This is a genomic window from Streptomyces sp. NPDC002926 (assembly GCF_053591755.1).
Genome location: NZ_JBSFUK010000002.1, coordinates 537,834 through 592,932 on the forward strand (window position 1 = coordinate 537,834; position 55,099 = coordinate 592,932).

Annotated in this window: 53 protein-coding genes and 1 pseudogene (1 of these 54 running past the window's edge); 35 read left to right on the top strand and 19 right to left on the bottom strand. The window is 70.4% G+C overall.

Annotated features, from left to right (window positions below; all coding sequences use genetic code 11):
• The 9 genes from kynU to ACWDZ6_RS05820 form a co-directional block, all read left to right on the top strand.
• Positions 1 to 86: the end of a kynureninase gene (gene kynU, locus ACWDZ6_RS05780; RefSeq protein WP_451501818.1), read on the top strand. It extends 1,117 nt beyond the left edge of the window; only the last 86 of its 1,203 coding nucleotides appear in the window; its start codon lies off the left edge, out of view; its stop codon occupies positions 84 to 86.
• Between the two features lie 86 nt (positions 87 to 172).
• Positions 173 to 1,039 carry an alpha/beta hydrolase gene (locus ACWDZ6_RS05785; RefSeq protein WP_451501819.1) on the top strand — a complete coding sequence of 289 codons (867 nt, stop codon included), beginning with the start codon at positions 173 to 175 and terminating at the stop codon, positions 1,037 to 1,039.
• 139 nt (positions 1,040 to 1,178) lie between these two features.
• On the top strand, positions 1,179 to 2,126 hold the full coding sequence (locus tag ACWDZ6_RS05790; protein WP_451501820.1) for an alpha/beta hydrolase: 948 nt from the start codon (positions 1,179 to 1,181) through the stop codon (positions 2,124 to 2,126).
• Positions 2,119 to 3,297 carry an acyltransferase family protein gene (locus ACWDZ6_RS05795; RefSeq protein ID WP_451501821.1) on the top strand — a complete coding sequence of 393 codons (1,179 nt, stop codon included), beginning with the start codon at positions 2,119 to 2,121 and terminating at the stop codon, positions 3,295 to 3,297. The genes ACWDZ6_RS05790 and ACWDZ6_RS05795 overlap by 8 nt, the downstream gene beginning before the upstream one ends.
• 10 nt (positions 3,298 to 3,307) lie before the next feature.
• The gene (locus ACWDZ6_RS05800; RefSeq protein WP_451501822.1) at positions 3,308 to 4,603 is read left to right on the top strand and encodes a sensor histidine kinase; all 1,296 of its coding nucleotides are present in this window, start codon (positions 3,308 to 3,310) and stop codon (positions 4,601 to 4,603) included.
• Positions 4,600 to 5,268 carry a response regulator gene (locus ACWDZ6_RS05805; protein ID WP_451501823.1) on the top strand — a complete coding sequence of 223 codons (669 nt, stop codon included), beginning with the start codon at positions 4,600 to 4,602 and terminating at the stop codon, positions 5,266 to 5,268. The genes ACWDZ6_RS05800 and ACWDZ6_RS05805 overlap by 4 nt, the downstream gene beginning before the upstream one ends.
• Before the next feature lie 174 nt (positions 5,269 to 5,442).
• A complete protein-coding gene (locus ACWDZ6_RS05810) occupies positions 5,443 to 6,798 on the top strand; it encodes a sensor histidine kinase (RefSeq protein ID WP_451501824.1) in 1,356 nt (451 codons plus the stop codon).
• On the top strand, positions 6,795 to 7,454 hold the full coding sequence (locus tag ACWDZ6_RS05815; protein WP_326651497.1) for a response regulator transcription factor: 660 nt from the start codon (positions 6,795 to 6,797) through the stop codon (positions 7,452 to 7,454). The genes ACWDZ6_RS05810 and ACWDZ6_RS05815 overlap by 4 nt, the downstream gene beginning before the upstream one ends.
• 143 nt (positions 7,455 to 7,597) lie before the next feature.
• Entirely contained in the window at positions 7,598 to 8,800 is a 1,203-nt protein-coding gene (locus ACWDZ6_RS05820; RefSeq protein WP_451501825.1) for a cytochrome P450, read from the top strand.
• 135 nt (positions 8,801 to 8,935) lie between these two features.
• Here ACWDZ6_RS05820 and ACWDZ6_RS05825 read toward each other — a convergent pair whose 3' ends face one another.
• Together ACWDZ6_RS05825 and ACWDZ6_RS05830 are read right to left on the bottom strand one after the other, a co-directional pair.
• Complete coding sequence (locus ACWDZ6_RS05825; RefSeq protein WP_451501826.1) at positions 8,936 to 10,558, bottom strand: ABC transporter permease; 1,623 nt, start codon at positions 10,556 to 10,558, stop codon at positions 8,936 to 8,938.
• Positions 10,555 to 11,463 (bottom strand): ABC transporter ATP-binding protein, encoded by a 909-nt coding sequence (locus ACWDZ6_RS05830; RefSeq protein WP_451501827.1) that lies wholly within the window; start codon positions 11,461 to 11,463, stop codon positions 10,555 to 10,557. The genes ACWDZ6_RS05825 and ACWDZ6_RS05830 overlap by 4 nt, the downstream gene beginning before the upstream one ends.
• 100 nt (positions 11,464 to 11,563) lie before the next feature.
• Between ACWDZ6_RS05830 and ACWDZ6_RS05835 the strand changes: the two genes are divergently transcribed.
• Positions 11,564 to 12,064 carry a GbsR/MarR family transcriptional regulator gene (locus ACWDZ6_RS05835; protein WP_451501828.1) on the top strand — a complete coding sequence of 167 codons (501 nt, stop codon included), beginning with the start codon at positions 11,564 to 11,566 and terminating at the stop codon, positions 12,062 to 12,064.
• 107 nt (positions 12,065 to 12,171) lie between these two features.
• Here the strand turns inward: ACWDZ6_RS05835 and ACWDZ6_RS05840 are convergent, their stop codons facing one another.
• Positions 12,172 to 12,993 carry a diacylglycerol kinase family protein gene (locus tag ACWDZ6_RS05840; protein WP_326651502.1) on the bottom strand — a complete coding sequence of 274 codons (822 nt, stop codon included), beginning with the start codon at positions 12,991 to 12,993 and terminating at the stop codon, positions 12,172 to 12,174.
• A gap of 153 nt (positions 12,994 to 13,146) precedes the next feature.
• Here ACWDZ6_RS05840 and ACWDZ6_RS05845 point away from each other — a divergent pair, with 153 nt between their 5' ends.
• Positions 13,147 to 14,430 (top strand): adenylosuccinate synthase, encoded by a 1,284-nt coding sequence (locus ACWDZ6_RS05845; protein ID WP_366733695.1) that lies wholly within the window; start codon positions 13,147 to 13,149, stop codon positions 14,428 to 14,430.
• 208 nt (positions 14,431 to 14,638) lie between these two features.
• On the top strand, positions 14,639 to 16,432 hold the full coding sequence (locus ACWDZ6_RS05850; RefSeq protein WP_451501829.1) for a protein kinase domain-containing protein: 1,794 nt from the start codon (positions 14,639 to 14,641) through the stop codon (positions 16,430 to 16,432).
• Between the two features lie 54 nt (positions 16,433 to 16,486).
• Here ACWDZ6_RS05850 and ACWDZ6_RS05855 read toward each other — a convergent pair whose 3' ends face one another.
• The 5 genes and pseudogenes from ACWDZ6_RS05855 to ACWDZ6_RS05875 all read right to left on the bottom strand — a co-directional run.
• Positions 16,487 to 18,670, bottom strand: coding sequence for a protein kinase domain-containing protein (locus ACWDZ6_RS05855; RefSeq protein WP_451501830.1), 2,184 nt, complete (start codon positions 18,668 to 18,670; stop codon positions 16,487 to 16,489).
• Positions 18,671 to 18,735: 65 nt separating this feature from the next.
• The gene (locus ACWDZ6_RS05860) at positions 18,736 to 20,262 is read right to left on the bottom strand and encodes a substrate-binding domain-containing protein (protein WP_451501831.1); all 1,527 of its coding nucleotides are present in this window, start codon (positions 20,260 to 20,262) and stop codon (positions 18,736 to 18,738) included.
• Positions 20,263 to 20,647: 385 nt separating this feature from the next.
• Positions 20,648 to 22,021, bottom strand: coding sequence for a cytochrome P450 (locus ACWDZ6_RS05865; protein WP_451501832.1), 1,374 nt, complete (start codon positions 22,019 to 22,021; stop codon positions 20,648 to 20,650).
• 20 nt (positions 22,022 to 22,041) lie between these two features.
• A complete protein-coding gene (locus tag ACWDZ6_RS05870) occupies positions 22,042 to 22,278 on the bottom strand; it encodes a DUF397 domain-containing protein (RefSeq protein WP_451501833.1) in 237 nt (78 codons plus the stop codon).
• Positions 22,275 to 22,745, bottom strand: a pseudogene (locus tag ACWDZ6_RS05875) (DUF5753 domain-containing protein); the annotation flags it as partial. The gene ACWDZ6_RS05870 and the pseudogene ACWDZ6_RS05875, both read right to left, overlap by 4 nt.
• Positions 22,746 to 22,871: 126 nt before the next feature.
• On the opposite strand from ACWDZ6_RS05875, the gene ACWDZ6_RS05880 reads away from it, so the two are divergent.
• Positions 22,872 to 24,119: a hypothetical protein gene (locus tag ACWDZ6_RS05880; protein WP_451501834.1), complete on the top strand. Its 1,248-nt coding sequence runs from the start codon at positions 22,872 to 22,874 to the stop codon at positions 24,117 to 24,119.
• Between the two features lie 77 nt (positions 24,120 to 24,196).
• Here the strand turns inward: ACWDZ6_RS05880 and ACWDZ6_RS05885 are convergent, their stop codons facing one another.
• The gene (locus tag ACWDZ6_RS05885; protein WP_451501835.1) at positions 24,197 to 25,864 is read right to left on the bottom strand and encodes a serine/threonine-protein kinase; all 1,668 of its coding nucleotides are present in this window, start codon (positions 25,862 to 25,864) and stop codon (positions 24,197 to 24,199) included.
• Positions 25,865 to 26,033: 169 nt separating this feature from the next.
• Here ACWDZ6_RS05885 and ACWDZ6_RS05890 point away from each other — a divergent pair, with 169 nt between their 5' ends.
• Complete coding sequence (locus ACWDZ6_RS05890; RefSeq protein WP_451501836.1) at positions 26,034 to 26,429, top strand: VOC family protein; 396 nt, start codon at positions 26,034 to 26,036, stop codon at positions 26,427 to 26,429.
• 60 nt (positions 26,430 to 26,489) lie between these two features.
• Here ACWDZ6_RS05890 and ACWDZ6_RS05895 read toward each other — a convergent pair whose 3' ends face one another.
• Positions 26,490 to 26,960, bottom strand: coding sequence for a MarR family winged helix-turn-helix transcriptional regulator (locus ACWDZ6_RS05895; RefSeq protein WP_366733705.1), 471 nt, complete (start codon positions 26,958 to 26,960; stop codon positions 26,490 to 26,492).
• Positions 26,957 to 27,550, bottom strand: a complete 594-nt coding sequence (locus ACWDZ6_RS05900) for a DJ-1/PfpI family protein (protein ID WP_451501837.1) — start codon at positions 27,548 to 27,550, stop codon at positions 26,957 to 26,959. Before ACWDZ6_RS05900 ends, ACWDZ6_RS05895 begins: the two co-directional genes overlap by 4 nt.
• A 363-nt stretch (positions 27,551 to 27,913) precedes the next feature.
• Between ACWDZ6_RS05900 and ACWDZ6_RS05905 the strand changes: the two genes are divergently transcribed.
• The gene (locus ACWDZ6_RS05905) at positions 27,914 to 29,269 is read left to right on the top strand and encodes an aspartate aminotransferase family protein (RefSeq protein WP_326651515.1); all 1,356 of its coding nucleotides are present in this window, start codon (positions 27,914 to 27,916) and stop codon (positions 29,267 to 29,269) included.
• 36 nt (positions 29,270 to 29,305) lie between these two features.
• On the opposite strand, the gene ACWDZ6_RS05910 is transcribed toward ACWDZ6_RS05905, so the two are convergent.
• Positions 29,306 to 29,764 carry a hypothetical protein gene (locus ACWDZ6_RS05910; protein WP_366733707.1) on the bottom strand — a complete coding sequence of 153 codons (459 nt, stop codon included), beginning with the start codon at positions 29,762 to 29,764 and terminating at the stop codon, positions 29,306 to 29,308.
• Between the two features lie 103 nt (positions 29,765 to 29,867).
• Between ACWDZ6_RS05910 and ACWDZ6_RS05915 the strand changes: the two genes are divergently transcribed.
• From ACWDZ6_RS05915 to ACWDZ6_RS05930, 4 genes are all read left to right on the top strand, one after another.
• Positions 29,868 to 30,548, top strand: a complete 681-nt coding sequence (locus ACWDZ6_RS05915; protein WP_366733708.1) for a GntR family transcriptional regulator — start codon at positions 29,868 to 29,870, stop codon at positions 30,546 to 30,548.
• On the top strand, positions 30,545 to 33,031 hold the full coding sequence (locus ACWDZ6_RS05920) for a dolichyl-phosphate beta-glucosyltransferase (protein WP_451501838.1): 2,487 nt from the start codon (positions 30,545 to 30,547) through the stop codon (positions 33,029 to 33,031). Before ACWDZ6_RS05915 ends, ACWDZ6_RS05920 begins: the two co-directional genes overlap by 4 nt.
• Before the next feature lie 102 nt (positions 33,032 to 33,133).
• A complete protein-coding gene (locus ACWDZ6_RS05925; protein ID WP_326651519.1) occupies positions 33,134 to 33,784 on the top strand; it encodes a hypothetical protein in 651 nt (216 codons plus the stop codon).
• A 62-nt stretch (positions 33,785 to 33,846) separates the two neighbouring features.
• A complete protein-coding gene (locus tag ACWDZ6_RS05930) occupies positions 33,847 to 34,893 on the top strand; it encodes a class I SAM-dependent methyltransferase (RefSeq protein ID WP_451501839.1) in 1,047 nt (348 codons plus the stop codon).
• Positions 34,894 to 35,031: 138 nt separating this feature from the next.
• Here the strand turns inward: ACWDZ6_RS05930 and ACWDZ6_RS05935 are convergent, their stop codons facing one another.
• Positions 35,032 to 35,769, bottom strand: a complete 738-nt coding sequence (locus ACWDZ6_RS05935; protein ID WP_451501840.1) for an SLATT domain-containing protein — start codon at positions 35,767 to 35,769, stop codon at positions 35,032 to 35,034.
• A 305-nt stretch (positions 35,770 to 36,074) separates the two neighbouring features.
• Here ACWDZ6_RS05935 and ACWDZ6_RS05940 point away from each other — a divergent pair, with 305 nt between their 5' ends.
• The 7 genes from ACWDZ6_RS05940 (at position 36,075) to ACWDZ6_RS05970 (ending at position 42,543) form a co-directional block, all read left to right on the top strand.
• Entirely contained in the window at positions 36,075 to 36,410 is a 336-nt protein-coding gene (locus tag ACWDZ6_RS05940; protein ID WP_451501920.1) for a YbaB/EbfC family nucleoid-associated protein, read from the top strand.
• Positions 36,411 to 36,465: 55 nt separating this feature from the next.
• Positions 36,466 to 37,065, top strand: a complete 600-nt coding sequence (recR, locus tag ACWDZ6_RS05945; protein ID WP_366733712.1) for a recombination mediator RecR — start codon at positions 36,466 to 36,468, stop codon at positions 37,063 to 37,065.
• Positions 37,058 to 37,717 carry a DUF5063 domain-containing protein gene (locus ACWDZ6_RS05950; RefSeq protein WP_351454996.1) on the top strand — a complete coding sequence of 220 codons (660 nt, stop codon included), beginning with the start codon at positions 37,058 to 37,060 and terminating at the stop codon, positions 37,715 to 37,717. Before recR ends, ACWDZ6_RS05950 begins: the two co-directional genes overlap by 8 nt.
• A 351-nt stretch (positions 37,718 to 38,068) precedes the next feature.
• Positions 38,069 to 39,340 (top strand): aspartate kinase, encoded by a 1,272-nt coding sequence (locus ACWDZ6_RS05955; protein ID WP_366733713.1) that lies wholly within the window; start codon positions 38,069 to 38,071, stop codon positions 39,338 to 39,340.
• Positions 39,337 to 40,455, top strand: coding sequence for an aspartate-semialdehyde dehydrogenase (locus ACWDZ6_RS05960; protein WP_451501841.1), 1,119 nt, complete (start codon positions 39,337 to 39,339; stop codon positions 40,453 to 40,455). Before ACWDZ6_RS05955 ends, ACWDZ6_RS05960 begins: the two co-directional genes overlap by 4 nt.
• Positions 40,456 to 40,825: 370 nt before the next feature.
• Entirely contained in the window at positions 40,826 to 41,416 is a 591-nt protein-coding gene (locus tag ACWDZ6_RS05965; RefSeq protein ID WP_326651527.1) for a SigE family RNA polymerase sigma factor, read from the top strand.
• A gap of 158 nt (positions 41,417 to 41,574) precedes the next feature.
• Complete coding sequence (locus ACWDZ6_RS05970; protein ID WP_451501842.1) at positions 41,575 to 42,543, top strand: hypothetical protein; 969 nt, start codon at positions 41,575 to 41,577, stop codon at positions 42,541 to 42,543.
• Between the two features lie 210 nt (positions 42,544 to 42,753).
• Here ACWDZ6_RS05970 and ACWDZ6_RS05975 read toward each other — a convergent pair whose 3' ends face one another.
• Positions 42,754 to 43,509: an SURF1 family protein gene (locus ACWDZ6_RS05975; protein ID WP_451501843.1), complete on the bottom strand. Its 756-nt coding sequence runs from the start codon at positions 43,507 to 43,509 to the stop codon at positions 42,754 to 42,756.
• 63 nt (positions 43,510 to 43,572) lie between these two features.
• Entirely contained in the window at positions 43,573 to 45,462 is a 1,890-nt protein-coding gene (locus ACWDZ6_RS05980; protein WP_451501844.1) for a prolyl oligopeptidase family serine peptidase, read from the bottom strand.
• 117 nt (positions 45,463 to 45,579) lie between these two features.
• Here ACWDZ6_RS05980 and ACWDZ6_RS05985 point away from each other — a divergent pair, with 117 nt between their 5' ends.
• A complete protein-coding gene (locus ACWDZ6_RS05985) occupies positions 45,580 to 45,963 on the top strand; it encodes a nuclear transport factor 2 family protein (protein ID WP_451501845.1) in 384 nt (127 codons plus the stop codon).
• A 113-nt stretch (positions 45,964 to 46,076) separates the two neighbouring features.
• On the opposite strand, the gene ACWDZ6_RS05990 is transcribed toward ACWDZ6_RS05985, so the two are convergent.
• On the bottom strand, positions 46,077 to 46,835 hold the full coding sequence (locus ACWDZ6_RS05990; protein WP_451501846.1) for a 4'-phosphopantetheinyl transferase family protein: 759 nt from the start codon (positions 46,833 to 46,835) through the stop codon (positions 46,077 to 46,079).
• A 135-nt stretch (positions 46,836 to 46,970) separates the two neighbouring features.
• Between ACWDZ6_RS05990 and ACWDZ6_RS05995 the strand changes: the two genes are divergently transcribed.
• Complete coding sequence (locus ACWDZ6_RS05995; RefSeq protein ID WP_451501847.1) at positions 46,971 to 47,600, top strand: TetR/AcrR family transcriptional regulator; 630 nt, start codon at positions 46,971 to 46,973, stop codon at positions 47,598 to 47,600.
• Between the two features lie 113 nt (positions 47,601 to 47,713).
• Here the strand turns inward: ACWDZ6_RS05995 and ACWDZ6_RS06000 are convergent, their stop codons facing one another.
• Together ACWDZ6_RS06000 and ACWDZ6_RS06005 are read right to left on the bottom strand one after the other, a co-directional pair.
• Positions 47,714 to 48,289 carry a TerD family protein gene (locus ACWDZ6_RS06000; RefSeq protein ID WP_451501848.1) on the bottom strand — a complete coding sequence of 192 codons (576 nt, stop codon included), beginning with the start codon at positions 48,287 to 48,289 and terminating at the stop codon, positions 47,714 to 47,716.
• Positions 48,290 to 48,454: 165 nt separating this feature from the next.
• Complete coding sequence (locus ACWDZ6_RS06005) at positions 48,455 to 48,916, bottom strand: potassium channel family protein (protein ID WP_451501849.1); 462 nt, start codon at positions 48,914 to 48,916, stop codon at positions 48,455 to 48,457.
• A 381-nt stretch (positions 48,917 to 49,297) separates the two neighbouring features.
• Here ACWDZ6_RS06005 and ACWDZ6_RS06010 point away from each other — a divergent pair, with 381 nt between their 5' ends.
• Both ACWDZ6_RS06010 and ACWDZ6_RS06015 read left to right on the top strand, forming a co-directional pair.
• Entirely contained in the window at positions 49,298 to 49,756 is a 459-nt protein-coding gene (locus tag ACWDZ6_RS06010) for a DUF7144 family membrane protein (RefSeq protein ID WP_451501850.1), read from the top strand.
• Positions 49,757 to 49,960: 204 nt separating this feature from the next.
• On the top strand, positions 49,961 to 50,533 hold the full coding sequence (locus ACWDZ6_RS06015) for a flavoprotein (RefSeq protein ID WP_451501851.1): 573 nt from the start codon (positions 49,961 to 49,963) through the stop codon (positions 50,531 to 50,533).
• Here the strand turns inward: ACWDZ6_RS06015 and ACWDZ6_RS06020 are convergent.
• Positions 50,523 to 50,750 (bottom strand): hypothetical protein, encoded by a 228-nt coding sequence (locus ACWDZ6_RS06020; RefSeq protein ID WP_366733721.1) that lies wholly within the window; start codon positions 50,748 to 50,750, stop codon positions 50,523 to 50,525. The genes ACWDZ6_RS06015 and ACWDZ6_RS06020 overlap by 11 nt on opposite strands.
• A gap of 159 nt (positions 50,751 to 50,909) precedes the next feature.
• Here ACWDZ6_RS06020 and ACWDZ6_RS06025 point away from each other — a divergent pair, with 159 nt between their 5' ends.
• The 5 genes from ACWDZ6_RS06025 (at position 50,910) to ACWDZ6_RS06045 (ending at position 54,971) form a co-directional block, all read left to right on the top strand.
• Positions 50,910 to 51,353, top strand: a complete 444-nt coding sequence (locus ACWDZ6_RS06025) for a CBS domain-containing protein (protein WP_389179191.1) — start codon at positions 50,910 to 50,912, stop codon at positions 51,351 to 51,353.
• A gap of 147 nt (positions 51,354 to 51,500) precedes the next feature.
• Complete coding sequence (locus ACWDZ6_RS06030; RefSeq protein WP_100661309.1) at positions 51,501 to 51,575, top strand: 50S ribosomal protein bL37; 75 nt, start codon at positions 51,501 to 51,503, stop codon at positions 51,573 to 51,575.
• A gap of 499 nt (positions 51,576 to 52,074) precedes the next feature.
• Positions 52,075 to 52,326, top strand: coding sequence for a hypothetical protein (locus ACWDZ6_RS06035; RefSeq protein ID WP_326651539.1), 252 nt, complete (start codon positions 52,075 to 52,077; stop codon positions 52,324 to 52,326).
• 11 nt (positions 52,327 to 52,337) lie between these two features.
• Complete coding sequence (locus ACWDZ6_RS06040) at positions 52,338 to 53,537, top strand: flotillin family protein (RefSeq protein ID WP_451501852.1); 1,200 nt, start codon at positions 52,338 to 52,340, stop codon at positions 53,535 to 53,537.
• A 501-nt stretch (positions 53,538 to 54,038) separates the two neighbouring features.
• On the top strand, positions 54,039 to 54,971 hold the full coding sequence (locus tag ACWDZ6_RS06045; protein WP_451501853.1) for a hypothetical protein: 933 nt from the start codon (positions 54,039 to 54,041) through the stop codon (positions 54,969 to 54,971).
• Positions 54,972 to 55,099: the final 128 nt, after the last annotated feature.

Genomic DNA, 55,099 nt, shown 5'->3' on the forward strand with positions numbered 1-55,099 from the left:
TGCGGTTCGGGTTCACACCGCTGTACGTGGGCTTCGCGGACGCCGAACGAGCGGCGGCGGTACTGGCGGAAGTAGTCGCCGCCTGACGCCGTGACGATCTGATCAGCGGGGACTGGTACCGTCCCCGCTGGTCAGGTCAATTCCGCCACACTGCCGGAAGGTTGGAGCAGCGATGGACCCCGCCGCCCGTGACGCCGCCGAGAGCGACTCGCTGCTCTCGCATCCCGTCGTCGCACCGGATGCCTCCGTCGCGTACGGCGAGCACCCCGACCAGGTCGTCGACTTCTACGCGCCCCGTGGCGGGCTTGCGGGTGTGCCCCTCGTCGTGATGCTGCACGGCGGAGCCTGGCGGTCGGCCTACGACCGGCAGCACGTCACGCCCTTCGTGGACTTTCTGGCCAGGCGCGGGCTCGCCGTCGCCAATGTGGAGTACCGGCGGGGGAGCGAGCTCCCGCAGCAGCGTGGGAGCGAGGCCGTCGCCGGGCGGTGGCCGGAGACCTTCGACGATGTCGCCACCGCGATGGACGCGCTGCCCGGCCTGGTGAAGGACGTCCTGCCGCAGGCCGACGCCCGGCGCACCGTCGTCATCGGGCACTCCGCCGGCGGGCAGCTGGCGCTGTGGGCCGCCGCCCGGCACCTTCTGCCGGCCGGCTCGCCGTGGCGGCTCGCCGCGCCGCCCGCGCTGCGCGGCGTCGTCGCGCTCGCGCCGGTCGCGGACTTCACGCAGGCCGTCGCGCTCGATGTGTGCGGCGGGGCCGTGACACAATTCCTCGGCGGCGATGCGCAGTTCGACGCCCGCAGAGCGCACGCGGATCCGGCCGTACTCGTGCCCACCGGCATCGCCACCACCGTCGTACAGGGGCGTATCGACATCGTCGTGCCGTACGCCGTCCCGGAGGCGTATGTCGATGCCGCCGCGAAGGCCGGTGAGACCGTCGGGCTGACGCTCCTCGAGGACGTCGGACACTTCCCGCTGATCGACCCGGCTGCGGACGCGTGCGCCGTCGTCGCGGAGGAGATCGCCCAGCTGGCCTGGTAGCCGCGGGGCCCCGCTCATACCCGTAGTACTTCAGAGCTACGCCGCGGATGCACTCCCGAGCGGGACGCCGACCACGCGCCCTGATTCATAACTTCGGTACCGAGAGAGAGCACTCAGCTCTCGGAACCGAAGGAAAGCCATGGCGTCCCGCCTGCGTCGTACCTTGCTCGCCGCGCTTGTCACCGCCGCGGTGACCCTGCCGGTGTCGGCGGCGGCGCGGCCTGCCGCCGTCCCCGCGCCGGCACCGGCCACCATCGCGCCGCTCACCGCCGCCGGACTCCCGCTCCTCGGCGACAGGTTCGCGGCCGGTCGCGCCAACATCCGCGCGGCCGCGGAGACGGCCGCCGGCCATGGCGATCAGGGACGGGCCGCCCGGCTGCGCGTCATGGCGGACCCGGCGCGGCACTTCCTCTCGTTCGACGGCCGGGACGGGGGCCGCACCGCCGAGGTCTTCGGCGATCTGGCGCGGGCCGAGCGGATCGCCGTGCTGGTGCCGGGCTCCGACACCAACCTCGATACGTACGAACGCTTCCGGGCCGGCGCCGTCGCCCTTCACGACGAGCTCGGCGGCCGCGCCGCGGTCGTCGCCTGGCTCGGGTACGCGACGCCGGGAACCGTCAGCACCGAAGTCCTGACCGAAGGGAGGGCGGACGACGCCGCCGCACAACTGCAAGAATTCGTACGGGAGCTGAAGGGAGCCAAGCCCGGCTCTCGAGTCTCGCTGCTCTGCCATTCGTACGGCTCCGTCGTCTGCGGACGCGCCGCCCCGTCCCTCGACGTCGCCGACATCGTCCTCTACGGCAGCCCCGGCGCCGGCGCCGACGATGTGGCCGGACTCCACACCCCCGCCACCGTGTGGGCCGGACGCGGCTCCGACGACTGGATCGCCCATGTCCCGCACATCCGGCTCGACATCCTCGGCACCACCGTCGGCCTCGGCGCCGACCCCGTGTCTGAGCACTTCGGCGCACGTCCCTTCGCCGCCGGTGACGGCGGGCACAGCGACTACCTGAAGCCCGGCTCCGTATCTCTGCACAACCTCGCCCGGATCGTCCTCGGCCGCGCAACGGAGGTCACTCATGCCTGACTCACGGCTGCGTGACCTGGCACGCCGTATCGACGCGGCCACCCCGCCCGACCGCGACCGCGCCGTCGACGCCCTGCGCGCCCTCGCCATCCTCGGCGTGGTGCTCGGGCACTGGCTTGTCACCGCCCTCGTCATCGACGGCGGCGGGCTGCGCGGCGCCAGCCCGCTGCAGCATCTGCCCCGACTCGCCCCGATATCCTGGCTCTTCCAGACCCTCGCCGTGTTCTTCCTGGTCGGCGGGCAGATGGGTGCCTCGAGCCACGCCTTTGCCCGTGCCCACGGCACGACCTACGGGAAGTGGCTCGGCGCCCGGCTGTCCCGCCTCTTCCGGCCGGTCGCCGCCCTGCTGACGCTGTGGACCGTGGCGGCCGTGTGCATGCTTGCCTCCGGTACCGGCCTGGACACCGTGACCACCCTTCTCGACCTCGTCCTCTCACCTCTCTGGTTCCTGCTCGTGTTCGCCGCGCTGACCGCCGCGACGCCGCTCGTCGCCCGGCTGCATCCGCTGTGGCCGCTCGCCGTCGTCCTCCACATCGACCTGTTCCGCTTCGGCCTCGGCGGGCCTGCCTGGCTGGGCTGGACGAATGTGGCCGCGGGCTGGCTGGTTCCGTACTGCCTGGGCGCGGCGTGGGCACGCGGTGAGTTCCGCTCCCGTACCAGCGGCTGGGTGCTGCTCACCGTCGGCCTCGCCGCCACCGCCGGGCTGGTCCTGTTCGCCGGCTACCCCGCGGCCATGGTCGGCGTGCCGGGTGCCCCCGTCTCCAACCTCAATCCGCCGACCCTCGCCGCCGTCGCCTTCGGCCTCGCCCAGTGCGGGGCGGCCCTGTTGCTGCTCGGCCCGCTGCGCCGGGTGCTTCAAAGGCCCATGGCCTGGGCGGCCGTGGCGCTGGTCAACCTCTCCGCGATGACGGTCTTCCTCTGGCACCAGACCGCGCTCATGGCGGTCACCGCGACCGGCCTGCTCGCGGGAACGGCGCTGCCCGGACTGCACACGGTGCCCGACGGCTTCGGCTGGGTGCTCGCCCGGATCGCCTGGCTGCCGGTCTTCGCGGTGGCGCTGCTGGTGTGCTGGGGAGCGTTCCGTACGTACGAACAGCGGCGGCCCCGGAACGGCAGCCGGGTCGTACGGACCCACGAGCCCGCCCGGGAGCGGGAGATGGACCGTGCTTAGGGTTGACGCCGTGGACAACGACGACAAGGCGCGCCTGGCCCCGGCGGCCAAGACGGCCCTGCGGTCGTTTCCGCGCACCCTCCGTGAGGACCTGTGCACCCTCGCCGCCGACCCGCTGCCGCGCATCGCCAAGGTGCGCTGGCTGGCCTGGTTGCCGCACGTCATTGTGGTGTGGCTGTCGATTCCCCTCTTCCTGGCCAACAGCGATGAGCTGGAAAGCCGCTCCGGCCTCGGCGCGCAGTACGGGTTGCTGCTCGCGGCGTTCCAGTCGGGCGCGCTCATCCTCGCGATGTTCCGTCCGGTGCCCGCCTGGTGGCTGTCCCTGGTCCCCACTCTCGTCGTCGCGGCCGGCGAGCCAAGGCCGGACGATCCGTGGCCGTGGCCCGTGACCGGGATCCTCGCGCACGCCGGCGTACTGCTCCTGCTGTCACTGCGCGTACGCCCCCGGGTTGCGGTCGAGGCGCTGCTGTTCAGCTGTCTGTCGGGCCTGGTCCTCGAGGGGATCGGAGACCGCCCCCACGACACGACGGCTCCGGTGGCGGCGCTCGTTTTCACCGTCGTCGTGGTCGTGGGGGGATCGCTGCGCGGCCGCCGCGAGGCCCGCACCAGGCTGGTTGAGCAGGAGGTGCTGACCGCCGAGGAACGCGCCAGGCGCACGCTGCTCGAGGAGCGGAGCCGTATCGCACGCGAGCTGCACGACGTGGTGGCCCACCATATGTCGGTGATCTCCATCCAGGCGCAGGTCGCGCCGCACCTGGTCGAGGATCCGTCCGAGGAGCTGAAGGAGAACCTTGCGGGCATCCGCGAGAACGCCGTCGACGCGCTGACCGAACTGCGCCGGGTGCTCGGCGTACTGCGGTCCGAGAACCCCGGGCCGAACGACGAGTCCCAGACCCCGCAGCCCACGCTGGCGCGGCTCGGCGCTCTCGTCGACAACGTCCGCAGCGCGGGCCTGACCGTCACCACCGAGGTCGACAACGGTCCGCGCCCGCTGTCGCCCGGCATCGAACTGTCGGCCTTCCGCATAGTCCAGGAAGCACTCAGCAATGCGATGCGGCATGCGCCGGGCTCGATGGTGCGGGTGCGGATCGCGTACGGCCCGGCCGGGATGACGGTCCGGGTCACCAACACCGCGCCGGCCGGACCGGTCCCGGCATCCCCGGGCGCCGGCCACGGTCTGCTCGGCATGCGCGAGCGCGCCGTGATGCTGGGCGGCGAGGTGACGACCGGCCCTACGGCCGACGGTGGGTACGAAGTGACCGCCACGCTCCCGTTGAACGGGACCCCTATGAAGGACAACGCATGACGATCCGCGTGATGATCGCCGACGACCAGGCGATGGTCCGGCAGGGCTTTACGGTGCTGCTCAACGCCGAGCCCGGCATCGAGGTGGTCGGCCAGGCTGTGGACGGCCTCGACGCGGTCGCCAAGGTCGCCGAACTCGACCCCGATGTCGTGCTGATGGACATACGCATGCCCGAACTCGGCGGCATCGAAGCCACCCGCCGGATCACTCAGGCCCCGGACGCCACCGTCAAGGTCCTTGTGCTGACCACCTTCGACCTCGACGAGTACGTCTACGAGGCGCTGCGCGCGGGTGCGTCCGGCTTTCTGCTGAAGGACGCCTCGGCCGCTCAACTGGCCGAAGCCGTACGGGTGGTGGCCGCGGGCGACGCGCTGCTCTCACCGAACATCACCAAGCGGCTGATCCTGGAGTTCTCCCGGACGCTGGGCGCACCGCGGGCCCCGCTCAAGGAGCGCGTCGGTGATCTCACGGAGCGCGAGACCGAGGTGCTCACGCTGATCGCCCAGGGCCTGTCGAACGCGGAGATCGCCGTGCGGCTGGTGGTGGCGGAGCAGACGACGAAGACGCATGTGAGCCGGATCCTGGTGAAGCTGGGGCTGCGGGACCGTACGCAGGCGGCGGTCTTCGCGTACGAGACGGGTCTCATACGCCCCACCGGATACTGAGGTCTTGAGGGCGGCCCGGTTGAGCATCTGCCGCACCGCCGTCGACACCGTGGGGAAGGCGGGGCCGGTGCGGAGCTCCGCCGAGCGGGCGGCCGATCACGCGGACACCTTCCGTGCCTCGTCACACGCGGTGAGCAGGTAGTACTCAGGACGGACGCGACAGAATCCGTAGCGATGCTGACGACCGCGTCCGTCCTTCCGCTTACCGTTCTGTACGTGACCGAGAAGACCCGCAGTCCCGAGTACCGCCTGGCCCTGGGCGCGCTGAGCGGCCTCCGCCAGGACCTGTTCCATGACGCCCTCGCCTACCGCCCGCTGTACCCGATGCGGACGGACGGGCCGCTCACCCGCCGTCTCCCCGGCCGGATACGCGACGGCGTCGCCTGGATACCGCACGCCGCCGTGGTCGGCCTGGCGATGTTCGTGCTGTTGCTGGGGTACTTCACCGGGAGCGAGGGCGCCGGGACGAGCAATGCGCTGACCGGTTTCATACCGGCCGCCGCAGTGCTGATGACGCTGGTCAGGCCGGTCGGCGCCTGGTGGCTCTCGCTGCTCAGCACCCCCGTGGTCGCCGTCCTCGCCGGCTACTGGGACGGCTGGCCGTGGACGCCCAGCGGCTTCCTCTCGCATCTGACGGTGATGACGGTGGTCGCGATGCGGACCCGCCCGCGTGCCGCCGGCTGGATGTGGGCGCTGACGGCCGCATACGGCTTCTTCGCCGAAGTCGGTCTCAGCGGTCGGTACGGCGGCTCCGACACTCCCCAGATGCTCTTCGTCGCCGCCCTCGCGCTGCTGGTGGTGACCGTGCTGCACGTCCGCCGCGAGGCGAGGCAGGAGGTCGCGGCGCAGCAGACCGTGACAGCCGTCGAGCGCGACAAGCGCACGCTGCTGGAGGAGCGCACCACCATCGCCCGCGAACTGCACGATGTCGTCGCCCACCACATGTCGGTGGTCGCGATCCAGGCGGAGGCCGCGCCGTACCGCGTGGAGAATCCGCCGCCCGAGCTGGAGAAGGCCTTCGCCACCATCCGTGAGAACGCGGTCGCCGCGCTGACCGAACTGCGCCGGGTCCTCGGTGTCGTACGGGCGGAGGACTACCAGGCCCCCGACGCGCCGCAGCCGGTGCTCGCCGATATCGAGAACCTCCTCTCCAATGTCCGCGAGGCGGGTCTGGACGTGGAGAAGACGGTCACGGGCGCGGTCCGCGCTCTGCCGCAGGGCGTCGAGCTGTCGGCGTACCGGATCGTCCAGGAGGCGCTCAGCAACGCGCTGCGCCACGCGCCGGGTTCGACGGCGAAGGTCGAGATCTCCTACGTCCTCGGCGGCCTCGGTCTGCGGATCGCCAACACCGCCGCGCGGAGTCTGGTCAAGCCCTCGCCGGGCGCCGGCCACGGCATCACGGGCATGCGGGAACGTGTGACGATGCTCAACGGCGAGATGACCGCGGAGTCCACGGAGGAGGGCGGCTACGAGGTGATCGCCTTCATTCCCGTCGCCGCGACCGAGACCGCCTCCGAGGAGACCTCATGACGATCCGCGTCCTTATCGTCGACGACCAGATGATGGTCCGCGAGGGCTTCTCGGTCCTGCTGAACGCGATGCCCGACATCGAGGTGATCGGCGAGGCGGTAAACGGCCGCGAGGCGGTCACCAAGGTCGCCGAGCTCGCGCCCGATGTCGTGCTGATGGACATCCGTATGCCGGAGCTGAACGGTATCGAGGCGACCCGCGAGATCGTCGCGGCGCACAGCGAGTCCAAGGTCCTGGTGCTGACGACCTTCGACCTCGACGAGTACGTGTACCAGGCGCTGCGCGCGGGTGCGTCCGGCTTTCTGCTGAAGGACGCCTCGGCCCGCCAACTGGCCGACGGGGTCAGGGTGGTGGCGGCGGGCGAGGCGCTGCTGGCCCCGACGGTGACGCGACGCCTGATCACGGAGTTCTCGAAGCTCTCGCAGAACCCGCGGCCGCCGGCGCTGGCGCAGGTCGGCGATCTGACGGAGCGGGAGACGGAGGTGCTGGTGCTGATCGCGCAGGGTCTGTCGAACGCGGAGATCGCCTCGCATCTGGTGGTGGCGGAGTCCACGATCAAGACGCATGTGAGCCGGGTGCTGGTGAAGCTGGGGCTGCGGGACCGCACGCAGGCGGCGGTGTTCGCGTACGAGGCGCGACTGGTGACCCCGAGCTGATCAAGCCCCTCCGGCGTTTGAGGGGCGGGGCTTGGGGGAGCCCCAACAAGGGCCTCGTGGGGGTCCCCCGGACTGGGGGAAGATTGAGGCGCGGAGTCCGGGGTGGAGCCCCGGGCACGGGAGGTGACCGGTAGCGTCGGTCCATGGCCGCCTTCGACCCCTGGTCACCCGCATTCGTCGCCGACCCCTACCCGGCCTACGCCGAGCTCCGCTCCCGCGGCCGGGTGCACTACTACGAGCCCACCCGCCAGTGGCTCGTCCCGCACCATGCCGACGTCTCCGCGCTGCTGCGCGACCGGCGGCTCGGGCGGACCTTTTCGCACCGTTTCACGCACGAGGAGTTCGGCCGTACGCCACCTCCGGCCGCGCACGAGCCGTTCCATACGCTCAACGACAGCGGGATGCTCGATCTCGAGGCGCCCGACCACACCCGGATCCGGCGGCTGGTCTCCAAGGCCTTCACACCGCGCACCGTCGAGTCGCTCGTGCCCACCGTGCGCAGACTCGCGGCCGGGCTCGTCGCGGGGATCAAGGACGCCGGCGGAGGCGATCTGCTCGCCGAGGTCGCCGAGCCGCTGCCCGTCGCCGTCATCGCGGAGATGCTCGGTATCCCGGCCGGCGACCGCGCACTGCTGCGGCCCTGGTCGGCCGATATCTGCGGGATGTACGAGCTGAATCCGTCCGACGAGGCCGCCGGCCGCGCCGTCACGGCCTCGCTCGAATTCAGCGCGTATCTACGGAAGTTGATCACCGAGCGGCGCAGCTCGCCCGGCAGCGACCTGATCTCCGCGCTCATCGCCGCGTACGAGGAGGGCGACCGGCTCAGTGAGCAGGAGATGATCTCGACCTGTGTGCTGCTGCTGAACGCGGGTCACGAGGCGACGGTCAACACCACCACCAACGGCTGGTGGACGCTCTTCCGCCACCCCGGGCAGCTCGCCGCTCTCCACGCCGACCACACACTCCTGTCCACAGCTGTGGAGGAGCTGATGCGGTACGACACCCCGCTCCAGATGTTCGAGCGCTGGGTGCTCGACGATATCGAGATCGACGGAACGGTCATCCCGCGCGGCTCCGAACTCGCCCTGCTCTTCGGCTCCGCCAACCGCGACCCGGAGCGGTTCGCCCACCCGGACACTCTTGACCTCGCCCGCGCCGACAACCCTCATGTCAGCTTCGGCGGCGGCATCCACTACTGCCTCGGCGCGCCGCTCGCCCGTATCGAACTGGCCGCGTCCTTCGGGGAGTTGCTCCGCCAGGCACCGACGATGCGGCTCGCGGCCGAGCCGGAGTGGAAGCCGGGCTATGTCATCCGCGGCGTCAAGGAACTCCTCGTCGAGATGTGATGCCCGCCCGGCCGGCCAACACCCGGCGCCCGAACGGCAAACGGTCCCGGACAACACCCGGCGCCCCAACAGCAAACGGCGCCCGGACTCCGTCACAGTCCGGGCGCCGTGCGTTCCCCGCCGGGGTGGGCGGTGTCAGGCCTGCAGGTCCCTCCTGCGCAGGCCTCCGAGTCCCGCCGCCACCAGTGCCGCCGCCGCGACGGTCAGCAGCAGCACCGGTGTCCAGTTCATCTCGGCGCCCGGCAGCTTCGGCAGGTGGCTGAACGGCGACAGGTTCATCACCGCCCCGGGCAGGTCCAGCGCCGGGCCGATCCAGCCCAGTGCCAGGCAGATCCCGACCACCGCCCAGGAAGCCACGGCCGCCTTCGGGAGGAGCCCGTACAGCGCCACCGCGAGCCCGCCCAGCAGCCAGACCGCCGGCAGTTCGACCAGGACCGCGCCCATGATCGGGCCGAACTCCCCGCCGTGGCCGATCGTCAGCCCCAGACCGGCCATGACCATGATCACGACCGCGCCGCCGAAGGCGATGACCAGGTGGCCCGCCGCCCAGGCGAGCCGTCCGACCGCGTTCGCCAGGACCGGCTCGGCGCGCTGTGACGTCTCCTCGCCGTGCAGCCGCAGCACGGACGCGACCGTGTACAGCGCGGCGATCACGCCGAACATGCCGATCATCGCCGCAAGGAAGGCCTCGGTCATACCGGCCTGCCCGCCCATCCGCTCGAAGATCTCCCGCGCACCCTCGTTGTCGCCTACCAGGTCCGCCGCGCCCTCGGCCATCCCGCCGAAGACGATCCCGGCGAGGAAGAAGCCGACGACCCAGCCGAGAACGCTGCCTCGCTGGAGCCGCCGTGCGAGCCCGGCCGCGGTGGCGATCCTGCCTTCCGCGGGCCCGGGGCGGGTCGGCAGGAAGCTCATGCCGAGATCGCGCCGTCCGGCCAGCACATAGGCGACGGCACCCTGGGCGACGACCGCGGCCGCGAGGAGCGGCAGGACCCACCGGCGCTCGTTCGCGTACGGCCGTACGTTCTCCGCCCAGCCGAGCGGCGAGAGCCACGTCAGTACGGAGGAGCCGTCGTCTCCGGAGGCGTCGCCCGCCGCCCGCAGGACGAACGCGACGCCGAGCACGGCGGCCGTGAGGCCCTTGGCGAGCCGGGCGCTCTCGGTGAGCTGCGCCATGATCGCCGCCATACCCGCGAAGAGCATGCCGATCGCGCCGATGGTGAGCCCGACCGCGAGCGCGCCGGAACCGGAGCCGGTCGGTCCCGCGAGCCCGGCGGTGATGATCAGCGTCAGCGCCGCATTGGCGACGAACGCCGTCAGCAGTGCCGAGGTCAGCGGAGCCCGCCGGCCCACCATCGCGGAGGACAGCAGTTCCTGACGGCCGGTCTCCTCCTCTTCCCTGGTGTGCCGGACGACGATGATCAGACTCATCACGGCTGCCAGTACGGCCACGAAGCCGCCGAAGCGCCAGGCGACAAGGCCGCCGAGGGAGTCGCTGAACACCGGACCGTACATCGTGCGCAACGAGCCGTTGGTGGACAGGGACTCGGCCAGGTCGGCGCGCTTCGCGGCGGTGTCGTACAGGCTCTCCAGCGAGCCGGAGCCGCTGGTGACGACGGCCCCGAGCGCCAGGACCCAGACCGGCATCATCAGCCGGTCGCGGCGCAGGGCGAGTCTCAACAGCGCGCCTGTACCCGCGAGTTGACGCATTCCGCCGGTGCGCGGGGCGAACCCGGTGGCCTGGGCCACGGCGGTCATCGCGACACCGCCTCTTCGGGTGCGTAATGACGGAGGAAGAGCTCTTCGAGCGTGGGCGGTGTGCTGATCAGCGAGCGGATCCCGGACTCGGTGAGCGAGCGCAGCACCGCGTCCAGCTTGTCGGTGTCGACCTGGAGCTTGACGCGTCTGCCCTGTACGTCGAGGTCGTGCACGCCGGGCAGCCGGGCGAGGCCGTTCGGCGCCCCGGCGAGCTCCGCCGTGACGCTCGTACGCGTCAGATGCCGAAGCTCCGCGAGCGAACCGGTCTCGACGTTCCGGCCCTTGCGGATGATGCTGACCCGGTCGCAGAGGGTCTCGACCTCGCTGAGGAGGTGCGAGGAGAGCAGGATGGTCCGGCCGCGGTCCCGTTCGTCCTCGACGCAGCTCTGGAAGACCTCTTCCATCAGCGGGTCGAGTCCGGAGGTCGGCTCGTCGAGGATCAGCAGATCCACGTCGGACGCGAAGGCGGCGACCAGGGCGACCTTCTGGCGGTTGCCCTTGGAGTATGTACGCCCCTTCTTGGTGGGGTCGAGTTCGAAGCGCTCGACGAGGTCCGCGCGTCGCGCCTTGTCGAGGCCGCCGCGCAGCCGGCCGTGGAGGTCGATGACCTCGCCGCCGGAGAGGTTCCGCCACAGGGTCACGTCCCCGGGTACGTAGGCGACGCGGCGGTGCAGCTCGACCGCGTCGTTCCACGGATCCCCGCCGAGCAGCCGGGCCGCGCCGGAGTCGGGGCGCAGCAGTCCGAGGAGGACCCGGATGGTGGTGGACTTCCCGGCGCCGTTGGGGCCGAGGAAGCCGTGGACCTCACCGGTCTCGACGTCGAGGTCGAGACCGTCCAGTGCCTGCGTCCGCCCGAACGCCTTGTGCAGTCCCGCTACTTCAATGGCGAGGTTTGCCTTGGTCATGTTTCAGAACGTACGGTACTTTCACGAACTTGTGAAGTTAAGGAAGCGTATAAAGTCGACGATCACGGTGGACGAGGGAACCAGGGGAGACGATGAGGCCATGAACGGCGAAAACGGCGCGACGGGACGGGCCGGTGACGAGGCCGTCTCCCGTTTTGTGGAGCGCTTCGCGGCGGAGCTGACCGAAGCGGGTATGCAGCGGATGGCCTCGCGGGTCTTCGCGGCGCTGCTGTCGTCGGAGAAGGGCAGCATGACCTCCGCGGAGCTGGCGGAACAGCTCCGGATCAGCCCGGCCGCGGTCTCGGGCGCCATCAGGTACCTCAACCAGGTCAACATGGTCAGCCGCGAACGCGACCCGGGCTCGCGCCGTGACCGCTATGTCCTGCACAACGAGCTCTGGTACGAGACCTTCACCCGCCGCGACCAGCTGCTGACCCGCTGGGAGAAGGCCCTGCGCGACGGCGCGGAGACGCTGGGCCCGGAGACGGCGGCGGGCAGGCGGGTGACGGAGACGGCGGAGTTCTTCGAGTTCCTGCAGGGCGAGATGTCGGGCCTGATGGAACGCTGGCGCGCGTACCGCGAGACGCGGGGTACGGCCTGAGAGCTGTCCCTCGCAGTGCCGGGAGGGCCTGGGATCAAGCCTGTCCCGGCACTTGAGGACGCACCGGCGGGCCGGGCAGGCCCTCATCGGCCCGCCCCGTCACCGCACTACCCTCCCGAAGCCACCGCCGTCGACGGCAGCGTCAACCCCCACGCCCCCGGCCGCAGCGTCCATGTCCGCGTCCGGACCGGGCCCGTGATCAGCGCGTCCGCCCGGTAGCGGAAGTCCGCCCCGGACACGGTCACCGTCAGAGCCCGCGCCGTGACCGGCTCCGTGTCCGTGCCGTGCCGGACGACCACCTCCGCCCGGCCGCCGCCCGCGCGCACCGTCACGTCCTCCACCAGCCGGTCGAGATCCGTCAGCAGCACTCCGTCCGCCTCCACCCGCAGCCGGTGCGTACGGACCACCGGCACCGGCGGCGCCGGGTGGACCAGGGTGCGGACCAGCGAGCGGCAGGTGTGCCACACCGAAGCGCCGTTCGCCGAGGCGCCCGACGCCGCCCGCGCCGCCGGGATCGACAGGTCCCCCAGCACCACGCCGTCGCTCTCGTCCACCAGCAGATCAAGACGCCGTACGGTCCCGTCCAGCACCGCCCGCGCCGCCGCCACCGGGCCCCGCGGCACGCCCAGCGCGTGCGCGAGTTCCACGGAAGTGCCCACCGGGATCAGCGCCAGCGCCCCGTCGCCCAGCCAGCGGTCCCGGTGCAGCAGGGCCACCGCCCGCAGCAGGGCACGGTCGTCACCGATCACCACAGGCCGCCGCGAGCCCCTGCGGGCCAGCGCCCGCGCGAATTCCTCCGGACCCTCGGGAAGGCAGATCTTCGCCTCCGCGCCGCCACACAGCACATCTTTCGCGATCCGCACGGACTCGCCGTCACTTCGGCGGGCGACCGGGTCGATGACCACCAGTAGCTGGTCGTGAGCCGACACCTCGGTCCTTCCTCGGGTAGCATCTTTGTGCAAGAGCCCCTTGCGCTATTGCGCCAGGGGCTTCGTCTATTCCGGGGCAACCGGTCCGAAGACTCAGGCACGGCTCAGGCCCCCTGACCTTGGTCTTGCCCCGCCCGGAAGGGGTGTACGCCTGTGCCCGCACTTGTGCTGCTCGGTGCTCAGTGGGGTGACGAGGGCAAGGGAAAGGCCACCGACCTGCTCGGTGGATCAGTGGATTATGTAGTGCGCTATCAGGGCGGCAACAATGCCGGCCACACGGTTGTCGTGGGCGACCAGAAGTATGCGCTCCATCTGCTCCCTTCCGGAATCCTCTCGCCGGGATGTACTCCGGTCATCGGCAACGGCGTCGTTGTCGACCCGGCCGTCCTGCTCTCCGAGCTGAGCGGGCTGAACGACCGCGGCATCGACACGAGCAAGCTGCTGATCAGCGGAAACGCCCACCTGATCACTCCGTACAACGTCATTGTCGACAAGGTGACGGAACGGTTCCTCGGGAAGCGGAAGATCGGCACGACCGGCCGCGGAATCGGCCCGACGTACGCGGACAAGATCAACCGCGTCGGCATCCGCGTCCAGGACCTCTACGACGAGTCGATCCTGGAGCAGAAGGTCGAGGCGGCGCTGGAGTCCAAGAACCAGCTCCTCGCCAAGGTCTACAACCGCCGCGCGATCGAGGCCGACAAGATCGTCGAGGAGCTGCTCCAGTACGCGGAGCAGCTCAAGCCGTACGTCGCGGACACGACGCTGATCCTGAACAACGCCATCGACGAGGGCAAGGTCGTCCTCTTCGAGGGCGGCCAGGGCACGCTCCTCGACGTCGACCACGGCACGTACCCCTTCGTCACTTCCTCCAACCCGACCGCGGGCGGCGCCTGCACGGGCGCCGGCGTGGGCCCGACGAAGATCAGCAGGGTCATCGGCATCCTCAAGGCGTACACGACCCGCGTCGGCGCGGGCCCGTTCCCGACGGAGCTCCTCGACGAGGACGGCGAGGCGCTGCGCCGCATCGGCGGCGAGCGTGGCGTGACCACCGGCCGCGACCGTCGCTGCGGCTGGTTCGACGCGGTCATCGCGCGGTACGCGACCCGGGTCAACGGCCTGACCGACTTCTTCCTCACCAAGCTGGACGTGCTGACCGGCTGGGAGCAGATCCCGGTGTGTGTGGCGTACGAGATCGACGGCAAGCGCGTCGAGGAGCTCCCGTACTCCCAGACCGACTTCCACCACGCGAAGCCGGTTTACGAGATGCTGCCGGGCTGGTCCGAGGACATCACCAAGGCGAAGACCTTCGCCGACCTGCCGAAGAACGCGCAGGCCTATGTGAAGGCGCTGGAGGAGATGTCGGGCGCGCCGATCTCGGCGATCGGTGTCGGCCCCGGCCGGACCGAGACGATCGAGATCAACTCGTTCCTCTAGTACGGCTCGTGGACAGGGGTGCCCCGCATGGTGCGGGGCACCCCTGTCGCTTCGGCGTTGCGCCAGGTCAGCTCGGTGATGAACGGCCCGGCGCCTTCGGCAGGTTCCCCGGTGCGGCCCACGCACTCCGGCGTCGGGCGCGTCGGCCGGGTAACGATGGAGGCACCTGCGCAAGGTCGTGTCACCGGCACCTCATAGGCTCCCGCCCATGAGCGACGGGGAATCCGGCAGACGGGTCATCGACGGGCGCTTCGAGCTGGAGGCGCGGCTCGGTGGCGGCGGTATGGGCATGGTGTGGCGAGCGCGCGATCTGGCGCTGGACCGGGCCGTGGCCCTCAAGGAGGTGCGGCCGCCCGATCCCGGGCTCGCCGAGCACGACCCCGAGGCCGCGGCGATTCTGCGGGAGAGGGTGCTGCGGGAGGCGCGGGCACTCGCCCGGGTCAACCATCCCCATGTGGTGACCATCCACCACGTGGTGGACGGCGCCGAGCACGCCTACCCGTGGCTCGTCATGGAGCTGGTGACCGGCGGATCGCTCCAGGACCGGCTGGACAAGGGGCCGATGACGCCGGTCGAGGCGGCCAGGATGGGGCGCGACGTGCTGGCCGCACTGCGGGCCGCGCACGACGTCGGCATCCAGCACCGTGACGTGAAGCCCGCCAATGTCCTGATGCGGCCCGACGGGCGTCCCGTCCTCACCGACTTCGGCATCGCGGCGATCCGTGAGTCGACCTCGCTGACCATGACCGGCTCGATCATCGGCACGCCCGACTTCATGGCGCCCGAGCGTATCTCCGGCGACGACGGCGGCCCGGGCTCGGACATGTGGTCCCTGGCGATGATGCTGTACGTCGCCGTCGAGGGGATCCATCCGCTGCGCAGGGGGTCGACGCTGGCGACCTTGGCCGCCGTGCTCAAAGAGGAGCTTCCGCCTCCGCGCCGGGCGGGTGCGCTGGCAGGAGTACTGGCCGCCGTTCTCGTCAAGGACCCGGCCGCGCGGCCCGACCCGGAGACCTTCGACCGGATGCTCGCGGAGGTGGCTCAGGGTGAGGCAAGCCCTCCGGGCGGGACCGGCGGGACCACGTCGTACCGGTTGACGCCCCCGCCGGGACCGGCGACCCCGCCGCCCGCATCGCCCGGATTCGGGCCGCCGATGGGCTTCGGACCCGCGACCCCGCATGGTGCCGCGACCCCGCATGGCGCCGCGGCCCCGCATGGTGCCGCGACTCCGCATGGACCGGCGACTCCGCATGGTGGTGTGCCGGGCCCCATGGGGCCGCCGACCCCCTACCCGGCGGGCCCTACACGTCGGACGCAGCCCCGGACGGGCGCCCGTGCCAAGCGCCGGACCGCGCTCGCGCTCGCGGCCGTCGTCGGGCCCGTGCTGACCGGGGTCCTGGTGTGGTCCCTGCTGCCGGACGCCGACGAGCTGTTCGGCAGCGACACGGGGTCGCAGTCCTCCGCCGGCTCCGCTGCCGACAGTTCACGGACGCCGACTCCCACTCCCACCCCCACTCCCACGTCCAAGCCGTCGAGGGCCGCGGTCAGGACAGACCTGCTGACACCGGCCGGCATTCGCGCGGCCATCAAGGAACTGAAGGCGGAGACGGGCACCGACCAGGTGGGCCGCTTCGTCGTGTACCCGGAGTACATCTCCGTCGAAGCGATGGTCAAGGGCAGCAGGACCAAGTACGACAGCTACACCTACCGGGTCGGCGAGGGCGTCACGCAGGACTCGATGAAGGGCACGCTGTCGGGAGGCGATCTCCCGGTCAGCATGGACGCATTCGACTGGGACGTCCTCCCCGCCCTGATGCGCAAGGCGGAGAAGGAACTGAACGTGAAGAACCCGACCACGCGCTACCTCGTGATCCGGCAGCCCAACGACCTGTTCGACACCCCGGCCGGTATTGGCGTCTACCTGGGCGACGACTACGACAGCGGCTACCTGGACGCCGACCCCAAGGGCAAGGTGACCCGGGTCATGCCGGCCGGAAGCTGACGCGCGGGCCGGCGGGGCCGACCGGGGCGCTCTGCGTTCCTGCAGACTCGTTTCTTACGGACGCCGGTACTCGCGCGGCGAGTTGCCCGTGTCGAGGAAGGACCGGTTCAGCGTGCCGCCGCTCACCGTCAGGACCGACGATCCGGCCGCCGCGCAGTCGCCGCTCACCACCAGGGAAGGACCGATCACGACGCGGTCCCCCGCCGAGAACAGCTCGGACTTCGACAGACACGTGCCGCCGTCCTGTGTGGTGGTGAAGGTGACGACCCGGCTGCCCACGGCGCCCTGCGAGACGGTCAGCCGCTGCACACCGGCGGATCCGGTCAGTTGTCGCTCCCAGGAGCCCAGGAAGCCGTCCCGTATCCGGTCGGAGCCGGCCTTGTGCAGCGTTGCGCTCCTGCCACCGCTCGCGGTCCACGCGAGCGTGCCGTCGGAGCGCGCTGTCAGGGTCTGCTCGCCGATCGCCGAACACTTCCCGGCGGGCGTGCTGACGGTGACACCGGTGTCGATGCGGATCGAACCACCGCTTGCCGCAAGCAGTTTGCCGGTGCCCTTGCACAGATAGCTCTCGCCCACGCTGATGCTCGCGACGACAGCGTCGCCGACCTTGCCGGGTGAGAGGGTGATCCGGCGCTGCGAGCCGGTGTCCGCGCCGTCGCGGTCGACGCCGCCGATCCATGCCCCGGCATACGCGGCGGGCAGCGCGGCCGGTCCACCGGGTTTCCCCGGCTCTCCCGGCTTCTTGCCCGCCGGGTCCTCGGACGCGGGTTCCTTCGCGTCGTCGCTCGCGCCGCTTCCGGGCCCGGGCGACGACAGCCACTCCTTGTCCTTGCCCCGTCCGGCCGCGTCAGGCGCTCCGGTGGACGGTCCCCCGCCGCCTCCCGGCCGGCCGGCGACCGTGTCGCCGTCCCCGCGCAGCAGAGCGACGGCGGTGAAGGCCGAGCCCAGCAGTGCCGCCACGGCCACACCGGCGATCACCACTGTCCGCCGGGAGCGCTTCCGCGCCTCGGGGCCGGTACCGACGGTGTCGTGTGCGCCGGGGGCCGTGAGGTGGCCCTGTACCCAGGAGCCGTAGGGGGCGGCGGCCGAGGGGCTTCCGGGCACGACGCCAGGAGCTGCGGGCAAGGGGGCGGGGACGCCGGGGGCCTGGGGCCACGGGGGCGTGGCATCCGACCGCGGAGTGCCGGGGGCTCCGGGGGTGCGGGGGGTGCCGGGAGTGCCGGGGGCGCCAGGGACGCCCGGGATACCGGGAGTTCCAGAGGTTCCGGGCGTGCCGGGCGGCGGCGGGGTGCTGTACGCCGCCCGGCCGGCATCCGGCGACGGCGGGGTCGGCACGGCGCCCCTCGTCGGCGTATCGGCGTCCAGCAGCGACACCGCGTGCTGCCCGAGTTCGGCGATCAGCGCCGCGGGCAGCCAGGGTGCGGCCGGATCGGCAGGGCGGGCGCGCTCCACGATCTGCTCCGGCGTCGGCCGCCCTGCCGGGTCCTTGGCCAGACAGTCCGCGATCAGCTGCCGCAACTCCCCGTCCACGCCGTTCAGATCGGGCTCCGCGCTCACGATACGGAACATGATCGAGTGGATCCCGGTGTCGGAACGCCCGAACGGCAGCCGCCCGGTCGCCGCGTACGCCAGCACCGAGCCCAGCGAGAACACATCGCAGGCAGGACCGACCCGCTCGCCCTGGATCTGCTCGGGCGACATATAGCCCGGCGACCCCACCACCACGCCGGTCTGGGTCAGTTCCTCGGACGCGTACTCCAGCGCGCGGGCGATGCCGAAGTCGATGACCCGAGGACCGGCGATCGTGATCAGTACGTTGGACGGCTTCAGGTCCCGGTGGACGAGACCGGCCCTGTGCACGCTCCGCAGCGCACAGGCCAGACCGTACGCCAGCGTCCGCACCGACTCCTGGGGCAGCGGCCGCTCCCGCACGATGTGCAGCAACGAGGGACCGGCGATGTACCCGGTCGCCACCCACGGCTCCGCCGCCTCGGTGTCCGCGTCCAGCACGGGTGCGGTCCACTGCCCGCCGACCCGGCGCGCGGCGGCCACCTCCTGCCGGAACCGGCCGCGGAACTCCGGCTTCCCAGCGAGCTCGGCCTTGATCAGCTTGACCGCGACCGTACGGCCGCCCGCGGAACGGGCCAGGTAGACCCGGCCCATACCGCCCTCGCCGAGGCGGCCGAGCAGAGGGTATTCACCTATGGAGGGCGGATCCTGGGGCGCGAGTTGTTCCATGCGCCGAAGATTACGCAGTCGGCGTGGCGAGCCCGTGTTCGGTATTCACCCACCGGTGATGACGGTCAGTCCTCGCCGCAGATCCGCAGCCCCCTCGGCGTCGCGCACGGCAGATGTCCGTGTGTACGGATGACGTCCTGGCCGCTGCCCCGGCTCATATAGCCGAGGAAGCTGGAGGCGAGTGAGTCGGCGGGCGGCTGGCCGTAGGTGTACGCGTACTCGATCTCCCGGTACGGGTACGCGCTCTTGCCGATGTCGTCGACGGACGGGGCGTCGCCCGCGATGGCGAGGCGGTGCACACCCTTGAGCGGAGTCCCGGAGCGCAGTTCGCTGTAGCCGATGGCGCCCGGCAGCCGGGCGACGGTGGCCAGCACCTGTTCCGTGGAGTCGAGTTCGCAGCGTACGACCGGGGCCCCGGGGTCATCCTTCCGCTCGCAGTCGCGAGAGGAGTTGGCTGGCTCGTTCCGTTGCAGCACGCGGCGCTGGAACACCTCGCGGGTACCGGAGTTGGCGTCCCTGCTGACCAACAGGACGGGCAGGTCCGGGCCGTCGAGCTCCTTCCAGTTGTGGATCTCGCCCCGGTACACCTTCCGGACGTCGGCGATCGACAGATTCCGCACCGGCACCTTGTCGTTGGCGACGAGCGCGAAGACGGAGACGGCGACGCGGTCCTCGCGCAGCTGCGGATAGCCACCGGGCTTGGGCCCGTCGGCGAGCGCGATCAGTGGCGGCGAGCCCTTCCTGGCCCGCGCGCCCGCCTCGGCGAGCGCCCTTATCCCGGCGGTGCTGCCGTGCGCGTCGACGATGACGGTGGAGCCCTCGCAGTCCTTCTCGTACTTCTTTGCAAGCTCCTGTACGACGGGCGCGAAGGCGGTGGAACCGGTCAGCCTGAGGGTGCCTTTCGCGCATCCGATCGGCGGCCGGGTGTCGTCCCGTACGACGATGATCGCCGCGAGCGTGACGACGCAGACGGTGAGCAGCACGGTGATCCAGCGGGCGGCCCTGCTGAACAGGGGCGGCTTGTCGTCGGGTGTGACGCTGCGGTTGGTCATCACCTCGCCGTCGCGTATCCCGCCGCTGACCGTGATCCCACTGCCGACGCCGCCGCCGGTGAGCAGGACGAGCAGCTTGAAGTGCTGCCCGCGGTTGAGCGGGACGCGCGGCAGATAGATGGTGCCGCCGCTGTGCCGCATCCCGGCGGCGGGCGTGAAGTGGTCCATCAGATGCTCGGCACCGGGCGGCTGGGTGACGGCGATGGCGCGGATGGTCCGGTCGGTGAACTCGGCGGTCAGACCGTGGAGTTCGCGTCCGGTGTAGTCGTTGTCGGCGATGCTCTGCGAGCCGTCGTTCTCGATGCGCAGCAGTACGAGCGTGGCATCGGACATCTCGGGCGTCTCGTTGAACAGCCCGAGCCGGAAATTGGGCCGTCCGCTGCGGACGTTGGCGCCGATGGGGGTGTCGAGCTGGACGCGGTACCCGATGCGCTTGCGACGCGGGACGCGGCGCTCGTACCAGAGGACGGCTCCGGAGGCGAGGATGCCGAGCAGGGCGGTGGCCACGGCCACGACATTCTCGGCGCTGAGCCACTCCATGCGGTCTCTCCTCGCTCGTCTCCTCCGGGGGCGGCAAATGTAGGAGGCGCACGGGGGGCGGGCGACCGGCTTACGGGTCCTGACGCCGGATGTTCGCCCGCGAGTCACCCTGGGCTGAACTCTTCAGGGCGTCGGCGGCCGTCCGCCGCCCGGGCAACCGCGCCCCGACGCGGGCGCGGACGACCCGGAGAAGGCCGAGAACGTCCGGGGCAGCGCGTACACGCCGCACCTCGCGCGGTCTTCCGTCGAGTGGCCGTGCGGTCGGCCCGTGCTGACGCGAGCGCCTTCGCGGTAACCGTGGCACAGGCATCCGGACGATCGGATCGTCCAGTAGTACGCGGCGCGGGGCCCGGATCGCGTCCGGGCCCCGCGCCTTCGCGTCAGATCAGTGCGCGCCGCCCATGCGGCGCAGCACGCACCGCGCAGGGCCCGTCGCGCGCAGGGTGATCCCGGTATCCACCGGGACATCGACGTCGATGGCGTCCAGCTCGAACTCCCGCAGGATCATCGCCAGCGCCAGCACCGACTCCAGCATCGAGAAGTGCTGACCGAAGCATGCCCGCGGCCCGCCGCCGAACGGGAACCACGCATACCGCGGCCGCCCGTTCTCCCGCTCCGGCGTGAACCGTTCCGGGTCGAAGCGCTCCGGATCGTCCCAGTACCGGGGATGCCGGTGCGTCACCCACGGCGCGACGATCACATCCGCGCCGGCCGGGATCGTGTGCCCCCCGATCTCCGTCGCCGCGACCGCCCGGCGGCCGATGACAGGACCCGGCGGGTAGAGGCGCAGCGCCTCCTTCAGCACCTGTGTCAGATACGGGAGTGCCTCGAGATCCGCGGCCACCGGGGTCCGTCCGTTCAGTACGCGTACCACCTCCTCCCGCGCCCGCGCCTGCTGCTCGGGGTGGCGGGCCAGCAGGTGCAGCGCGAACGCGAGCGACGTGGCCGTTGTGTCATGCCCCGCGAGCAGGAACACCAGCACCTGGTCGCGGATCTCGGACGCGTCGAGGGTCCCGTCCTCCGCGCTCTCGGCCTGGGAGAGGAGCGTCAGCAGGTCCTCGCCCTGTGCCGCCTTCCCCTCCGCGCGCCGCTTCTCGATGATCCCGTCGCACACCGCGTACAGGTCGTCCATCGTGGCGGCGGCCCGCCGGTTGGCCGGAGTCGGCCAGCTGCGCGGGAAGTTGGCGGGGGAGTAGCCGCGGGCGAGCGTGTACTCGCCGATGATCGGGAAGCATCGCTCCACGACGTCGACCGCCGCCTCGACGTCCGTGCCGAACAGAATGCGGGCGACCGCCCGCAGTGTGAGCCGGGTCGTCTCGGCGACGACGTCCACCGTGGCGTCGGGGGCGCTGCGCCAGGCGGAGAGCAGAGCGGAGGTTTCGGCGGTCACGGCGTCGGCGTAGCCGTCGACCCGTCGGCGGGTGAACAGCGGCTGCACGAGCCGCCGCTGCCGGAGGTAGTCGTCGTCCTGGCTGGTCAGCAGGCCGTTGCCGAACGACTCTCGGACTTCCTGGTAAAAGGCGTTGTCCTTGCGGAAGTTGGCCGATTCCGTCGCCAGCACCTGCTGGGCGCCCTCCGCGGAGAACACCGCGTACAGCTCGATTCGCAGCCCGGGCGGGCCCGCGGTGAACCTGACGACGTCTCCGTGCTCGCGCTGTGCGGTGAGGTAGGTGCCGAGCGAGTCGCGCTTGAGCTCGAACATCGAGCCAAGTAATGGCAGACCCGCCGGACCCGGTACTGCTGTGCCCGTTTTCGTCATGGCTTCTCCTACGTACGGGTTCAGCTTGCCCAGTCGAGGAAATTCGTCCAGGTGGTGCGAGCGACGGCGAAGGTGGGGCCGTCGGCCCGCTTGGAGTCGCGGATGTGGATGGTGTGGGGGCAGGCGGCGACCTCGACGCAGTCGCCGGTTCCGTCGCTGCTGTACGAGGACTTGCGCCAGTCGAAGGCCACTTCGACGCAGCTGCCACCACCGCTGTCGCTGTAGCTGGACTTGAACCAGCGCAGGCTGTTGCTCATCTCTGCTCTCCTGCCAACCGCTCGATGAGGCCCAGCGATTCACGGGGATCCAGGGCCTGTGCCCGGATCCTCGCATACCGCTGGGTCAACGTACTCACCTTTCCCGGCTCCTTGATCAGCAGGCTCTCGCCCTGGATTTCCAGGAAGACCAAGCGGACATGCTCCGGGCTCTCCACCAGCTCCATCCCACCGCGGTCGCCTGCGTATTCTCCGCCGAGCCCAGCGTTCAGCGGCAACACCTGAAGCGTCACGTTACGCCGCCGCGCGCACTCCGCAAGGTGCCGAATCTGGCCCCGCATGACCTCCTCGCTGCCAATCGTCCTGCGCAGCACCGACTCCTCCAGAATCAGCTCGATCAACGCCACCGGCTCCCGCTCGAACAGCGCCCTGCGCGACATCCGCGCCTCGACCGCCCACTGGGTGCCGGGCGGTTCGTGCACCCTCTTCTGCTCTGCAACGCCGCGTCCGTGCTGCTCGGTTGACCCCATCGGCGTCCGGGACGTGTCCCGGACGCGCGGAACCGGGACAGGCCGCCGCCACCATCTCTAGCGTCCATTCGCATGGACACAACACGGAGGACAATTCTTCGGGGCATGGCCGCGGCCCCACTCGTGGCGACGGCCGGCGGGCTTCTGGTACCCGCGGCGGCGCACGCCGCCGCCGCGGCCGAATTGCCCGGAGTCAGGCTCTGGATACGCACGGGAAAGGACCCGGAGGGTGGCGGCGCTTCCTACCCCGACGCCATCAAGGGGCTGCTCGATGTGGAAAGGCTTCCCCATGCCCCTGTCAGCCAGGTAATGGCGGATCTCAACAGGGCGGGCACATACCGGCGAAGGCCGGACTGGCCACGGCGGAATTCACCCGACGTGGCGCGCACGTTCACCTGGCGGCGTGACGACTTCACCACCCGGGACTGGCGGCCCCAGGGCATCACCACCGATTACGACGGCCACGGAACCGGCGGAAACGTGGTGCTGGTCTCCTGGTACACGATGAAGAGGGCCGCTCATCAGGCCGCGCGCATCAGCTTTGTGGATGTGAGCGGCACGTCCCGTCCGATGTACCGGCATGTGCTGCTGGTCGAGCCGTACCGGACCGATCGCGGACGGTACAGCTTCCGGCCCGTGGCAAAGCATGTCGGGGGAATCGCCTGGTACAAGGACCGGCTGTACGTCGTGGACACCAAGTACGGTCTCCGGGTGTTCAACCTGGACCAGATGTTCCAGGTGTCGACCGGCGGCCCTGCGATGAGCCACTGCGGGCTCCACAGCGACAATCGCTACTACGGCTACGGCTGCAAGTACGTCCTGCCGCAGAGCCGCGGGTACGACGACATCGAGGCCGAGATCGACAGGATGCGCTATTCCCAGGTGTCCGTCGACCGTACGACCCGGCCGTACCACACGCTGCTGGTGAGCGAGTTCGTCGACAAGGGCTCGGCATCGGCGCAGGCGCGGGCGGTGCGGTTCGAGGTCGAGCGCGACCACGGGGCGCTGCGGCATGTCGATCCCGCGACACAGTCGGTGCTCTCGCAGAAGACGTACCGGATCACCAATGGGAAGCAGATCCAGGGCGCGGTCAGCGTGAACGAGAGGTTCTACGTCTCCCGCAGCGACGGTCCGTCCGAGTACGGCTACCTGCGGACGGGCCGGGCGGCCGCCACCGATCTGACCGTGCGGACGAGCGGGAGGGTGGTGCGGGGGCCGGAGGATCTGTCCTACGCGCGGACCGGCGGGCAAGGACTCCTGTGGTCGCTCGGCGAGTATGCGGTCGACGACCAGGACCCGCGCGAGCCGCGGGCCCGGTACAACAGCCGCTACGTGTACGCCATCAGAATCTGAACCGCATGGTCAGTGGCGGCCACTACCGTCCCCGGCACGGAGGAACGGTTCGGGCGGTGCTCCGGCCGTGCCCCTGATCAGCTCGTCTTCGTGTACGTGAGCGGCGCACCGCCCGAGCCCACCAGCTCGCGCACGATCGTCGCTCTGTCGGGCATGTCCAGGCGGCTCCACTGACCCGGTGAGCACTGCTTCGGATCGCCGAAGGTGACCTGGGTCGGGCCGAGTTCGAGGGGTGGGCCCGGGGCGCGGAGGGTGGCCGACCAGCGGCAATCGTAGTTCGGACCCGTGCCCGACAGCGTCATGACCTGGGTGCCGGCCGTGCCCTGGGTGATCGTCATGGTGCGGACGTTGGTGCCGTCGGCGGTGTCGAAGGATGCCTGCCAGGTGCCGACGTACTCCTGCGGGACGCCGCCGGCCGCCGTGCCGGGATCGGTCGGGGGCGTGGTGGCGGGGGCCGCCGGCGATGAGGTCTGCGGCGAGGGGGCCTTCGAGGCCGGCGACTTGGAGTCGGTGGACGCGGGCCCCTTGCCGTCGTCGCCCATGAACGCGTACACGGAGCCGCCGGCCCCGACCGCTACGACCAGGGCCACCGCGACGAGGGCGATGGTGCCGCCCTTCCTCCGTGGCGCGGGTCCGTACGGGAGGGTGTTGGGGGCGTACGGAGCCGGTGCGGGGGCGTTGGGAACCGGTGACGGGCCGCTGTACGGGTAGCCGTATCCGTACGCGGGGGGCGGGGCCGGCGGGGGCGTGGGCTGCGGCATGGGGGGCTTCGGGGCGGCGACCGCGGTCATCGTCGGCGGCTGTTCCGGGGCCGGGGCCCCGGCCGGTGCGGGAGCCGGGGCCGCCGGCTGCTCCACCTCCAGCAACTGCACCGCATGGCGGCCCAGTTGGGCGATCAGCGAGCCGGGCAGCCAGGGCTCGCCGTCCACGTCGGAGGTCGTACGCTCCAGGATCCGCGCGAGCGTCGGACGGGTCCCGGGGTCCTTGTTGAGGCAGTCGCGTACGAGCTCCAGCAGAGATTCCGGAAGGCCGGCCAGGTCCGGCTCCTCCTGTGCGATACGGAACATCAGCGCGTGCACACCACTGTCGGCCGAGCCGAACGGGAGGCGGCCCGTCGCCGCGTAGGCGAGGACGGAGCCGAGGCAGAAGATGTCGCAGGCGGTGGTGACACGGTCGCCGCGTACCTGCTCGGGAGCCATGAAACCGGGCGAACCGACGAGCGCGCCGGTTCGGGTGAGACCGCCGTCGGTGACCGTTTCCAGGGCACGGGCTATGCCGAAGTCGATGACCCGGGGGCCGTCGATCGTGATCAGGATGTTGGACGGCTTGAGGTCGCGGTGGATGAGGCCGGCGCCGTGGATGTTCTCGAGCGCGTGCGCGAGGCCGGTGGCGAGGATACGGACGGAACGCTCCGGGAGAGGGCCGTGACCGCCGGAGACGACGGTGTGGAGCGCGGGTCCCGCGATGTAGCCGGTGGCGACCCACGGGACGGGGGCCTCGGTGTCGGCATCGAGTACGGGTGCGGTCCACTCGCCGCCGACGCGCAGGGCCGCGCGCACTTCCTGGCGGAATCGGTTGCGGAACTCCTCCTGCACGGCGAGTTCCTGGCGTACGAGCTTGACGGCGACGGTGCGGCCGCGGTCGTTGCGCGCGAGGTAGACCTGGCCCATGCCGCCGGCGCCGAGCCGGGCCAGCAGACGGTACTCGCCGATGTGCCGTGGATCTGCCGGTGCCAGTGGCTCCATCGCCGCGCGCCCTTCCCCCGTGCCGGACCTGCTTCGTGCCGGACGTGCTTCCGTTTCCGACAGACCGAGAATAGTGCGCGTCGAGGTGACCCTTATAGGTCAGGATCCGACCTCATTGGCCCATACCGTCGGACTCACGAACGCAACCCCCGTACGCGAGGAGACTGTCATGGCCGTCAAGCCGGTTCCCGAGGGCTGCACCAGCGTCACACCCTGGATCATTTCGCAGGACACGGCGGGTGTCATCGACTACCTGAAGGCTGCTTTCGGCGCGGTGGAGTTGGGCCGGATGACCGGCGAGGACGGTCGGATCGGGCATGCGGAGATACGGATCGGCGACGCGCTGGTGATGCTGTTCGACGCGGGGGGCGCCGACTGGCCGCCGACACCGGCGTTCCTGCGGCTGTACGTCGAGGACGCGGACGCCGTGCACCGGCGGGCGGTTGAATGCGGCGGCGAATCGGTGACCGAGGTGACGCACCTCTCTTCTTCGGGGACCGGGTCGGACGGGTGCGGGACCCGTTCGGGAACCTGTGGTGGATCCAGACGCACGTCGAGGATGTGAGCGAGGCGGAGATGGGGCGGCGCCTGGCGGATCCGGTGTTCACCGAGGCGCTGGACTACGTCAGGAACGCGGACTTCTTTCCTGGGACGCGGGACTGAGGCTGTCGAGGGCTTCGGAGAGCCGGTCGAGCACCCGCGCCGTTTCGGCGAACTGCTCGGGGCCGAGGGCCTCGGCGAGGCGGGCCGCCAGTTCCGCGTGACCGGGGCCGATCTTCGCGATCGCGGCGCGGCCCTCGTCGGTGGGGCGGAGCAGTTTGGCGCGCCGGTGGGCGGGGTTGGGCTCGTACGCGGCGAGGCCACGCTCGACGAGCAGATCGGCGATGCGCTGCACGCTCTGACGGGTGATGCCCATGTCGCGGGCGATCCCGGCGACGGGCAGCGGATCGCGCAGTACGGCTCCAAGGACCTGCCACCAGGCGGCGGTCAGCCCGGCCGGCTTCGCCAACTCCTCCGAGACGCCGAGGAATTGGCCGTTCAGCCGGAAGACGCCGAGCGCCGTCCGGCTGAGCAGGTCCTGCTGTTCGCGGCTCATGAGTGAAGGACCCCGAATGCGGAGGCGTCCGAGTCGTGGAACAGCCGGTACCAGGCGTCCAGCTTCTCGCCCTCGTACACGCCGAGCCGTGCGAACACCTCGCGGGCGAATGCGACGGGCTCGGTCGGCCCTGCGGTGATCAGATCGCCGTCGGTGACGGCGTCGGTGTCGCGGTAGTGCTCGCCGCCCTTGTATCCGGTGGCCTCGAGGTAGAAGGAGGCGGCACTTGTGTGCTCGCGATCGTCGAGCAGCCCTTCACGGGCGAGCCCGGCGGTGGCACCGCAGATGCCGGCGACGGGCACGGAGGCCTCGAGAAACGCGCGGGCCCTGGCGGCGAAGGGGGCGAGATCGTCACCGGTGTCCCAGAGCCGCGCGCCGGTGAGGATGAGCAGGGCGCTGTCCTCGGGCCGGAGGTCGGCGAGAGCGAGATCGGGCTGGATACGGACGCCGCCCATGGTGGTGACGGTGTCGGTGGTGGGCCCGACGGTCTGCACGGTGAAGCCGTTCTGGGTGAGATGGGCGGTCGTGTGGCCCGTCTCCCAGTCGGCGAAGGTGTCGTACACGGCGAGATGAACGGTGCGGGTGTTCATGGTGTCCTCCTGAGCCCGATGACCGATGACAGTAGGCTGTCATGTCGACAGTCTGCTGTCAATGATCGGGGTGTGTTTCAAGCCCGTCCGACGATTGGCGCGTATCAAGCCCGTCCGGCGTTCGAAGACATGCGGCCGAAGGCCGCATACGGGAGCTGGGGGCTTGCCCCCGGTTCGGTAAGGGGCGGGCAGGGGAACAGGCGCGCCACAGGCGCACTCCCGCACCCAATCTGTGCCAGCACCACGGGACCGGTCCGTGACCAGGCGCTTCGTCCCGGGGGCGACACACTGCCCAGGAACCCGGCCCAGGCCATACACCGTGGCCATGTCCCCCCTCACCCGAGCGTCTCTACCCTTGGCCGCATGACCCCTCATCCCGACCCTCAGGCCGGCGCGGCCGTCAAGGCCGCAGACCGCGCGCATGTGTTCCACTCCTGGTCCGCCCAGGGCCTGATCGACCCGCTCGCCGTCGCCGGTGCCGAGGGCTCGTACTTCTGGGACTACGACGGGAACCGCTACCTCGACTTCACCAGCGGCCTCGTCTACACCAACATCGGGTACCAGCACCCCAAGGTCGTCGCCGCGATCCAGGAGCAGGCCGGCAAGCTCACCACCTTCGCTCCCGCGTTCGCCGTCGAGGCCCGCTCCGAGGCCGCACGCCTCATAGCCGAGCGGACCCCCGGCGACCTCGACAAGATCTTCTTCACCAACGGCGGCGCCGAGGCCGTCGAGAACGCGATCCGGATGGCCCGGCTGCACACAGGCCGTCCGAAGGTCCTGAGCACCTACCGCTCGTACCACGGCGGCACCGCGACCGCGGTCAACGTCACCGGTGACCCGCGCCGCTGGGCGTCCGACAACGGGACGTCGGGCGTCGTCCACTTCTGGGGGCCGTTCCTCTACCGGTCGCCGTTCTACGCGGAGACCGAGGAGCAGGAGTGCGCCCGCGCGCTCCAGCACCTTCAGGACACGATCGCCTTCGAGGGTCCGGCGACGATCGCCGCGATCATCCTGGAGACGATCCCCGGAACCGCCGGGATCATGACCCCGCCGCCCGGCTACCTCGCGGGCGTGCGCGAGATCTGCGACCGGTACGGCATCGTCTTCATCCTCGACGAGGTCATGGCGGGCTTCGGCCGCACCGGTGAGTGGTTCGCCGCCGACCACTTCGACGTCGTGCCCGACCTGCTGACCTTCGCGAAGGGCGTCAACTCCGGGTACGTACCGCTCGGCGGCGTCGCGATCTCCGGTGCGATCGCGGAGACCTTCGAGACCCGTCCGTACCCCGGCGGGCTCACGTACTCCGGCCACCCGCTGGCCTGCGCCGCCGCGATCGCCACGATCGGGGTGATGGAGGAGGAGAAGGTCGTCGAGCACGCGGCCCGCATCGGAGAGACGGTCCTCGGCCCGGGACTCCGGGAGCTCGCCGAGCGCCACCCGAGCGTGGGCGAGGTGCGCGGCACGGGCGTGTTCTGGGCGCTGGACCTGGTCAAGGACAGGGAGACGCGCGAGCCGCTGGTGCCGTACAACGCCACGGGCGCGGCGAACGCGCCGATGGCCGCCTTCGCCGCCGCGTGCAAGAAGAACGGCCTGTGGCCCTTCGTGAACATGAACCGGACGCACGCGGTCCCGCCGTGCAACGTCACCGAGGCGGACGCGAAGGAGGGCCTGGCGGCGCTGGACGCCGCCCTGTCGGTCGCCGACGAGCACGTCGCGTAGGCCGGGCCCCGGTCCGGAGCCGCGCCACCCTCCGCCTCAACCGCCGGCGGGGCCGTAATCCGGCCCCGCCGGCTCCACCTCCAGGAACCGGCGGCGCCGCGGCCCTCGGTACAGCAGCGCCTCCCACCCCATCCGGCCCAGTGCCGCCGCGCACGCGGTCAGCCTGCTCTCCTCCTCCTGGGGCGCCCCGCTGCCCGGCGGGCCCAGCCAGTCCACGCAGACCATGTGCGGGCGCTCCGAAGCGCGTACGCGGTAGCCCGTCGCCGTCCGCGTGCCGGAGGCATCGAGTGCGGAGGCGGGGACGCCCGCCGCCTCCAGGGCCAGGGCGACCGCACGCACCATCTGGTTGAGCTCCCAGGCCGCCGGTGCGGTGTCCGTCACGCGGCGGATCTGCAGCAGGCCCTGGAAAGCGACCTGTACCTCCGCCGTCCTTTCCCGCTCGGGCAGGGCGGACAGAAGCCCGTCGCCGGTGGCCACCTCGAAGACGTCAGCCACGCATACCTCCCCTTCTGGACACCGTCAGGACCGTACGCCCGCGCCCGGTGCATCCCGCCCTGGCCTATCGTGTCCGGGACCCCTGGTGAAGGAGAAGGCCACGATGCGCGGTACCGGCAGCAGTACCGCTGTCACCCGCAACACCCTGCGGCAGCAGATCGCGGACGCGCTGCGTGACGAGGTGCTCGCCGGGCGTTTGCGGCCCGGACAGGAATTCACTGTCAAGCAGATCGCCGAGCAGTACGGCGTTTCCGCGACCCCCGTCAGGGAAGCCCTCGTCGACCTCTCCGCCCAGGGACTGCTCGACTCCGACCAGCACCGGGGCTTCAAAGTGCACCGGTTCTCGGTCGACGACTACCGCGGCATGGTCGAGGCGCGTTCGCTGATCGTGGACGGCATCTTCCGCCGTGTCGACCTGCGCGGCTCGACCGGAGTGCACGGCCAGGCGCTGGAGTCCGTACGCCGCCGGGCCGAGGAGGCCGCCCGCGCGGCGCGCATCGGGGACCTGAACATCCTCATCGGATATGACCTGCGCTTCTGGCACGAGCTCAGCTCGGTCGTCGCCAACCGCTACATATCCGACTTCCTGCACCGGCTGCGGGTCCAGGCCTGGGTGTTCGCCGTCCCGTATCTGCGGAGCGACACGGAGCTGCGGGACTGGCTGTGGAGCGGGCACGAGGACCTGGTGGACGCCGTCACCTCCGGCGAGGCCGAGCCCGTGCGCGCCGTCATCCGCGCGTACAACGACCATGCGCTCGCGTGGGCGGATCGGCTGGAACGGTGAGCGCGGACGTGGGCGTTGATCTGAGAGCGAGGGCGAACGCCGGTGCCGGCGTGGACCTGAGCGTCGTCGTTCCGGCGTACAACGAGGAGGGCCGGCTGCGGCCCACCCTGGACGCGATCTGCGCGCATCTGCGCGCGGAACCGGGCCGCTGGGGCGACTGGGAGCTGATCGTCGTCGACGACGGCTCCAGCGACGCCACCGCGAAGATCGCCCAGGAGGCCGCGGCCGAGGAGCCGCGCATCCACCTGGTCTCCAGCAACGGCAACCGCGGCAAGGGCAGCGCACTGCGCCTCGGGGTGCTCGCCTCGTACGGCCGGCGCGTCCTGATCACCGACGCGGACCTCGCGACCCCCATCGAGGAGCTGGACCGGCTCGACAAGCAGCTCGCCGCGGAGGACAGCGCGGCGGCGATCGGTTCGCGCGCGCACCCCGACTCCCAGATCGAGGTGCACCAGCGACGGATGCGCGAATGGCTCGGCCGGATGGGCAACCGGCTCATACGTGCCGTCGCCGTCTCCGGCATCCACGACACCCAGTGCGGCTTCAAGCTCTTCGACGGAGACAAGGCCCGGGCGGCCTTCGCCGATTCACGGCTCGACGGATGGGGCATCGACGTCGAGATTCTCCGGTTCTTCCGGCGCGCGGGCTGGCCGGTCACGGAGGTCCCGGTGCGCTGGTCGCACCAGGCGGGCTCCAAGGTCAGGCCACTGGACTACGGCAAGGTGCTGCTGGAGCTGCTGCGGCTGCGCGCGCGTGCCCTGCGGCGGGCGGACCTCGCCGTCACCGGATTCTTCCTCCTCGCCTCCGTACTGCTCTACAAGGGGCTGTGGACCGACCTCGACCGCGGCTACCTCGCCGACTCGGGGCAGGACCAGAACCAGTGGGAGTGGTTCTTCGCGGTCACCGCCGACAATGTCGCGCATCTGCGGAACCCGCTGTTCACGACGCTGCAGGGCTATCCCGACGGTGTGAACCTGATGGCGAACACCGTCATGCTCGGGCTCTCCGTCCCGCTCACGCCGGTGACTCTGCTGCTCGGGCCGACGGTCACCTGGGCGCTGGTGCTCACCCTCGGGCTCGCCGCGACCGCCGTCGCCTGGTACTGGCTGATCGCCCGGCGGCTGGTGAAGAACCGGTGGGCGGCCGCCGTCGGCGGTGGTTTCGCGGCCTTCGCGCCGCCGATGATCTCGCACGGCAACGCGCATCCCAACTTCCTTGTGCTCTTCATGATCCCGGTGATCATCGACCGGGCGCTGCGGCTGTGCGAGGGCCGCAATGTCGTACGCGACGGGGTGCTGCTCGGGCTGTTCGCGACGTACCAGATCTTCCTCGGCGAGGAGCCGCTGCTGCTCGCGTCGATCGGCATGCTGCTCTTCGCGCTCTCGTACGCGCTGCTGCGCCGCGATGTGGCACGGGCGGCCCTGCGGCCGCTGCTGCGCGGGCTCGGTATCGCGGCCGTGGTCTGTCTGCCGCTCGTCGCCGTCCCGCTGGGCTGGCAGTTCTTCGGCCCGCAGAGCTACAAGAGCGTGCTGCACGGCGACAACGCGGGAAACAGCCCGCTCGCCTTCCTGGAGTTCGCGGGCCGCTCGCTGCTGGGCTCCGACGAGGGCGCGGACCCGCTCGCGATGAACCGCACCGAGCAGAACGCCTTCTTCGGCTGGCCGCTGATCGCGCTGGCGGCGGCGATCGTGGTGCGGCTGTGGCGGCTCGCGGCGGTCAAGGCGCTGGCGTTCACCGCCCTCGCCGCGGCGTTCCTGTCGCTCGGACCCAGGTTCCGTATCCCGTACACGGACACCGTGCTCACGGGTCCGTGGCGGGCGCTCGCACATCAGCCGCTCTTCGAATCGGTCATCGAGTCGCGGGTCGCGATGATCTGCGCGCCGGTGCTCGGAGTGCTGCTCGCGCTGGCCGCGGACCGGCTGCTGGCCACGCGGGATCGCGTGAACCAGGTGGTGGGACTCGCGGCGGTGGCCGCGGCCCTGCTGCCGGTGCTGCCGACGCCGTATCCGGTGCGGGAGCGGTCCGAGATCCCGGCGTTCATCACGCAAGGGATGTACCGCGCCTACGTATCCGAGGGCGAGTCGGTGGTGACCGTGCCGCTGCCGACTCCCGGCAGCGCGGAGGCGCTGCACTGGCAGTCGGCCACCGGGCTCGGCTTCCCGGTCGCCGGCGGCTACTTCAACGGGCCGTGGGGACCGGACCGTATCGGTATCTACGGCGCGACGCCCCGACACACCTCCAACCTCCTCAACGACGTCCGCAACAACGGGCGCGTCCCGGTGATCGGCCGCAACTGGCAGGCGCAGGCGCGCGGCGATCTGGCGGCGTGGAAGGCGGGCGTGGTGGTGCTGGAGCCGCAGTACAACGACGGGGCGCTGTATGCGACCGTGGAGAAACTGCTCGGGCAGCCGGGGAAGCGGGTGGGCGGAGTGTGGGTATGGGATCTGCGGGACCCGAAGGATTCCGTTCGGACAGGCAGATGACCGGCCCCCTTCGCCGAATGTATCCGTGGCATTACGCTGTCCCGACCATCGCACGACCTCGCCCGACACCGTGCCCGATCCCATTGGAGAGCGAGCCTTCCCTTGGCCTGTGACCTGTGGTTGGTCCCCCTCGTCGATGTGCTGTGCCACAGCCCCGACAATCCCTTCGCCGAAGAGATCGCGTCCTACGACAAGGCCCTCACCGATGCCGGCCTGCCCACGGTCCCCGTATTCGCCTATATGCCGGGCCTCTCGGGCGATGTGGCGCCGGTCGCGGGCTTCGACTACGACGCGCTGCACTTCCTGCGCCGCGCGTATCTGCTGCAGCTGTGCGGTCTCGCGGTGACGCCGGTGGACGAACTGGGCGGTGACTACGAGCAATTGCTGGAGATGTTCGAGTCGACGGCCCAGCAGTCGCATCTGGTCTGGCACTACGACCATGCGGGCGCGTACGTCCCCGTGGACTTCGGCTCCCCGCTGTCCAATGACGAACTGCTGGCGGGCGGCGGCCCGCTGGGCTCCACGCAGGGTCTGCTGCGGGAACTGGAGTATGTCGCGCCGTCGATCGGCATCGACCCGGCGAACCCGCCGGACGCGCCGCAGCCGCCGGACCGCCCCACCTCGCTGGAGGAGCCGGCGGGCCCGATTCCGTACGACGAGAGTCCGTTCGCCCGGGAACGCCATGTGTGGCTGGGACTGCACGCGGCGGCCACGCGGAGCCTCGGCCAGGGCTCAATGATCATTTTCAGCTGACGCCATCCGTTGAACGCGCGGCCTTAAGCTCCGGGTCATCTCGGCCCGGTAGGACCGGGGGCATGTCACAGACGAGTACTCCGGCACAGTCCCCCGCGGTGGCGACCGCGGGGGAGCACGTGGACGAGACCGCGGACCGGCCTGCGGACCCGACCGCGGACCCGACCGTGAAGGGAACTGTGGAGGAACTTCCCAGGCCGAGGCGTTTCGCGGACGTCAAGGGCTGGTTCTGGCCCGCCGACCAGCTGCTCTTCGACTGGTTCCTGACCCATCAGCGGGACACGGATCCGCAGGGCCGTGGGGATCTGCTCGAGCTCGGCGCGTATCTGGGCAAGAGCGCGATCTTCGTGGGTGGGTATCTGCGGGACGGGGAGGAGTTCACGGTCTGCGACCTCTGGGACTCCCCGGCGCCGGACGACCCCAACAGCGCGGAGATGGGCCGGTCGTACTCGACGCTCACGCGCCGTGCCTTCGAGGCGAACTACCTGTCGTTCCACGACACGCTGCCCACGCTGGTGCAGGCGCCGACCTCGGTGATCACCTCCAGGGTCGGCCCCGGCAGCTGCCGCTTCGTACACGTCGACGCCTCGCATCTTTACGAGCATGTCCACGGCGACATCGAGGCGGCGCGGGAGCTGCTGCAGCCCGAGGGCATCGTGGCCTTCGACGACTTCCGCGCCGAGCACTGTCCGGGCGTCTCGGCGGCGGTGTGGGGCGCGGTGCCCACGACGGGCCTGAAGCCGATCTGCATCACGGGCACAAAGCTGTACGGCACATGGGGCGACCCCGCGCCGGTGCGGGAGGCGCTGCTGGCGTGGCTGGGTACGCGTGAGGACCTCTGGCACGGGGTGGAGGAGGTGGCGGGCCGCCCGCTGATCCGGATCAAGGGCACGAAGGCGAAGGTGCCTGCGCAGCCGCGGTCCCGCCATGAGCAGGAGCCGGATTCGGCGCCCGAGCCGGCCGCTGAGCCGCGCGTGGCCGCCTCCGCGCCGCTCGTGCCCGCGGCGGCCACACCTCCGCGCCCGCCCCGCTCCCGCATCCGCCGCCTGGTCAGGGACCTGCTCCCGCCGATCCTGACCCGGGCGATCGTGCGCCGACGGAAAGCCTGACTGCCCGAACCCGGCTGTCCGAACCCGACTGTCCGAACCCTGCATTCCGAAGACCGGCCCGGCCGCGACTCCGGCCCGCCCGGCGACGGAGGACACACCCGCACCGCAGGGGCCCCGCACCCGGGGCCCCACCCCACCTCAGCGCGGCGTCTCCGGCGGGCGCTGGCGCGGCATGTTCGGCCGCGTACCCGGCGGCAACGGCACCCGTCCCGGTGCCGGCCCCGTGTCCGGCCGTCCCGGGCCCGGACTCATCGACTGCATCACCAGCGGCGCGGGCCCGCCCGGACGGAACTCCGCCATCCAGTCGGCGGTCTCCGAACGCACCAGCTCCGTGACGTCCTCCGAGAACCTGCGCAGTACCCCGAGGCACCGCTCCGACGCCTCGCTCGCCGTGCCCTCCGTCGGGCCCAGCACCTCGCGTACGCACTCCGACGCCCATTCGAACTGCAGCGCCTGCAGTCTGCGCTGCACCCTCTGCGCCGTCGCGACATTCCTTATCCAGCCCGAAGTCAGCCCGAAATACCGGTCGCAGGCCAGGCACGCCGCACCCAGCAGCAGTGACAGATACCCCCAGCCCGAAGCGCCGTCCAGCGCGGCCGTCAGATCGAGCAGGAGGAGCGCCGTCCCGGCGATCACCCCCAGAGCCGTACCGATCCGCAGCACACGCGCCGTACGCCGCTTCCACACGCGGTCCGCCAGGTACCACTCCGCCGTGCGCAGCCCCGCCGCCTCGACCCATCTGTAGAGCTCGTCGAGGCGCTCCGCCGGCTCTCCCCAGTCGCCGAGCGGAAACGGCATTCCAGTCAGATCACCGCGCGGCGCTTCGCCACGCTCCTCCCGGGCCGGCCCCCCGGGCTGCATCTCCGGCTGGCTCACCCTTGCACTCCTCTACGACTGACAACAGACGCGACAACAGACGCGACGACTGACGTAACACTGCGTGACGTACGGTGCGCGCGCGCATCCTGATGTGTATGCCCTTCCTACCGCCGAATGGTGGGCCGTGGTCCGGAAAGCCCCGTATTTCCGCCCGCACGAGGGTCTCGATCGATAGGGGCGATCCGCCCCGCCGGCTCGAAGATCACTCGAAAGAGTTGGTCATTGCAGGGTGGGGCGGGCTGCCCGGTGACCACGTAGGCTCGGCTTACCGAACAATCGTCGTCGAAATGCCAGGAGTGACCGTGATTCCCGGTGGTGGCCAGCCCAATATGCAGCAGCTCCTCCAGCAGGCCCAGAAAATGCAGCAGGATCTCGCACAGGCGCAGGAAGAGCTGGCACAGACCGAGGTCGACGGTCAGGCGGGCGGCGGCCTGGTGAAGGCCACCGTCACCGGCTCCGGCGAGCTGCGCGGCCTCGTCATCGACCCCAAGGCCGTCGACCCCGAGGACACCGAGACCCTCGCCGACCTCGTCGTCGCCGCCGTCCAGGCCGCGAACGAGAACGCGCAGCAGCTGCAGCAGCAGAAACTCGGCCCGCTCGCCCAGGGGCTGGGCGGCATGCCGGGCCTGCCCTTCTAACAGCGCGGCCCAGCAACTACCGTAAGCGTCAAAGCAGTCCAGGAGAGGCGTTCCGTTGTACGAAGGCGTGGTTCAGGACCTCATCGACGAACTGGGCAGGCTGCCCGGCGTCGGTCCCAAGAGCGCGCAGCGGATCGCCTTCCACATCCTGCAGGCCGAGCCGACCGACGTCCGACGCCTCGCACACGCTCTCCTCGAGGTGAAGGACAAGGTCCGCTTCTGCTCGGTGTGCGGCAATGTCGCGCAGCAGGAGCAGTGCGGCATCTGCCGCGACCCGCGCCGCGACCAGTCGGTCATCTGCGTGGTGGAGGAGCCGAAGGATGTCGTCGCGGTCGAGCGGACCCGCGAGTTCCGGGGCCGCTACCACGTGCTCGGCGGGGCCATCAGCCCCATTGAGGGCGTGGGCCCCGACGACCTGCGGATTCGCGAGTTGCTTGCCCGTCTCGCCGACGGAACGATCACCGAACTGATCCTGGCCACGGACCCCAATCTGGAGGGCGAGGCCACCGCCACCTACCTGGCACGCATGGTCAAGCCGATGGGACTGAGGGTCACGCGGCTGGCCAGCGGTCTCCCTGTGGGGGGAGACTTGGAATACGCCGACGAGGTCACGCTCGGGCGTGCCTTCGAGGGGAGACGACTTCTCGATGTCTGACGCCACACTGCACGCCACTAGCCAGGACCCGGACTCCTTCGCGGTCCAGATCGCCGACTCGATCGAATCCTTCATCGTCGCGACCACGGAAGTCGCGAAGGGTGACGAGCCCGACAGCGCGGTGCCGTTCATGCTGCTGGAGATCTCGCAACTCCTGCTGACAGGCGGCCGGCTGGGCGCACACGAGGACATCGTCCCGGACGAGCGGTACGAACCGGACACCGGCCCGGACCTGGACGTCACCGACCTGCGCGAGCGGTTCGCGGTGCTGCTGGACCCGGTGGACATCTTCTCCGAGGTCTTCGACCCGTACGAGCCGCGCAAGGCCCCGGTCGCCTGCCGGATCTCCGACAACCTCGCGGACATCGTCACCGACCTGCGCCACGGCCTGGCCCACTACCGCGCGGGCCGGGTCAGCGAGGCGCTGTGGTGGTGGCAGTTCTCGTACTTCTCCAACTGGGGCCCGACCGCGTCCGCGACGCTGCGCGCCCTGCAGTCGCTGGTCGCCCATGTCCGCCTCGACCAGCCGCTGGACGAGCTGGACGGCCTGGACACGGACGAGGACCTGGCCGAGGAGGCACTGGCCGAGGAGGCCGGCAAGGTCATGGCGGAGGAGCTGGCGGGCCCGCTGGGCCTGCGCACGGTCACCTGATCGCAGAGCAGCCAAAACGCTCGCAAGGACGGGAGTTGGCGTCGCCGCCGCCGGGCCGGACCCTGCGGTGACATCGGCAGCGTCACGACAGGCGGGACGTGCGTACGTATCCGATCGGCATGTGACGCGTTCGCGGTCGGCATGTGAGCCGCCCCACACTCCGCGTACTGTGCCTGAGCCCGGGCAGGAGTCGGTCCGAGCGGCCGTGGCCTCCGCCCCATGATCACGGAGTGAGCGGGACATCTCACGATGTGATACCACCGGGGCGGAGGGCGGCCGCTCGTTAGACTGAGCCGACCGCAGTAGTGACTGCAGCAACGACTGCAGTACTGAACCGAGCGAGGAGCGCACGTGGGCCTTGTCGTGCAGAAGTACGGAGGTTCCTCCGTTGCCGATGCCGAGGGCATCAAGCGCGTCGCCAAGCGAATCGTCGATGCCAAGAAGAACGGCCACCAGGTGGTCGTCGTGGTATCCGCGATGGGCGACACGACGGACGAGCTGATCGATCTCGCCGAGCAGGTATCCCCGATCCCTGCCGGGCGCGAATTCGACATGCTGCTGACCGCAGGAGAGCGGATCTCCATGGCCCTGCTTGCCATGGCGATCAAAAGCCTGGGCCACGAGGCCCAGTCGTTCACCGGCAGCCAGGCAGGCGTCATCACGGACTCGGTCCACAACAAAGCGCGCATCATCGATGTGACGCCGGGTCGGATCCGTACGGCGCTCAACGAGGGCAATATCGCCATCGTCGCCGGCTTCCAGGGTGTGTCCCAGGACAAGAAGGACATCACCACCCTCGGCCGGGGCGGCTCCGACACCACCGCCGTCGCCCTCGCCGCAGCGCTGGACGCCGAGGTCTGTGAGATCTACACCGACGTCGACGGCGTCTTCACCGCCGACCCGCGGGTCGTGAAGAAGGCGCAGAAGATCGACTGGATCTCCTTCGAGGACATGCTGGAGCTCGCCGCCTCCGGCTCCAAGGTGCTACTGCACCGCTGCGTCGAGTACGCACGCCGATACAACATCCCGATCCACGTCCGCTCGTCCTTCTCCGGGCTGCGCGGAACCTGGGTCAGCAACGAGCCGCAAGGGGACCAGCAGGTGGAGCACGCCATCATCTCCGGAGTCGCCCACGACGTCTCCGAGGCCAAGGTCACGGTCGTCGGAGTGCCGGACAAGCCGGGCGAGGCCGCGGCCATCTTCCGTACGATCGCGAACGCCGAGATCAACATCGACATGGTCGTCCAGAACGTCTCGGCGGCCGCCACCGCGCTGACCGACATCTCCTTCACCCTCCCCAAGACCGAGGGCCGCAAGGCCATCGACGCCCTGGAGAAGGCGAAGGCCGGGATCGGCTTCGAATCGCTGCGCTACGACGACCAGATCGGCAAGATCTCGCTCGTGGGCGCCGGTATGAAGACCAACCCCGGCGTCACCGCCTCCTTCTTCGAGGCGCTGTCCGACGCGGGCGTGAACATCGAGCTGATCTCCACCTCGGAGATCCGGATCTCGGTGGTTACCCGCGCCGACGACGTCAACGAGGCCGTACGCGCCGTGCACTCGGCCTTCGGTCTCGACAGCGACTCCGACGAGGCGGTCGTCTACGGAGGCACCGGGCGATGACCCGCAAGCCGACGCTCGCGGTCCTCGGAGCGACCGGAGCCGTCGGCGCTGTGATGCTCCAGATCCTGTCGCAGCACGCCGACATCTGGGGCGACATACGACTCCTCGCCTCGCCGCGCTCCGCCGGCCGCAAGCTGGCCGTGCGCGGCGAGGAGACCGAGGTCGTCGCGCTGAGCGAAGAAGCCCTCGAGGGCGTCGACGTCGCGCTCTTCCTCGTACCGGCAGAGGTGTCCGAGCGCTGGGCGCCGGTCGCCGCGGCCAAGGGCGCGGTGGTCGTGGACAACTCGGCGGCCTTCCGGATGGACCCGGATGTGCCGCTGGTCGTCCCCGAGGTCAATCCGCATGCCGTACGGACCCGGCCGCGCGGCATTGTCGCGAGCCCGCACGACACCACGCTCGCCATGCTTCCGGCAGTGGGCGCGCTGCACGCGGAGTTCGGGCTCCGCGAACTGGTGGTCTCCTCGTACCAGGCCGTCAGCGGCGCGGGACGGGACGCCGTCGGCGCGCTGCGGGCGCAGCTGTCGATGGTCGCCGGTACGGAGCTGGGCACCGGTCCCGGAGACGTACGCCGTGCCGTGGGCGACGACCTCGAACCCTTCGCGGCACCGATCGCGCTCAATGTGGTGCCCTGGTCCGGCACGCTCGAGGACGGCGGCTGGTCCTCGGAGGAACTGGGGCTGCGGGCCGAGACCCGCAAGATCCTTGATCTCCCGGGGCTGCGGGTGGCGGCGACGTTCGTACGCGTACCGGTCATCACCACGCACTCCCTCGCGGTGCACGCGCGCTTCGAGAGCGAGGTCACGGTGGAGCGGGCGCACGAGATTCTGGCGACCTCGCCCGGTGTGGTGCTCTACGACGATCCGGCGGCGGGCGACTTCCCCACGCCGGCGGATGTGGTGGGAACGGATCCGACCTGGGTGGGCCGGGTGCGGCGGGCGCCGGACGACGTCTGCGCGCTGGAACTCTTCGTCTGCGGCGACAACCTCCGCAAGGGGGCGGCGCTGAACTCCGCGCAGATCGCTGAGGCGGTCGCCGCCGAAATCGGGCCGCGGCTCGCAGCCGGCTCCGGCTCCGGCTCCGGCTCCGACACCGGCTCTGGATCCCGCTCCGCCTAATGGGGGGCGATGGAACCGGAGGCCTTTGTAAGATCTGTGTACGCCCTGTGAGCAAGTCGAAGGTCTGTACCACTTGAACCGGGGTGCAAGGATGTTCGACGATTCGCTTCCCCCCTTGCTGCAACCGGCAGTTGGGTGGGAAGCGTCTTTGCGGTTGCCCCTCACGGTGCCGCGAAATATGGGGCATTGGGGAAGAGCGGGTACGCATGAGCGCATTTGGAGCACCGTCAAAAACGGTGGCGTACGCGTACAACCCTGACGGGGGGAAGCGTGTCCAACAGGCGTGGCAGAGGTTCTCGACATCACAAGGGTGGTCCCGGTCCGCGGCGCTGCAGTGCGCCCGCTCCGCAGACCCCGCCCGTCCGGCGGCATGCCGGTGATCGCTCCTATGCCCGCACCCCGCACCACCCGCATGCCGTCCCAGCGCGAGGGCGCTGAAGGAACCATGGCTGAAGACACCATGGCTGCGGGCACCACTGTCGATCACCTCACCGAGACCTACCGCGCCCACTACCGGTCGCTGCTCGGTCTCGCGGCTCTCCTGCTGGACGACACGGCCTCCTGCGAGGACGTCGTCCAGGAGGCCTTCATCCGCGTCCACTCGGCGCGCAACCGGGTGCGGGAGCCGGAGAAGACTCTGGCGTATCTGCGCCAGACCGTGGTGAACCTCTCCCGTTCCGCACTGCGCCGCCGGATCCTCGGGCTGAAGCTGCTCTCCAAGCCGATGCCGGACATGGCGAGCGCCGAGGAGGGGGCCTACGACCAGCTGGAGCGGGACGCGCTGATCAAGGCGATGCGCGGACTGCAACGACGCCAGCGCGAAGTCCTGGTGCTGCGGTACTTCGCCGACATGACCGAGGCTCAGGTCGCCGAAACGCTGGGTATATCGCTCGGCTCTGTGAAGGCGTACGGCTCGCGGGGCATCGCGGCGCTGCGCGTCGCCATGGAGGCCACGGCATGAGCGGGCACAGGCACAGGTTTGAGAGGTACGGGCCGGACGGGCCGTTTGACGACCGGACTGGAAACGAAATTGTGAACAACGGGCCGGAAAATGAGCTGGGCGGCCTCGGTCAAGGACCCGCTGAGGGTCTTGGCGGGGACGAAATGGCCCTGCGCCGGATGCTGCAAGGAGCGGTACAGGATCTCGAGCCCTCGGACGGCGCCCTCGACCATCTGCGCAGTGCGGTTCCCGCGCGGCGCGCCCGGAAGAGGCAGGCGCTCGTCGGTGCGGCGGCCGCGGCGCTGCTGATCGGCACCGCCGTCCCCGCCTTCGTCCATGTGGCGAACTCCAGTGACAGCGACGGCGCCCGCTCCGTCAACGCCGGACACGGCGAACAGGCGCAGGGCGGCACCGGGGCCGAGGCGGGCGACGGCAGCGGCGAGAACGGCAGGGACAATCCTTCCGCCGACGGCCGGGGCACCGAGCAGAACGAAGGCGGTGCCAGCCGGACGCCGGGGGAGAAGCCCGGCAACGGCAACTCGAACGGCATCATCGGCGGTAGCGCCAACCCGTCGGGCACCGTGGCCGCCACCTCGCCGCCCTGCGACGCGAGCCAGCTCGGCGTCAGCGCGGCCCAGGCGGCCAAGCCCGACGCCGACGGCAAGGTGTACGGCACCTTCCGTATCGCCAACGTGTCCAAGGCCGACTGTGCGGTCAGCGGCGCCGGCACGGTCGCCTTCCAGGCGAAGGGTGCCGCGGACCCCGCGAAGATCACGGTGGTCGGGCACACGACGGGCGACCCGGCGAGCGGACTGCCCGACCCCTCGCAGGAGGCCGGAGCGCTGCTGCTGAAGCCGGACGCGGCGTACGAGGTGAAGTTCGCCTGGGTGCCGACGGACAGCTGCCCGACCTCCGGCGGCTCGCCCGAGCCCTCGCCCTCGACGGGCGGCCCTTCGGGCGCGAGCAACGGGCCGGGCATGACGTCGGACAACACCCAGCCCCAGTTCGTCGGGGAGGACGGTGGGACGTCGGACGGCAGTGTCGCGGTGACCCACATTCCGGAGCCGGGCGCGCCGAGCGCGGAGACGACCATCCCCAACGCATGCTCGGGCACGATCTACCGCACGGGCGTCCTGAACGCGAAGTGACGGCCGGCAGTAACGGTCGGCAGTAACGATAAGACGTGCGGCAATGAGTACGGCGGAGTACCGCGGTAGGCGGGTACACCGCGGTACGGCGAGTACCGCGAGTACGGCCAGGACGCGAGTACGGCCATGAAGGAGGGGCGGGACCGCTACGGCGGTCCCGCCCCTCCTTCATGCGTCCTGCCACGGTCCTCGCATGCGTCACACCATGCGTCACACCGGCTCGGGCTCCAGGCCCAGTTCCCGGTCCCTGGCCGCCTCTGCCTCGCGCCGCAGCAGCCGGAACCACATGAAGACCACAAAGCCGGCGAAGACGAACCACTCGCCGGTGTAGCCGAGGTTCTGGAATGCCTTGAGATCGAGCCCACTGCCCTCCGGGGCGACAGCGGGCACGGCCTTCAGCCCGCTGTCCGCCTTGGCGAGCGTGACCCATGCGTCGTACACATCGTCGGGCACCAGGTTCACCAGCGAGGCCGCGCTGATCATGCCGAGCTGACCGCTGGGCAGCCCGCCCGCCGCGTGCACCCCGTCGGTGCTCGGGGACTCGGAGGCCTGTAGCGCACCGGTCACGGTGACCTGGCCGGCCGGTGCAGGGGGGATCCGCCCGCCCTCGGCCAGCCAGCCGCGGACCACGGGCAGCATCCGGCCGCCGTCGGTCTTCAGCATCGTCAGCACATACGAGCCGCTCCTGCCGTCCAACTCCCGCTCCGGCACGATGAATTGCTTCCCGTACCGTCCGGTGGCCGTCGCCTGTCGCCCCGACGTCGCTTGGTCGACGGGCAGCAGCTCGTCGAGGGGCGCGGCCTTCTGCTCACCGGGGCCGGGCTTCTGCTGGGCCTCCTCGTGCGTGTGGACGCGGTCCTCGAACTTGCCGAGCTGCCAGGAGCCCATGAAGACGCAGAAGGGGATCGCCAGCACGACGAAGAGATTGATCCCCCACCAGCGGGGCGTCAGCAGGAACCGGTACACCCCTCCACGGTACGGAACGGGCCCAACGATCTCTCGGCCCACCCCCCTGCCGGACACGGATCCCTATCCCAGGCTCGCCGCCTGCCCCAGGTGACCGGTGGCGAAGGCGATCTCCAGCCGCACCTGCTTGATCCGCTCCTCCACCACCAGCGAGCCGTGCCCCGCGTCGTACCGGTACACCTCGTGCACCGCGCCGCGCGCCGCCAGCCGGTCCACATAGTTCTCGACCTGGCGGATCGGGCAGCGCGGGTCGTTCACGCCCGCCGAGATGTAGACGGGAGCCTTGACGGCGTCGACGTACGTCAGCGGGGACGAGGCCTCGAACCGCTCCGGGACCTCCTCCGGCGTCCCGCCGAGCAGCGTGCGGTCCATCGCCTTCAGGGCCTCCATCTCGTCGTGGTACGCCGTGACGTAGTCCGCGACCGGCACCGCCGCCAGCCCCAGCGTCCACGCCTCGGGCTGGGTGCCGAGGCCGAGCAGGGTCAGATACCCGCCCCACGAGCCGCCCGCGAGGACCAGCTTCGCCGGGTCCGCGAGCCCCGACGTCACCGCCCACTCCCGTACCGCCGCGATGTCCTCGAGCTCGATCAGCCCGACCCGGTGCTTGAGTGCGTCCGTCCACTCCCTGCCGTAGCCCGTCGAACCCCGGTAGTTGACCCGCACGACCGCGTAGCCATGGTCGATCCAGGCCGCCGGGCCCGCCGCGAAGGCGTCGCTGTCGTGCCAGGTCGGGCCGCCGTGGATCTCGAAGACGGTCGGCAGCGGTCCTGTCGCCCCCGCGGGCTTCTGCACCAGCGCATGGATACGGCCCCCGGGTCCCTCCACCCAGGCGTCCTCCACCGGCACCGACTCCGGGGCCTTCATCCCCGGCGGATCGAGCACGACTCCGCCCGCCGTCGAGCGCACCTGCGGCGGCAGCGCCGCGGACGACCACAGATACTCCACCTGTCCGTCCGGCCGGGCCGTCGCGCCCGAGACCGAACCGGTCGGAGTCTCGATCCGCACCAGCTCGCGCGCCGCCAGGTCGTAGCGGAACAGTTCGCCGCGCGCCTCGAAGCTGTGCGCCACCAGCAGCCCGGAGCCGTCCGGATACCACTCGGCGTTCACATCACCCGGCAGGTCGATCGCGAGATCGGTCTCCGTGCCCGACGCGACGTCCCAGATCATCGGCTCCCAGCGGCCGCGCCGCTGATGCCCGACGAGCAGCCGGGTGTCCCCGTCCAGCGGAGCGAAACCGAGGACCTCGAGCCCCAGTTCCTCCGTGCCCCCCTTCGTGTCGTCCAGCTCGGCGACCGTGGTGGCTCCCCCACAGCCTTCGGCGTGGGAGGTGCCCCCAATGCGCACCACCCGCAGCGCCGAGTGCATCGCGTCCCCGTGCTCGGTGTGCTCGATGGCGATCAGCGTCCCGTCGTGCGACAGATCGCCGACCCCGGCCGACTCCCGGTGCCGGTAGATCTCGGCCGGCTCCGCACCCGCCCGCACGACATGGATCGTGGTGCCGTCCTCGTCGGTCGACCGGCCCACCACCGAGGTACCGTCCCGGCCGATCGCCAGCCCCGCCGGGTACGAAGGCCCGAGTCCGGGTGCCGCGGGCTCGTCGTCGCCGCCGCCGAAGGGCTGCCGCATCCAGATCCCGAACTCGTCCCCGTCGCTGTCCGAGAACCACCAGATCGACTCGCCGTCGGGCGACAGCACACCGTCTGTCGTTCCGTTCGGCCGGTCCGTAGCCTGCCGCTGCTCGCCGGTCGACCGGTTCCAGGCGTACAGCTCGTACGTCCCCGTGGCGTTCGACACGAAGAGCGAGCGGTCCGGCGCGTCCTCCGCCCAGTCGGGCAGCGAGACACGCGGGGCCCGGAAGCGCTTCTCCCAGTCGGGCATCGACGGCAGGTCCGGGATGCTGTGCCGGTCCGGCGTGCCGGGCTGGTCCGGCGTGGAGTCGGTGATCTCAGTCATGACCCCATTCTGCGCCGGACCCCCGACAATCCGTTCGCGTCATCCGCAGCCTGTGGATAACCCCTCGCCGGAGGCTGCCCGCGCATGATTGTCAGTGGCGGGTTGCACACTCGCCGTATGACGGCACCGACCGAGCTGAGCAAGGCAGTTGAGACGTACTGGGCCTCGGCCGAGGCCCGCGACTGGACCGGCTTCGCGGCCGTCCTGGCCGACGACGTGGTCTACGACCTGCCGCAGACCCGCGAGCGGGTCCGGGGAAAGGAGGCGTATGTCAGGTTCAACCGCGAGTATCCGGGCGACTGGCACCTGTGCATACAGCGGATCGTGGCCGGATCCGACCAGGTGGTGACCTGGATCCACTGCACGGTCGGCCTCGAGGAGATGTACGCGGTGACCTTCTTCACCGGTGACGAGGAGGGCCGGATAGCAACCGTCACCGACTTCTGGCCCGAAGCGTACGAACCCCCGCCAGGTCGTGAGCACCTGGTCGAACGTTACTGAGACCGCCGGGCCGCACGTAACGCATGCCGTTGGAACGGGTGGTTCGACGTTCGCGTTCGGAACGACGCCATATGCCCGCCCGGTCCGTCTTCCAACCGGGCCCACGGCGAAGGTCAGCGGGCCTTCTCCGCCACGCGGGTGGCATGCGGCCGAGCGCCGGGCCCGGTGAGATGTACGGCGATCGCGGCCGCGAATCCGGGGTCCGTGGGCAGGTCGGCGAGCAACCAGTCGGCGCTTGTGGCCGGTTGGACCCCGGCTCCCACATAGGTGAGGGACAGATCCTCGTTCAGGCCGACGCCGGTTGCCTTCAGCAGGGCTTCCTTGCGGGTCCAGCAGCCGGCGAAGGCGGCGGGACGCTGCTCGGCGGGCAGCGCTGCCAGTTCCTTACGCTCCGCCGGGTGCAACTGGGCCGCGACCTCGGTGACCGTGTCGAGGTCCGGGACGCCCTCGACGTCGACCCCGACGGGCAGTACGGCCAGGGCGATCATCACCAGGCCGCCGCTGTGCGAGAGCGAGAAGTGCACGTCATTGCCGGGAACGACGGGTCGGCCGTGCGGTCCGCCGCAGTGGGTGCACGGTTCGCGCGCGAGCGTGATCGCTTCCGGCGGCCGGCCGAGCCGTTCGCCGAGCAGCCGGCGCAGCGCCACATGCGCGACCGTGTACGCGTCACGGTCCACGGATCGGCGGAAAACCGCGACGCGCGCCGACTCGTCGGCATCGAGGAGATGCCGGTGGGCGGCGGCGTCCTCGGCATGAGAGGAGACCCGGCCGGACCACAGCAGCTCCAGGCCCGTCAGCGGCGGCGCCGCCGGGCGCTCGGTACCAGCAGCGGGTACGTCGATCGGCGTGTCTTCCTGCATCTTCTCGGCCACCTCTGCCTCCACATGTACCTGCCCCGATCCGACCATATGTACCGGTCCGCAGGTACCGGCCGCATTTAACGGTTCTGTGGTTCCTTTAATATGGGCGTCCGTAGGCGCCGGCGATGGAAAGAATCTGGAGTCCCCGTGGTGACTTCCCGGACCGCATCCGCGCATGCGGCGGACCCGGGCACCGTCCGGCCCGGTGGACGGACCGCCCGCGTCCGGACATCCGTACTGCGCGCGGCGGGCGACGCCCTGGTCGAGCACGGTTTCCACAGCCTCGACCTCGCCGATGTGGCCCGCCGCGCCGAGGTGGGCAAGACGACGGTCTACCGCCGCTGGGGCACGACCACCGGTGTGATCGCCGATCTGCTGGCCGACATGTCCGAGCAGTCCGTACCGCGTACGGACTCCGGCTCCCTCGGCGAAGACCTCGCGGCCTGTGCCCGCCTCGTCGTAGCCACCCTGACCGACCCCCGCCAGGGCCCACTCCTCAAGGCCGTGATCGCCGCCGCCACCTGCGACGAACGAACCGCGCAGGCACTCCACCGCTTCTATGAGACCCGGATCGGGGAATGGGCGCCGTGTGTCGAAGGAGCCGTCGCCCGCGGTGATCTGCCGGCGGGGACCGACGCCCGGGAAGTGATCAGGGCGGTCTCAGCCCCGCTCTACTGGCGGGTCCTGACCGGCGGCGACCCGCTCGACGAGGCGACCGCGGACCGTGCGGCCGCGGCCGCCGAGTCCGCGGCGCGGGCAGGCGCGTACACCGTCTGAAGCGCGTCGGGCGGACAGGCGACGAGGGCGGTAGGCGGACAGGGCGACGAGGGCGGCAGGGCGACAAGGGCCTGACCCGCAGAGGATCAGGCCCTTGAACAGGCTTACACGACTCAGATGTTGACGCCGAAGTCCTGCGCGATACCACGCAGCCCGGAGGCGTACCCCTGGCCGACCGCGCGGAACTTCCACTCCGCGGCATTGCGGTACAGCTCACCGAAGACCATCGCGGTCTCGGTCGAGGCGTCCTCGCTCAGGTCGTAACGCGCGAGCTCGGCGCCGCCGGCCTGGTTGACGACGCGGATGAACGCGTTGCGCACCTGGCCGAAGGACTGCTGACGGCTCTCGCCCTCGTGGATCGAGACCGGGAACACGATCTTGTCGACCTCGACGGGAACGCCCGCCAGGTTCACCTTGATCTGCTCGTCGTCGCCCTCGCCCTCACCCGTGAGGTTGTCACCGGTGTGCTCGACGGAGCCTTCCGGGCTCTTGAGGTTGTTGAAGAACACGAAGTGCTGGTCGGACACGACCTTGCCGTTCGCATCCACCAGCAGGGCGCTGGCGTCGAGGTCGAAGTCGGTCCCGGTGGTGCTGCGTACATCCCAGCCCAGGCCCACGACGACCGCGGTCAGGCCCGGGGCCTCCTTGCTGAGCGAGACATTGCCGCCCTTGGAAAGGCTGACACCCATGGAAATCCCCTGCGCAATCCGGCGCGGGCCGCGCCTCTTGACGATTCCTTTGCCCACGAGGGCAACGAGCGGTCACCGCCCGTGGTTCCCCTGACATCCAAATGGCGTCACCACGCTTCGCCGCTCCCGGCGTCCTCCACCGCCCCCGGGCGTCGCGGCGGCTCGTCACCGCGGCTCGTTGTGCCCCAGCCGATCACCGACTCGGCTGCGCAGCCGACGTGTCACCGCGGTCGCGGAGGCAGTCAGGAAGACGAAGCTGTAGAGGATCTGGACCATGGTCACCAGTCGGGCGGTCTGGCTCTGCGGCACGACGTCCCCGTAGCCGACGGTCGCCAGCGTGACCACGGTGAAGTACAGGGCGTCGAGTCTCGTCTGCAGCCCGACGAACGCGCCCTGATTCCGGGCGAGGGCGTAGTACGTGGCCGAGAAGATCAGTAGCGACAGGAACATCAGCAGCAGAATGGTGACGACGGGGTGGCTGCCCGGCTTGTCGACCAGAATGTTCCTGATCTGCAGCAGAAGCAGGCACGCGAGGACGGCGAGCACCGCGATGAAGACCGTCCAGCTGACTCCCGGCCGGCGCGCTCCGAAGCCGTCGAGCGGAAGCACGAAGTAGACGACGGTCATGGCGACTACAAGACAGAGGGCTGTACCCCAGACGCGTAGCGGCACAGCATTTGTTGTGCGGTGCACCACGTGAGCCTCCCGCCCAGGGCCGCGCCCGGTGCCGCGTCCCGTCGAAGCCGCTGTCGCACCCACGATCGTCCGCCCCGGCGATCCGTCGCCACCCGGCAGCGGCCGAACGGCGCACTCGTCGCGCAGGAAGTGCGCACGACGCCACGGCCCGACGGGCACCACCTCCGCCGGTGCCCGTGCGCGTCACTCGTACGGGTGTACACGTATGGCGGTGGGCTGTGCCCCGGCCGACGCTCGAAGCCAGGTACGCGACCGGCGTGCGGGACGAGAGAGGGACCACTCATGAGCCAGGACCGGCCGGTGGGAACACCGATGAACACGGAACCCCCGATGGACATGGGAACACCCATGTACAAGGGGCCGCCGCCCGATGAACCGAACAGCGGCTGGGTGACGGGCGGCGTCGTCTTCGCCGCCGTACTGATGCTGTGCAGCGGTGTGCTCGCCGCGCTCCAGGGCATATCCGCGATAGCCGAGGACGATGTGTACGGCCGACTCGGCAACTACGTGTACCGCATCAGCCTCAGCGGCTGGGGCTGGATCCACCTGATCCTCGGCATCTGTGTCGCCGTCACCGGCGCAGGTCTGTTCAAGGCCGCCACCTGGGCACGGTTCACCGGTATCTTCCTGGCCTCGATCAGCCTTGTCGCCCAGTTCCTCTTCCTTCCGTACGCGCCGGTCTGGTCGGTGATCATGATCGCGATCGACCTGTTCATCATCTGGACCCTGGCGGTGTACCGCAGTACCGAACCAAGGCCGGCCTCCGCCTGAAGGAAAGACGCCGGAGCGCAGAGCGCCGCCTGCCGCGACAGCGCGGCCGGCGGCCTCCTCCGGCGTACACCCTTGCCGACGCTCCTGCCGGTACCGCCGCGCACCGCTTCCGGACGAAGGCCCGGCCGGCGACGACTCCACGGGCCGTCGCCGGCCGTAGGCTGCCAGGACGCCACCAACTCAGTTGTCCACGGGAGCCCTTGCGTGAGCGAGCAGCCGAAGAAGCCGTTCCTGTACGTCATCGTCTGCGCGGCCGGAACAGCCGGCGATGTCGGCGAGCTGATCACCGCGGCACAGGAGCAGCACTGGGACGTCGGCGTCATCGCGACCCCGCACGGCCTCGGCTTCATCGACTCCGAGGCCGTGGCGGAACAGACAGGCAATCCGATCCGCTCCGCCTGGCGCGGCCCCGGCGACCCGCGTCCCTTCCCCCCGCCGGACGCCATCGCGGTGGCCCCGGCCACCTTCAACACCATCAACAAATGGGCCGCCGGCATTGCCGACACCCTGGCCCTGGCCACGCTGTGCGAGGCCTACGGTGCCGGCATCCCCATCGCCGTGCTGCCCAGCGTGAACGCGGACCTGGCCGCTCATCCTGCGTACCGGCAGAGCCTGGGCCGGCTGCGTGAGATGGGCGTGGTGATCAGCGGATACGAACCTCAGCACGAGGCGGGCGGCTCCGGCTGCTTCCGCTGGGAGGAAGCCCTGGATCTGCTCAGGCTCACGCCGAAGGTGTCCGTCCGAGGGCGATCGGACAGCGGGGCCGTCACGGCATGATCTCCAGGTGGCGGTACTCGTGCGGCCGGTCAGCGATCCACTCCACCCACGTCGGGTCGTCGAGGAGCTCCTCCGTATCGGGCAGCCCTGCAAGGCGCAGGAACTCCAGTACGTCCCGGTCGGAGTCTGCGAGGCCCATGATCCGGTCCCGCACCGTGACCCGCCGCCCGCCCGACGCTGCGATCCGGTGCACGACGATCGGCGGATGTCGGGACATACATCCAGGCTGCGACGACCAGCGGCTCACAGCACCCCGAGACTGCGGCGGGGCCGGTACACGCACTGCGCCCGGGCCGCCCGTCACGCAGCGGGGGCGGTATCGGCCCGGCCGTGTGATCGTGGGAGGAGGACCAACGCGCCGAAGGCAGAAGGAAACATGGCCAGCAACCAGAAGCTCACGGCCCGCGACATCATGTCCAGCGGGGTGCAATGCGTCGGTGCACACCAGTCGCTGTTCGACGCGGCGAAGATGATGCGCGACCTGAACGTCGGATGCCTGCCCATCTGCGGTGATGACAACAGACTCACGGGCTTGATCACCGATCGGGACATCGTGGTGAAGTGCTGTGCCGAAGGCGTCGACCCCGCCGAGGTACAGGCGGGATCCCTGGCCGGGACCCTGCACTGGATCGATGCCGATGCGGGCGCCACCGAAGCGCTGGAGATCATGGAGACGCACCAGATCAAGCGGCTGCCGGTGATCGATGTCAGGAAGGGCCACAGCCTGGTCGGAATGATCACTGAGGCCAACCTCGCCAAGAACCTGAACGACGAACAGATCGCGGAGTTCGCCACCCGCGTGTACGCGGCCACGCGCTAGCCGTAGTGACCCCGCGGCGTTGTTCACACGGCTGATCGGGCCACGCGACCGGCCCCCGTGCGGCCGCGTCACCGCTGATGGGGACACCGGGGGCCGAATCTAGACTCACGAAGGCATGTGAAGTCCTGAATCAGGGAGATATGCGCCATGGCCAAACGAGGCAACAAGCGACGCGCCCGTAAGAAGAAGAAGGCCAACCACGGCAAGCGTCCCAACGCCTGAGCCGACCCTGCACGCGGCCGGGGCGGTGTCCTCGCCGCCCGGGCCTCCGCCCAGCGCTGTCCGGTCGGTATCCGCGGGCCGCGGGCTCAGCCGGACAGCTTGGATAGGTGCCGCCGGGCGGGCATCCCGCGCACCCGGCATCCCGCGCACTCCCTCCAGCTTGGCCCCGAATATTCTCGGCGCTCTCGGCGCTCATGCCTCTGCTGTGCATCTACCTGTACCGCCGCAGCAGTTGACGCAAGAGCCGCACCGCAGGCCCGATGAAAGCGTGACCCTTGTGCCCCCAACCGCCTGGTCGGGGGCATTCGGTCTGTTTTCGTCAGGACAGCGGCAACTACGGCCGGCGCCGTTGCCCCACCCGCAATTGGCCACCCGCACCGGTCCCCCGGCCGGGCCGGACCATCTACCGCGGTTCAGCAGAGGGGCCCCGAGGATAGGCCGCTGATTCCGCCGGGTCTAAGGTCGAATTCAGGACCAGAACAATGGAGGGCGGCCGACAGTGTCACAGGACGAGGCCGTGATCGGCTGTTCCGGAGAGCTGCTCATCGGCACGCGTGGATCCGCCGGTCCCGGCGAGATCCTGGTGCGGGTCAGAGGCGGATCCGAGACCTTCCTCGCCTGGTCCGAAGACCCCCTGCCGAGGGGGGCGACCGTGCTCGTGATCGGATCCCGCGGCACTCGCCAAGTGGACGTCATCGAGTGGGCCGATCCGTTGGATGCGCTGGGCGGCAGCGCCGCCGGCGCCGGTTAAGGAGACGAAGCATGTTCGGTTACCGGGTTCCCGCTCCCGACGAGGCGATGTTGATCTCGGGTGGCAGGCGTGGACTGGGCGGTGCGCCGTTCCGAGTGGTCACGGGCCACGGCAAGTTCGTACTCCCGATCTTCCGCAAGACCCGCTTCCTCACCCTGTCGATGTGCGAGTCCGAGGTCACCGAGACCTGTGTCACCAGGCAGGGCATCGCACTTCACGTTCGCGCCGTTATCGCCTTCAAGGTCGGCAATGACACCGAGAGCATCGTCAACGCCGGTCAGCGATTCCTCTCCGACCAGGACCAGATGTCGGTGCTGACCGGCCGGATCTTCGCCGGCCACCTGCGCTCCATCATCGGCTCGATGACGGTCGAGGAGATCGTCACCGAGCGACAGAAGCTCGCCGCCGAGGTCCTGGAGACCTCGAAGACCGAGATGGCCAAGATCGGGCTGATCGTGGACTCGCTGCAGATCCAGTCGATCGACGACGGTGATGTCGGCTATATCGACGCGATGTCGGCCCCGCACAAGGCGGCCATCCAGCGACAGGCCCTGATCGCACAGGCTCAGGCCACCCAGGCGTCGGTCGAGGCGGAGCAGGTGGCCGCGCGGAACCAGGCGGAATACGCGCGACAGACCGCGGTGGTGAAGGCGGAGTACTCGGCGGAGGTGGACCGCGCACAGGCCCACTCGGCGCAAGCCGGGCCGCTGGCGCAGGCGCACGCCCAGCAGGAGGTGCTCGCCGCGCAGACCGAGCTGGCCCAGCGCGCGGCCCAGCTCCGCCAGCAGCAGCTGGTCGCCGAGATCGTGAAGCCGGCGGAGGCCGAGGCCGAACGGATCAGGGTGCTGGCCGTGGCCGAGGCGGAGCGGATGAAGATCCAGGCCGCGGCCGCCGCCTCGTACGACCGGGTGGCGCTGGACCGGATGCTGATCGACCAGCTCCCGCAGATCGTGAAGGAGGCCGCGGGCGGCCTCGCCGGCGCCAATGTCAATGTGCTGAACGGCGCCGACGGCCTCGGCGAGATCGCGGCGGGCCTGGTCGGCCAGGGACTGACGATCCTGGACTCGGTCAGGCAGAACCTGAGCGGAGCCGACCACCGGCACGAGAAGGACAACGGTCCGCTGGGCCTTCCGGGCCGCCTGGCTGCGCCTGAGAAGGGCACGGAGAAGAAGGACGGCAAGCCGACCGACGGGCCGGTGACCATCGACTAGGGCTTTCGTGGCCGACGGCGGGTTTCTCGTACCGGTGGCCGCGGCTCGCGCTGCCCATTGAGGTGGTTGATCCCGCGCTCCACAGCCTCAGCCAGGCAGTCGGTCCCGTCGAACTCGGGCTGCCGACTGCCTGGTTGGATCTCGTCCTGCCGAAGCACCCCGGCCGTCGACCTCGCACGTCTTCCGGGTACGGACCCGGCACCTCGGCAGCCACGAACGTCAGCCATTCAACGCCTCGTCAGCCAGTGGCACTTGGCGCAGCCATGGCCGGCCTTGAGGGTGAGATGTCCTCATGGTGAGGCGCGGTTGAGCAGTTTCGGTGCGACAGCAACGTCTTCGATCGGTCGATGCTGTCGCCCGGGCGACCAACGTGCGCGCGGCACGGGGGAGAGGCACCGCACCGCCCTGTGCCGACCGGGCCGGACGTGACATTTCTTGATCGGTTTGCGCTTGGTTCAGCGGGACCGCGACGCGGTCCACGGAATCAAGGAAGGAGCGCAAATGCGCTTCACACACGCCGCGTTCACCGTCGGGCTCGCTGTTGCGACGAGCCTGCCACTGGCAGGGACCGCCACGGCGGGCGGAACGGTGGAGGCCGGCCGGATCACCGCCACGGACTACTCGGCGGCATCCCCCGCGAGCGTTGCGCTGGACCCGGCGACCGGATCCGTCACCGCCACGTTCGCCCAGGCGGCGGAGGACGGGGTGCTGTCGCCCAAGGGCTCCCAGGTGGTGTACATCCAGCGGCGGGACACATGCGTACCGCAGGACGAGGGCTGTATGTACGCCCGCGATCTGGTGATCGCCGAGGCCGACGGCAGCGACCGGCGCGTCCTGGCCGGTGGGGTCCAGCCCGAGGATGCCAGTGCGCCATACGTCGGACATCCTGACTGGGCCCCGAGCGGCAAGCGGATCGTCTACGACAGCCCACGCGGGCTGGAGTGGATCGCCACGGACGGCACCGGTGCCGAGGTGCTTACTTCCGGCAGCCGCGGCACGTTCTCCCCGGACGGCCGCAGCGTCTCCTTCCTGAAGGCCACCTCGTACGAGACGCCGACCGGCTGGGAGTACGGCTCCGACGTCTACGTCCTGGACCTGGCCACCCGCGAGGTCCGCGCCGTCTCGACCGACCACCAGGCCTGGTCGACGCCCGCCGATTGGTCCCCCGACGGGCAGCGTGTCGTCCACTCCACCGGACACGGTCTGCGCATCACCGATATGGCGACCGGCGCCTCCACCGAGCCGCAGTGGCCGATGCCTCTCTCCGGCATCCAGAACCCGGTCTTCTCTCCCGACGGGACCCGGATCGCCTTCACCGCCGTCGACGACTCCACCGGCACAGGCGGCGTCTACGTCGTCGACGCCGCCGACGGCGGGAACCTCCGCGTGCTCACCGACCGTCCCGTGACCCTCACGGACTGGCCGGCCAAGTAGGCCCGCAGGGCTCCGGCCCGGCGGGCCGGGGGGGGGGGGGCCCCGGGGGGGGGCGGCGGCCCCCCCCGCCGGCGGCGGGCGCAGCCGCCGCGGGGGGGGCGCGGTCGCTAGCGGGCCCCGGGGGGGCG

Coding starts and splice junctions, on each gene's coding strand:
- ACWDZ6_RS05895 (WP_366733705.1), bottom strand. CDS start 26,960: ATGAGCCGCGAACAGCAGGACCTGCTCAGCCGGACGGCGCTCGGCGTC.
- ACWDZ6_RS05860 (WP_451501831.1), bottom strand. CDS start 20,262: ATGGAGTGGCTCAGCGCCGAGAATGTCGTGGCCGTGGCCACCGCCCTG.
- ACWDZ6_RS05890 (WP_451501836.1), top strand. CDS start 26,034: ATGGCCGTCAAGCCGGTTCCCGAGGGCTGCACCAGCGTCACACCCTGG.
- ACWDZ6_RS05960 (WP_451501841.1), top strand. CDS start 39,337: ATGACCCGCAAGCCGACGCTCGCGGTCCTCGGAGCGACCGGAGCCGTC.
- ACWDZ6_RS05830 (WP_451501827.1), bottom strand. CDS start 11,463: ATGACCAAGGCAAACCTCGCCATTGAAGTAGCGGGACTGCACAAGGCG.
- ACWDZ6_RS05795 (WP_451501821.1), top strand. CDS start 2,119: ATGCCTGACTCACGGCTGCGTGACCTGGCACGCCGTATCGACGCGGCC.
- ACWDZ6_RS05865 (WP_451501832.1), bottom strand. CDS start 22,021: ATGACGAAAACGGGCACAGCAGTACCGGGTCCGGCGGGTCTGCCATTA.
- ACWDZ6_RS05850 (WP_451501829.1), top strand. CDS start 14,639: ATGAGCGACGGGGAATCCGGCAGACGGGTCATCGACGGGCGCTTCGAG.
- ACWDZ6_RS05980 (WP_451501844.1), bottom strand. CDS start 45,462: ATGACTGAGATCACCGACTCCACGCCGGACCAGCCCGGCACGCCGGAC.
- ACWDZ6_RS06010 (WP_451501850.1), top strand. CDS start 49,298: ATGAACACGGAACCCCCGATGGACATGGGAACACCCATGTACAAGGGG.
- ACWDZ6_RS06040 (WP_451501852.1), top strand. CDS start 52,338: ATGTTCGGTTACCGGGTTCCCGCTCCCGACGAGGCGATGTTGATCTCG.
- ACWDZ6_RS06020 (WP_366733721.1), bottom strand. CDS start 50,750: ATGTCCCGACATCCGCCGATCGTCGTGCACCGGATCGCAGCGTCGGGC.
- ACWDZ6_RS05930 (WP_451501839.1), top strand. CDS start 33,847: ATGTCACAGACGAGTACTCCGGCACAGTCCCCCGCGGTGGCGACCGCG.
- ACWDZ6_RS05885 (WP_451501835.1), bottom strand. CDS start 25,864: ATGGAGCCACTGGCACCGGCAGATCCACGGCACATCGGCGAGTACCGT.
- ACWDZ6_RS05870 (WP_451501833.1), bottom strand. CDS start 22,278: ATGAGCAACAGCCTGCGCTGGTTCAAGTCCAGCTACAGCGACAGCGGT.
- ACWDZ6_RS06000 (WP_451501848.1), bottom strand. CDS start 48,289: ATGGGTGTCAGCCTTTCCAAGGGCGGCAATGTCTCGCTCAGCAAGGAG.
- ACWDZ6_RS05820 (WP_451501825.1), top strand. CDS start 7,598: ATGGCCGCCTTCGACCCCTGGTCACCCGCATTCGTCGCCGACCCCTAC.
- ACWDZ6_RS05815 (WP_326651497.1), top strand. CDS start 6,795: ATGACGATCCGCGTCCTTATCGTCGACGACCAGATGATGGTCCGCGAG.
- ACWDZ6_RS05785 (WP_451501819.1), top strand. CDS start 173: ATGGACCCCGCCGCCCGTGACGCCGCCGAGAGCGACTCGCTGCTCTCG.
- ACWDZ6_RS05790 (WP_451501820.1), top strand. CDS start 1,179: ATGGCGTCCCGCCTGCGTCGTACCTTGCTCGCCGCGCTTGTCACCGCC.
- ACWDZ6_RS06045 (WP_451501853.1), top strand. CDS start 54,039: ATGCGCTTCACACACGCCGCGTTCACCGTCGGGCTCGCTGTTGCGACG.
- ACWDZ6_RS05905 (WP_326651515.1), top strand. CDS start 27,914: ATGACCCCTCATCCCGACCCTCAGGCCGGCGCGGCCGTCAAGGCCGCA.
- ACWDZ6_RS05855 (WP_451501830.1), bottom strand. CDS start 18,670: ATGGAACAACTCGCGCCCCAGGATCCGCCCTCCATAGGTGAATACCCT.
- ACWDZ6_RS06025 (WP_389179191.1), top strand. CDS start 50,910: ATGGCCAGCAACCAGAAGCTCACGGCCCGCGACATCATGTCCAGCGGG.
- ACWDZ6_RS05950 (WP_351454996.1), top strand. CDS start 37,058: ATGTCTGACGCCACACTGCACGCCACTAGCCAGGACCCGGACTCCTTC.
- ACWDZ6_RS05880 (WP_451501834.1), top strand. CDS start 22,872: ATGGCCGCGGCCCCACTCGTGGCGACGGCCGGCGGGCTTCTGGTACCC.
- ACWDZ6_RS05835 (WP_451501828.1), top strand. CDS start 11,564: ATGAACGGCGAAAACGGCGCGACGGGACGGGCCGGTGACGAGGCCGTC.
- ACWDZ6_RS05825 (WP_451501826.1), bottom strand. CDS start 10,558: ATGACCGCCGTGGCCCAGGCCACCGGGTTCGCCCCGCGCACCGGCGGA.
- ACWDZ6_RS05810 (WP_451501824.1), top strand. CDS start 5,443: ATGCTGACGACCGCGTCCGTCCTTCCGCTTACCGTTCTGTACGTGACC.
- ACWDZ6_RS05965 (WP_326651527.1), top strand. CDS start 40,826: ATGCCGGTGATCGCTCCTATGCCCGCACCCCGCACCACCCGCATGCCG.
- ACWDZ6_RS05985 (WP_451501845.1), top strand. CDS start 45,580: ATGACGGCACCGACCGAGCTGAGCAAGGCAGTTGAGACGTACTGGGCC.
- ACWDZ6_RS05900 (WP_451501837.1), bottom strand. CDS start 27,550: ATGAACACCCGCACCGTTCATCTCGCCGTGTACGACACCTTCGCCGAC.
- ACWDZ6_RS05970 (WP_451501842.1), top strand. CDS start 41,575: ATGCTGCAAGGAGCGGTACAGGATCTCGAGCCCTCGGACGGCGCCCTC.
- ACWDZ6_RS06005 (WP_451501849.1), bottom strand. CDS start 48,916: ATGACCGTCGTCTACTTCGTGCTTCCGCTCGACGGCTTCGGAGCGCGC.
- ACWDZ6_RS05915 (WP_366733708.1), top strand. CDS start 29,868: ATGCGCGGTACCGGCAGCAGTACCGCTGTCACCCGCAACACCCTGCGG.
- ACWDZ6_RS05805 (WP_451501823.1), top strand. CDS start 4,600: ATGACGATCCGCGTGATGATCGCCGACGACCAGGCGATGGTCCGGCAG.